Source organism: Mycobacterium sp. PO1, from assembly GCF_017312405.1.
Classification (GTDB): domain Bacteria; phylum Actinomycetota; class Actinomycetes; order Mycobacteriales; family Mycobacteriaceae; genus Mycobacterium.
This window is the reverse complement of the sequence record NZ_BLTG01000019.1, coordinates 113,219-169,538: the sequence shown is the minus strand read 5'-3', so window position 1 is coordinate 169,538 and position 56,320 is coordinate 113,219. Positions and strand designations below refer to the sequence as shown.

Genomic DNA, 56,320 nt, shown 5'->3' with positions numbered 1-56,320 from the left:
GTTGCGCACGGCGTTGACCGCCGTCGGCGACAGCCGCGCCGTGGTGGCCGACCCCGAGGCCAAGTACTGGGGTATCGAACTCGGAGAACGCACCCTGTTGCCCGGCCCGGCGGCCCGCCTCTTCGCCACGCGGTTCGAGGACTGGATCGTCAGGGCAGCAGCCCGGGGCTGAGGCGGCGGCGTCCGTGGCCGCACGAGCGCGCAGTGGGGCGGGTTAGACTGCACACCGCCACATCAAGACCGGACCAGCCCGCGGCAAGGGTGACGGCGAGGTCCACGCACAGCGGGCGCGGTGATGCGAATGTCGACCCGGGGTCGGGAAGTGCCTCTTCGCGGTCGCGAGGCCGAGCGCAAGACCCTCGATGACCTCATCGCAGGTGTCGGACCGGGTAGCTCGCAGGTGCTGGTTCTGCGCGGCGAGGCCGGCGNNCGGCCGCCGCGGCCCGGCCGCTGGTGTGCGTCATCGACGATGCCCAATGGCTGGATCAGGTGACGGTGCAAACCCTGGCATTCGTGGCCCGGCGCCTGCTTGCTGAACCGGTCGCACTGGTATTCGCTGTGCGGGACAGCCCCGAGTTGTTGCAGGGACTGCCAGAGTTGACCGTCAGCGGCCTGTCGGACGCCGACGCGAGGGAGTTGCTCGAATCGGTGATGGTGGGTGGCATGGATCCGCGCGTGCGTGACCGGATCGTCGCCGAGACCCGCGGCCTGCCGCTGGCAATTCTCGAGGTGCCCAGAAGCATCTCTGCCGCGGAACTGTCGGGTGGCTTCTGGATTTCGGGGAAGCGCTCCTCGCCGGCGGCTGTCGAGAAGGGTTTTGTGCGCCGGATTCACGCACTTCCCGAGAAGACGCAACTGCTGTTGCTCGTCGCCGCGGCCGAGCCCATCGGCGATGCCGGGTTGTTCCTCGGCGCGGCAGCACAATTGGGAGTGTCCATCGATGCTCTGGCCCCTGCTGAGGCGGACGGTCTGATCGTCTTCGGTCCCCAGATGCGGTTTCGTCATCCGCTGATTCGATCCGCCGCCTACCGGGCGGCAGATCTGGCTGACCGCAGGGCGGCCCACCGCGCCTTGGCTGATGCGACGGACGCCATGACAGATCCGGACCGTCGGGCGTGGCATGCGGCGCAGGCCGCCGCTGGTCCCGACGAGACGATCGCCGCCGACCTCGAACGTTCGGCGCAGCGCGCTCAGCAGCGGGGCGGAGTTGCTGCGGCGGCGACATTTCTGGAACGCGCGACGGCGTTGACGGCAGACCCTGGGATGCGAGGCACCCGGGCTCTGGCCGCGGCACAGGCCAAGCGCGATGCGGCCGACGCCTCAGCTGCCCACGCGTTGTTGTCCATCGCCGAGACCAGCGATGTCTCGCCGCTGCAGCAGGCACAGGTGGCGAGGCTCCGAGCCCAGATGGACTTCGTAGGCAGCCGATCCGGTGAGACGGGCGCCCCGCGGGTCGCCGAGACCGCGGCGGCACTGCTCGATGCTGCCCGAAGGCTCGAACGCGTCGACGACTACAGCTCGCGGGAATGCTACCTCGAGTCGATAGCAGCCCTGATCTACGCCGGCCGCCTCGCCGACCCGGTCGCCCTCCAGCAGGTCGCCGAGGCCGCGCTCGCCGCCCTCGCCCATACTGCCGGAGACCTGCGACCCGTCGACCTCTTGTTGAAAGGCATGGCGCAGCGAATCACCGGCGGTCTCCGAGCCGGCGCCGATACGTTGCGCGCGGCCCTTGCCGGGATGCGCCACCAGGCTGACACAGACCCGCCCGCCGTCGGGCGGTGGTTGCGTGTGCCCGGCTTTCCGATCCTGCAGGAATCGGCCGCCCACGAACTGTGGGACGAACAGACCGTGCGGCACCTGTCGACCACCGCGGTGAACCATGCGCGCGACACGGGTGCGCTCGCCGGCCTGCCGCGCGCGCTGACCTACCGCGCCGGAGTGCACCTGCTCTCAGGAGAGTTCGCCCAGGCCGGGCAGCTACTCGGCGAGGCCGCCTCGATCACCGAGGCAACCGCTGGTAGGTCGCCGGTGCGCTACCACTCGGTGTTGCTGGCCGCATGGCGTGGCGACTCCGTGACCGCCGGCCACCTCGTCGACACCGCCGCCGACGACGGCACTCTCCGCGGCGAGGGACGACTACACGGCCTCACCCGTTACGCGTCCGCCGTGCTGAACAACGGCCTGGCCCGCTACGACGAGGCGTTCGCCGCCGCCCGCGTCGCGTGCAACCATCTGGACCTGGGTTTCCATGGCTGGTGCCTGTACGAACTGGTGGAGGCCGCCACCCACAGCGGAGAAGACAACGCGGCGAAGGAAGCGGTCGCTCGCCTCGAGGACAGTGCAGGACTCAGCGGAACCGACTGGGGCTTAGGAGTTTTGGCCAGTGCACAGGCAATGCGGGCAGCCGACGACACCGCCGACGGGCTGTTCACCGAAGCCGTCGAGCGGCTGAGCCGCACCCCCATCACAGTGCACCTGGCCCGGACGCGGCTGCTGTACGGCGAATGGTTGCGGCGGGCGAATCGGCGCACCGACGCTCGACGCGAGCTGGCCGCGGCGCACGAAGCTTTCGAGCGGATGGGCGCTCAGGGATTCGCAGAACGGGCCCGCCGCGAGTTGGCGGCCACCGGCGAGAAGGTCCGCCGGCAGCAGACGCGCACGGGCGGGGAGCTGACTGCCCAGGAGGCGCAGATCGCCCGTCTGGCCGCCGAGGGACTGACCAACCAAGAAATCGGCGCCCAACTGTTCATCAGCTCCCACACCGTGGAATGGCATCTTCGGAAGGTCTTTCCCAAGCTGGGAGTGACCTCGCGCCGGCAACTGCGCGCATTGTCCTTCTGAGCCCATCCGGACACCGTCGCCGGGTTCTCCGTGCGTCACGCACCCCTGGGCAGTGGACTCTCCGCCAACACCTACGGACCCTTGATACGCCACTACGGACAACCAAGGGTCCGCATCGGCCGCGCTGCCGCGATCGTGAAATACGACAGCAGCCGGAAATGAGGAGACCCGATCATGACCGTCACCTATCTGCCCACCGCAACGACGCCCGACCCTGCCCTCGCCATTGGATTCGCGAGGGAGGTCGAGCCACTCATCGACGTCCTCACCCGCCGGGCCCGGCGGCTCACTCGGTGTGAAGCCGATGCCGAGGACCTCCTGCAGGACACCCTGTTGCGGGCGTACACCGGCTTCCACACCTTCGAAGCAGGCACCAACCTCAAGGCGTGGTTGTTCCGTTGCCTCTACAACCGGTGGGTCAGTGGCTACCGCGCGAAGCAGGCACGGGTCGCCGAGGTGCTGACGGACAGTGTCGACGAGCGCGACCTGGCCGCTACGGCGTCCTACCTGCCCGGTAGCGGCCGATCGGCCGAAACCGAGATACTCGAATCACTGCCCGACGCCGACATCAAGGCGGCAATGCGCGCCCTACCCGACGGCTTCGCCGAAGTCCTGTACTACGCCGATGTCGAGGGTTACACCTACGCCGAAACCGCCGAAATACTCGGAATTCCGGCCGGAACCGTGATGTCGCGGGTCTTCCGCGCCCGCAAGCGGCTGCGCCTCGCGCTGGCCCACCGGGCTCACTTCCGTATCGAATCCGTGACCGCGCCCGTCGTAGCCTGAGTGGAGGATCCCAGTGGAACTTTCGAACAAGACTGCCCTGATCACCGGCGGGACAGCGGGCATCGGACTGGCTTGTGCGCGCCTGTTCGCCCGTGAGGGCGCCACCGTCGCCATCACCGGGCGTGACGCGGCCCGCGGTGCCGCCGCGGCCGCGGAGATCGGCGCTGCCGTCCGATTCCTGCGAGCCGACCTGGCCGACGTGGAGTCGGTGCGGGCACTGGTGCGGCACGCCGGTGCGGTCGACATCCTCGTCAACAACGCCGCGAGCTTCCCGGCAGCGCTGACCCTGGACCAGCAACTCGACTCGTTCGAGACGACATTCGACACCAACGTCCGCGGCGCCTACTTTCTGGCTGCCGGCCTCGTGCCCGGCATGCTCGACCGAGGGCACGGCAGCATCATCAACGTCACCACAATGGTCGCGTCCAAAGGCGTACCCGGGGCCGGTGCCTACAGCGCATCCAAGGCGGCTCTGGAATCCCTCACCCGAACCTGGGCGGCCGAGTTCGGTCCGTCAGGAATCCGGGTGAACAGCGTCGCCCCGGGGCCGACCAGAACCGAAGGCGTCGAGGCAGAGTGGGGCGAAACCAACGAACAACTGGGGCGCTCACTGCCCCTGGGACGCACGGCCAGCCCCGACGAGATCGCCCAGGCCGTGCTGTTCCTCGCCTCGCCGCGCGCCACATTCATCACCGGCTCGGTGCTGCACGCCGACGGTGGCGGCAGCGCCATCTGAGATACCCGAAGGAAGACATGGTCACTCGATACGATCCCTCCTGGGAAGACGCGCTGACGGTTCTGCAGGAGGTGACGCCCCCGTTCATCCCGTCCGGTGCGCACGCCATGACCGTTGTCGTGGACTACCCGGCGGGCAGCCCCGGCGCCCCGCCACACCGCCATCCCGGCGGGCCGGCATTCGGCCTGGTGCTGGAGGGCGAAATGCTCTTCGAAGTCGAAGGCCAGCCACCCCGGGTGGTACGGGCAGGGCAAGCCTTCTGGGAACCCGGCGGCGACGTGATCCACTACTCGGACGCCAACAACCGCGACGACCTGAGATGCCGCTTCACCGTCACGATGCTGTGCGCTCCGGGCGAACCCATGCTCGTACTGGTCGACGACGACGAGCTCGACGCCCGCAAGCACCTGCGAGTCTCGCCCGAGGAGTAGTGCCGGCCGTGGGCTGCCCTCAGGGAGAACTCACGTGGCTTAGCTCAGGGGTTCCGACAGGCTCTCGAAACCCCTGAACTGGGCACCGCGGTCCTCAGAAGTCCCACATGGCAGGGACCAAGCGGAACCCGTTGCGGCCGAGGGCGGCATGGCAGGCCGACGGGACCAGCAGATGCGCGCGTGCCCCCATTTGCCGGTGCCGCTATGGGTGAGCGCCGCTTCAGCGTCCCGACATCGCCGGAAGGACGTGATCAACGAGCAGCGGCGCCAAGTCGCCGGGGTAGGGGCATTGCCGCACCGGTTGCCAGCGCAATTCCTCGATCTCAGCGGCAGCCCCACGCACAGCCACCCACGGATGCGTGTACACGGTCGCCTCAACCATGCGGCCAGGCTCATTGGCAGCCTCGGCGGTGAACACACCGAGCAACGTCAACCGTGCTACATCCAGCTCCACGGCAAGCTCTTCGGCCACCTCACGAATCGCCGCAGCTGTCGAGGACTCACCGGCCTCGGGTTTACCACCAGGGAGCATGAAACGATTCGTGTTCCGTTTGCGAACCGTGAGTACACCGCCACGGTCGTCGCGAAGAACGACAGCACTGACCCGAATCGTCGACTCCGGATTTCCCGCATTCGCCCCGCGCATGGTGCCGTACGTTACGGCAGGACCAGCAGTTTGACCCCACGCTTGGTCGAGCCAGGAGAACCAGAACCTGTAAGCGGATGAGCGTCAGTCAATTCGGCTTGGTGGGAGGTATCTCGGGAAGGTGGAATTCCTGCATCGACGCCGTCAGTGCCTCACGCAGGGTGCCGACTGCGGGGGTGTCGAGCCAGTAGCGGACTGCGGTGTGGATGGCAGCGACGACCAGGGCAGCCGTCAGGCGGGGTTTGAGTTCTGCTGAGTCTGAGTTGGTGCGGGTGGCGATTTCGGCGGCGATGGCCTGTTCGACGTGGGCATCGGCTTTTCGCTCTTCGGCGAACAGGGATGGTTCGTTGCGGATCAGCTGTGACCGAGCGATCCAGTCGCGGTCGGGTTCGCCGGGGAACAGCTCGAGCACGGCAGCAGTGAGCGCATCGTGGAGGGATTCGTGGGCTGGCCTCGCGCGCAGGGCTGAACAGAAGGTGTCGGCGCGAAAGGTCGCGACGCTGACGATGGCGGCCTCTTTACTGGGAAAATAGTTGTTGAATGTGCGTGGCGAGATTCCTGCCTCCGCGGCGATGTCCTCGACGCGGACGTGCGCGATTCCCCGTTCGACTGCCAGCCGCAGTGCGATGGAACTGAGCTGGGCGCGGGTGTGGCGTTTCTTGCGTTCGCGCAGTCCGAGGCCGTCGTCATGCTCAGGGGCGGTCATGGGTTGAATTCTCGTTGCTGTGGGCAAAGGCGTACTCGCGCAGGGTACGTGGCGTGTCCGATTGGTGACCCAACAGGTAGGACGTCAGGCGGGTGGACAGCAGCATGTTCCGGGCGAGGATACCGAGTCGAGTCCTCGGTACCGAGATGTTGGTGAAGAGTCCGGACTGCTTCTGTGCGACCAGAGGGCGTTGGGCCGCTTCGTAGCGGTCCAATGCTGCGGTGATCGGGCCGCCCGCAGCTATCTCGCCGGCGAGTCGGTACGCGCCGGCCAGCGCCAGTAGTGCGCCGGCGCCCGAGGCCGGTGATGCACAGTAGGCGGCATCGCCGACCAGGACGACGCGTCCCTTCGACCAGGACGGCATCTGCACTTGGTCCAGGGCGTCGAAGTAGAAATCCCCGGCGGCATCGGCGGCAGCGAGCATCTGGGGGACATACCATCCCATCCCGGCGAACGCCTCCCGAAGCAGCCGCCGCTGCGCGGCGATATCGCGGTAGTCATAGCTCAGCGGGTACTTGCTGTGGAACATGAAGTTCATCAGCCCCTGCCCGGTCTCAGCGCGGAACACGGCTGCCGACCGGCCGGGCTCGTTGTAGAACGTGGTCCAAAGGCTCTCGCCCACAGCAAGATCGGCGCTGGCGACTGCGTAATAGTGGTGTTTGAAGACACGGAAACCCTTTTCCGGCCCGAACGCCAGACGTCTTACGCCGGAATGGATTCCGTCAGCGCCGACGACCAGATCGAAGCGTCGCTGAGACCCGCCGCGGAAGGTCACGTCAACTCCGTCACGGTCTTGATCAAGGGCAGTGACTGCATCGTCGAAGAGGTACTCGACGTCGTCGCGGGTCGCCTCGTTGAGCAGGGACGCCAGATCTCCGCGGGTGATCTCGATGTCTTCGGAACCCACCATGGCATGCAGGCCGGCTGTCGTGACGCGTGCGCGTTGACGATCGCGGCTGTCTACGAATCGCATGCCTTGGGTGTTGAGCGCGTGGGCCCGGACGGCCGCACTGAGGCCCATTCGGTTGATGATGTCCAGCGCTTCACCCCGGATGTCGACACCATTGCCGCCTGCGCGCAGGGCGGGGGCCTGCTCAACGATGGCCACCTCGAAACCGCCTCGGACGAGCCAGTACGCAGTAGCAGGGCCGGAGAGACTGGCACCGGAAATCAAGACTGAAGGCTTCGGCATGGTTAGTAACGCTACCTAATTATTGCGGGGCATGCAATATTGCGCAATACGCAACTTTAGGTCCGTCGGCGTAGTGGTCCTCTTAGACGAGCGGGCCCGATGGCTACGACCCGGCAGACCATGGTGATCCGGATCGCCTGTCGCCGCCGCTGACTGATGCGGCCTGCCGCTTGACCTGAACCGAAGTTGCGGTCTTACGCTTGGCTGCGCAAGCTGGACAACACATCTGGGCGCATCGTGCTCGCACCAAGACCGGTTGTGCTGTAGTGCATGCACGCTGGCTTGTGTGATGCCCCACCCCGAATGGGATACCGGACACCTCGAAGGCCAGCCCGAGGCGGGAACGATAACTCGCCAGGCGACGTCGCGAGGATCGCTGACGTCACCATCACATCAATCGGTCGGGTGTGAAGGTGACGTCAACTCCGCCCACCGTCATGGTGACCTGACCTTCGAGCACCATCACCTGCGCCGCGATCCGCCGATCGACAGTCTCAGCCAGTCGCCGCACCGGATCGTGCGGTATCTGCACCACGGACAGATTCGACAGTCCCGCCACTTTGGGGCCGACGGTGCGCCACCAGGTGGGCACTCCGGCGGCGAAGGGGAACAGCAGCACCTGTTCGCCTTGGCCGGCCGCCTTGCTCAAGGCGCGTTCATCGGGCTGGCCGACGATGATCCACTCCAGAATCCAGCCCGTGTAATCGGCGAGTCGCAAGTCCGGTACGCCAGGGGTCGACAGGCCCGCCCCGAACGCCAACTCGCCGTCGACGTCGCTCAACCGGTGCGCACGCAGCCCAAATGCCAGCAGGCGCAATACCATCCGCTCATCGGTCTCACTGGGGTGACGGGCGACGGTCAGCGAGTGATCGGCGTAGTAACCGTGATCGACATCGGAGACGCCGAGTTCCACCTTGAACACCGTTGCGGAAAGGGCCACGCCTCAGTGTCCACCCTGGAGGTTCCCCTCGACCAGTCGGTGGTCGCCGTGATGGCTGCAGCGGGCCGTCGGGTGTCCGACCGGGTTCAATTCGATTCTTCGTCTCCACAGCCCCTAATCGATGCGAGGGGGTAGATCAACGGTCCCGCCCGCCACATCGATGGCGACCTTGCCGCGCAGCGCATACGACCGTCGGTCCTCCAGGATCTCGTGCGCCTCGCCCGTTCGAGCGAGCGGAAGCGTCGCACCGATGACCGGTTTGACAAGACCCCGCTCGACCAGAGTGGTCAGCGCGTCCAGCTTTCCGCGGTTCTGTCGGGTGAACACGAAGTGGTAGGCGGCGTTCTTTCCCCATGCCTCGATGAGGTTCTGCGGTCGCGCGATGTCGACGATGCTGACGACGCGCCCGGCGTCGGCGAGCGTCAGCGGGCTCCGGGTGAGCGCGTCACCGCCGATCGTGTCGAACACGACATCGACCCCCGCACCGCGCGTCGTCTCGGCCACGGCCTCGACATAGTCCGACGTGGCGTAGTCGATGGCCGCGTCCGCTCCGAGCGAGCGCACGAACTCATGGTCACCGGATTTCGCTGTGGTGATCACGCGGGCACCCATCGCCTTGGCGACCTGGATTGCGATCGTGCCGACACCACCGGTGCCACCATGGATGAGGATCGTCTCCCCGACGGTGAGTTGAGCCCTTGTCACCAAGGACTCCCAGACTGTGCCGCCGACGAGAGTCAGGCTCGCTGCTTCCAGGTGGCTGAGGTTGTCCGGTTTGCGGCCGACGAGATCGACCTCGGCGACGTGCTGTTCGGCGTAGGAGCCGGGGCCGCCGAAGATCTGGGGCGTGTAGTACACCGCATCGCCGGCACGGAACTCGCTGACATGCGAGCCGACGTCCTCAATCACCCCGGAGACGTCGTGGCCGATGATCGCCGGCAGCGGCACGAGGTCGGCGTAGTCTCCGCGGCGGATCTGATAGTCGAGGGGGTTGACCGCGGTCGCGTGCACACCCACCCGCACCTGGCGGGGTCCGACTGGCGGGACGGCGACCTCCCGCAACTCGAACGCATCGGGCCCGCCGAAACGGGCGAGGACAACGGCTTCCATCGACTCAGTCATCTCGATGTTCCTCACAGTTCGGTGACGGGGTTGTCTCCGGGCGGGTCATGGCACCACGACGATCTTGCCGCGAAGGTGCCCGGCGTTGCTGGCCTGAAGGGCTGCAGCGGTCTCCTCCAGCGGGAAGGTTTGCCAGATGGGGACGGTCAGAGATCCCTGCTGGATGAGCGAGACTATCTCGCGCAGCGCTGGACCTCGCTCATCACCGGTTCCGCCGGCGAATACTTGGATTCCTTTGTCGGCAGCATCAAATGCGACCAGGGTCAGCACGCGCTCGGGGCCACCGGCAAGTTCGATTGACAGCGGAATCTCGCCGCGGCCGGAGGCGTCCAGGACGGCATCCACGCCGAGAGGTGCAAGGGCGCGGACGCGTTCGACGAGTCCGTCGCCATAGCGGACCGGTTCTGCACCGATCGATTGCAGGTAGTCGAAGTTGCGCTCGCTGGCGGTCCCGATCACCCGCGCTCCACGCGCCACAGCGAGCTGCACCGCGAACGTGCCCACCCCGCCGGCTGCAGCGTGGACGAGGAGGGTCTCCCCGCCGCGAATCTGGAGTCGGTCGAGTACGGACCATGCAGTGCCGCCCGCACCGGCTACGCTGCCGGCCACCTCCCAGCTGAGCTCAGCGGGTTTGACGATCAGGTTGGCCGCATCTGCCAGGGCGTACTCCGACATTGCCGGTGACAGTGAACTGCCCATGACGTGGTCGCCCACGTGGAACGTGGTGACATCGGCGCCGACTTGCTCGACGACCCCGGCCAGATCCGACCCGAGCCCGGCGGGCAAGGTAAGTGGCATCACCTCACGCATGAAGCCCTGCATGATCTTCGAATCGACGGGGTTGACCCCGGCTGCCCGCACAGCGACTTGCACCTGTCCGGCCTTGGCGCTCGGCACTGGGGCGTCGACCACACGGAGCACTTCCGGGCCGCCGTATTCGGTGAACTGGATTGTTCGGGCCATGATGTCATCTCCAATGTGGTCGGCTTCGAATCCTGTTGCAGGGTCATGGCAATCCGGATGGTGGTCACCGGGGGGAGAATCACGCCACCACACGATGGTGTGTCCGGAGGTACCCACGGTCAGCGGCGACAACAGCCAACATGACGCGCAGTTGGGATCGACCGCGGTGGATGCGCGACATGACGGTTCCGATCGGCGTGTTCATGATCGCGCCGATCTCCTTGTAGGCAAGACCCTCGACGTCGGCGTAGTACACCGTCATCCGATACTGTTCGGGCAGGGCATCCAGCGCGTTCTTGATGTCGTCGTCGGGTAGCGACTCCAATGCCTCCACCTCTGCCGAGCGCAGCGCTCTCGGTGCACGCGCAGCGTCGGCGACCAGCCGCCATTCGTCCATCGTGTCGGTGGGCACCTCGTTGGGCCGTCGTAGCTGCCTGCGGTACCGACTGACGTGGGTATTGGCCTGGATGCGCAGCAGCCACGCTTTGAGGTTCGTTCCTTGCTGAAAGGTCCTGAAGCCCTTGTAGGCCTGCACAATGGTGTCCTGCACGAGGTCTTCGGCGTCAGCTCGCTGCAGTGTCATCCGCATGGCCCCACCGAACAGCGTGTCCAGCAGTGGTATGACGTCGCGCTCGAAGCGCGCTGCCAGCTCGGTGTCGGTCTCGTGCGGAATCGTTGCGGGGTGGTCGTCGATGGTCAGAGGTACAGCGGGTTCGAGGTCGATCACCGCGATCTCCTAGAGTTGTTCGGTCAGTGTGAGCACCGGCATCGCGAGGGCGGGTGCGAGGCAGTTCTGGAGTGCGACCACGGCTCGCAGCGGACGCGAGTGGATCGACAGCGAGGCGACCTTGCCTTCTGCGTTGATACCGACCAAATCCACGCCGTCGATCTCGGTGGCGCCGATTCTGGTGTTGGTCACGACAGCGAAATGTCCATCACCAACTATGATTTCGGTGACTGTGAACTCATCGATGACATCGACGAGCCGAGCGACGACTTTCCGGACCTGTTCACGGCCTACGTATGGCGCATCGGCTATCGGGCTCTCGAGAATCACGTACTCGGCGAGCTGAGCCGCTGCACCTTCGGCATCACGCGATTGCACAGCAGCCAGGAATGCCGACAGGCCGGCTGGAATCTCATCCATGCGACAAGGTTCGCAGCGCACACGGCGCCTTCGCGTCGGTGAGAATCCCTTACGTAGGTCTCAGCGGCTACCGTATCCGGGCGCAGCGGAGACTGTCAGTGTGCGGACCAACTGGATGCCGGAGTGGCTCCGGGGAGCATGACGTCCGCTCCACAGAGGCACCGGCCGTCGTCAACGTACCCCGTGGAACACGATCTCCAGAACGGCGTCGAGGTATTCGGGTTCGAGCGGCATCGAGTGAAACAATCGGTACTCGACGACGCCGTACAGCAGGTCGCGCAGCGTCTGCCAGTCGGCGTCGGCGCGCATCTCGCCGCGCTGTCGCGCCGCCGCCGTCCTCGCGCCGAAGTCCTCGATGTTGGGTGCGACGATCCGGTCGAAGAGCGCGCGCAGGAGTTCAGGGTCGGACTGGCCGGCGGCGATCAGAGACCGGTATGCCGGTCCGAACCCGGTATTCGTGATCAAGTCCAGGATCGCTGTCAGCTGGGTCCGGATGTCGGCGACGATGTCACCGGTGTCCGGGATTGCGACGACCGTGCCGAGGCTCTCTGTCGCGGCTTCGAGGATCACCGCACCTTTGGATGGCCACCAGCGGTAGATCGTCTGCTTGCTCACGCCTGCCTGCCGGGCGATCGCCTCGATGGAGATCTTGTCGTACCCGAGCTCACAGATCATCGACATGGCGGCGTCGAGAATTGCTCGACGCGATCGCTCGTTGCGGCTGGCAGGCATATCGCAAACCGTAGGCGAGACGGCGCTGATTTTATGCAATACGGTCCGTACCGTATTGACGGGAAGCGAGCCGTCTCGTACCGTTGACGTCGGCTGGCGAGGCGCTCCGCGGCTCCGGCGGGAAACCCTCCGATCAGCACGGATAGCCGCCCTGCGGCGAAGGAAGCGAGCCCGTGCCCACGGAACTGAACGACCCACAAGACGCTCTGCACACCCGGCCGATCTCTCTCGGGGGCGACTCGACCCCGGGCGTGTCCCGGGCAAGGGTCGCGCACCGACCCTTCACGAAGGGCATGCTGCGGTGACGATTGTCGAGCAGCCGCCGGTACGGGTGGAGGACTCAGGCCGAGGCCGGCCTGAGTCGACGGCAGCGAAGCTGCTGGGTCGACGCGCAGAGCGCGACAAGATCAGCCAGTTGCTGGCCGAGGCGCCAAAGGGACGCAGCGGGGTGCTGGTGGTACGGGGGGAAGCGGGCATCGGAAAGTCAGCTCTGCTGCAGCACGCCCGCGAGACCGCAGCCTCATCGGGGATCCGGGTGGAATCTTCGGTCGGCGTGGAGTCGGAGACGCAGTTCGCATTCGCCGGCCTGCATCAGCTCTGCGCACCACTACTCGACCGCATCGGAACGCTGCCAGACCCGCAGCAGAACGCCCTCAGCGTGGCATTGGGCTACCGAAGTGGCGCCGCGCCGGACCGGTTCCTGGTCGGGCTGGCCGTCCTGAACCTCCTCGCAGAGGAGGGCCCGATGCTCTGCATCGTCGACGACGCGCAGTGGCTCGACCAGGCGTCCGCGCAGGTTCTTGCGTTCGTGGCGCGGCGGGTGGCGGCAGAGCGGCTGGTGTTGATCTTCGCGGTACGAGACCCCTGCGAGAGTCCCGGAAACCCGCTGGTCGGCTTGCCCGAGGTGCGACTGGCCGGGCTCGGCGAGGCCGACGCTCGAGCGTTGCTGAGGACGGCTGTCCGTGCGCCGCTCGACCGCGGGGTCCGCGACCGGATCGTCGCCGAGGCGCGGGGTAATCCTCTGGCGCTGTTGGAGTTCCCCAGCGGCGTGCAGTTCGCAGGCGGGTTCGAACTCCCCGACGTCATGAGCGTCCCGCGCCGGATCGAGGACAGCTTTCAACGGCGTTCGGGCAGCCTGCCGGTGGCGACGCAGCAGCTGATGTTGGTGGCTGCCTCCGAGCCGACCGGCGATGTAGCGCTGCTGTGGCGCGCGGCCGAACATCTGGGGATCGACCGCGACGCAGCTGCGCCCGCGGAAACCTCAGGGCTGCTGGAGATCGACTCGCGAGTTCGGTTTCGTCACCCACTGGTGCGCTCGGCGGTCTACCGTGCCGCCACGGCGCCGCAGCATCGTCAGGCCCACCACGCTCTGGCCGTCGCCACGGACCCGCGGGTCGACCCGGATCGCCGCGCGTGGCACCGCGCGCAGGCTGTGCTCGGGACTGACGAAGAAGCCGCGGCGGAGCTGGAGCGTTCGGCTGATCGCGCGCTGGCGCGCAGCGGATTCGCCGCCGCTGCTGCATTCCTGAAGCATGCGACCGATCTGACGCCTGAACCTGCCCGACGGGCGAGACGTGCACTGGATGCGGCCAACGCCAAGCACTGCGCCGGCGCGCCCGAGGCCGCCATGGAACTGCTGGAAAGCGTGGACGCCACGCAACTGGATGCGCGGCAGCGCGCCCGTCTGGAGCTGCTCCGCGCACAGATGACGTTCCACCTGACCCAAGGCGGTGAGGTGCCCGGGATGCTGTTGGGCGCCGCTCGGATGTTGACGCCGCTCGATCCCTCGCTTGCTCGAGAGACCTACCTGCAGGCCTTCGACGCGGCGACCATCACCGGGAGTCCGGGTGTCGACGCCGGCCTGCCGGAGATCGCCCAGGCTGTCACGGAAGCACCGGTGCCACCGGGATTGCCCGGACCGGCGGATCTGCTGCTCGATGGATTGGTAGCCGCGCACACCCATGGATTCGAAACCGGAGTGCCGGTTCTCAGGCGGGCTCTGGAAGCGTTCCGCGACCACGTGTTCCCGGTCGAGACCGTCCAAGCCGGCGACGCCGGAAACTGGCTGTGGCTGGCGACACGGACCGCTATCGGGCTGTTCGAGGACGAGTCGGTCATCGTACTGGCCGACCGCTACGTGCGGTTCGCGCGCGAAGCAGGTGCTCTCGCCACGCTACCGGCCGCGCTGCTTGTCTCGGCGTGTGCACGGGTCTACACCGGCGAGCTTGCGCTCGCCGCTGAGTTGGCGGACGAGGCAGCGGTGATCACACAGGTTTCCGGAGCGAAGCCCATGAGCTTCGCGCACACGTATCTGGACGCGTGGCGCGGGGTTGATCCGGCGGCTACCGATCAGTACGACGCCCGCGACTGCGAGGCGACAGAACGCACGCGCGGTATCGAAGACACGGTGTCGATGTGTGCGATGGCGGTGCTCCACAACGGCCGCGGCAACTATGCGGCAGCACGGAAAGCCGCGTCGCAGGCATGCGAGACGTACGAACCAGCGATCAGGTGGCAGGCGCTCCACGAACTCGTCGAATCAGCCACCCGCACCGGCGAATTGGAATCCGCCGTCCTCGCAGCGGAAGAGCTCACCATGAGAGCACGGGCCAGCGGCACCGAATGGGCGCTCGGCGTCGCTGCCCGCTCACAGGCGCTGACCTGCAACGGATCCGAAGCCGAAGAGCACTATCGCGAAGCGGTCGAGCGGCTGGGGAACTGCAGAATGGGTGCCTTCCTGGCCCGCAGCCACCTCGTCTTCGGCGAGTGGCTACGCCGCGAAGGCCGCCGCCACGAAGCACGCGAGCAACTCCGCACCGCCCACGCGCTCCTGTCCGGCATGGGCGCAGAACCCTTCGCCGACCGTGCCGCCCGCGAACTGCGCGCCACCGGCGAGCATCCACGCAAACGAACCGCCCAACCCGCCGACGGGCTCACCGCCCAGGAAGTGACCATCGCACGCCTCGTCGCGACCGGAGCGACCTCCCGTGAGGTCGGTGCGCAACTGTTCCTGAGCCCACGCACCATCGAAGCCCACCTGCGAAACATCTTCCGCAAGCTCGGCATAACCTCACGCCGACAACTCAGGGAGTTGCCGCTGCCCTGACTGAGGCCGGGGTGAAGCGGTCTCGAGCACTGAGCATCGCAGTGCGGCTCATTGAACGATCACCCACATCCCAGCGCAGATAAGTCACGCGTAGCACACCCACCCGCGAACGTGAACGTGGCGAGGAATTCCGTGATGTCCGTGAACCCGGGCCTCGTGCAGTGTGTCGCAATCCGGCTCAGGGGTCATGAGGACTGCTGCCATGCGTTGCAGGCCTTGGTAGCCGGGAACCATCCTGCTCGCGGTCTCCGCGTACCGCGCTACACGGTGCGGGTCGTCGAATGGGTTGGATGATCCGGTCACCTCGTGAGGATGACGTCACCGCTGACCACCCGGCATGACACGTTGCTTTCAGGTAAGAAGTGGCCGCGTGAAAATGGCCGGACGGTGCGGGTCGCGGTGATGTGGCAGGTCCTCCGACCTACCCGCAGCCCGGTAGGGCAGGTTCGCGTAGATTCGTTCGCGCAATCCCAGCACCAGAAGCAGCATCCGACGAAGGCCATCATGTCTGACGATCAGAACCCCAACGTCCCGCCCAATCATCTGTCCATCGATCCGCGCAGCGAGTTCTACAACGAAGAGGTCCTGCTGCGTGATGTGGGCATCCGTTTCAACGGCGTCGAGAAAACGAATGTGCACGAATACGACGTGACCGAGGGCTGGGTGCGTGTCGAGGTTCCTACCGCCAAGGATCGCCGCGGGAATCCCATGGTCGTCAAGCTGAAGGGCACGGTGGAACCCTATTTCCGCGGAGAGGCGTAACTCAGTTCGCGGATTTCCGGCGGGGCGGTCAATGCGCCCCGAGGTTCGATAGCACAGCGAATTCACGCTTTCTGCAGGCCGGATCGTGAATGACCTCCATGCGACACTCGGTCCATGATCGAGCGCAGGATCGACGTCACCACGCCCGAGGGCGAAATGCCCACCTTCATCGTCCATCCGACACACGGTGGCCCCCATCCCGTGGTGATGTACCTGATGGATGCGCCGGGCATCCGGCCGGCGCTCGTCGACATGGCCACCCGTCTGGCGTCGGCGGGGTACTACGTGATGCTTCCCTACCTCTATTACCGCGGCGGTCCGTTTCGCGAGTTCGGCACGAGCGATGAGGACATGCACGCCAGAAAGGATCTGATGGGTTCGGTCACGCCGGGCAACATCGTCGGTGACGCCGCGGCGCTGTTCGCCGCAGCAGCCGGCGACCCGGCGGCGGGTGACGGCCCGGCCGGAGCCGTCGGGTTCTGCATGAGCGGTGGGCTGGCGTTGTCGGTGGCCCGTGCGTTCCCGGACCGGGTGCGCGCCGCGGCGTCGATCCACGGAGCCTGGATCGTCCGCGACAGTGACGACTCACCGCACCTGCACCACGACACGACCCAGGCCGAGTTCTACTTCGCGTGGGTGGACCCCGACGACACGGCTCCGCCGGAAACCCTCGGCGTGACACGCGACGCGCTCGACGATGCCGGGGTGGTGTACACCGTCGATGTCATCACCGATGCGGTGCACGGGTTCGCCCCAGCCGGGCCGCGCTATGACCGGGCCGCCTCCGAACTGCACTGGGAGCGCGTGCACGACCTGCTTCGCCGAAATCTCTGGTGACGACGCGATCATCTTCCCAGTGGGCGGATCACCTATGACGAGAGGCGAGGAGTGGGCAACGCGGTGTCACCGAGAGGTGCAGGGATCTCGGCCGGCAGATAAGGCTCGATGTTGTGCCACGCTCGCTCGATGTAGTCCTGCTTCTCACCGACCGGGGCCACGTAGTGCAACGCCGCTTCGGCCTCGTCCCTCCCGAGCAGTCGCGTGATCACCCACGCGGCGAGGTACTGCGACGCCAAGCAGCCGCCGGCGGTGGCGATGTTGCCCTTGGCGAAGAACGGCTGATTCAACACGCGCACGCCTGCGGCGATCACCCAGGGCTTGGTGACCAGATCGGTGCAGGCGGGCACATCGCGCAGCAGGCCGAGCTTGGCCAGCACCAGGGCCCCGGAGCACTGCGCGGCGATCAGTTGACGGGCCGGGTCCAACCCGCCCAGCAGTTGCATGATCGCCGGGGTTCGGACCACCTCGCGAGTGGCGATACCGCTGCCGACGATGACCGCGTCGGCTTCCACCGCCTCCTCGAGGCCGGACATCTGTTCCACGGTGACGCCGTTCATCGACGTCACCCGGGCGGTCGGAGTCGCAATCGTCACTCGCCAACCGTCGCGGCTGATGCGATTCAGCACCCCGAGCGCGATCAGGGAGTCCAGTTCGTTGTATCCCTCGAAAGTCAGAATGGCGATGTGCAAGGTCGATGTCCTCTCCGGGTGGTGTCACCACCGTAGGACGCACCGTGCAGGACTATCAAAGAATTGTCATGGATACACTTCACGGGTGCCCGCCGCGCGATACAAACGTCTCGTCGACGCCTTCGCTGCCGAGATTCGTTCCGGCCAGCTGACTTCCGGCACGCAGCTGCCCACCCACCGCCGCCTCGCCGAGCGGGAGGGCATCGCCGTGGTCACCGCCTCTCGCGTCTACACCGAACTCGAAGCGATGGGTCTGGTGAGCAGTGAGCACGGCCGCGGAACCTTCGTTCGAGATCAGGCGCTGCCTCCCGGCCACGGTATCGACCAGCAGGCGCTCGCGGCCGACACCGTCGACCTCAACTTCAACTATCCAGCAGTGCCCGGCCAGGTCGACCTACTGCGCCTGGCGCTGCGCGAGCTGGCCGGCTCCGGCGACCTGGAATCACTCCTGCGTTACCAACCGCACGGCGGCCGGGAGCGCGACCGGGCGGCCGTGGCCAACCATCTGCTCCACCGCGGACTGGACACCACGCCCGACGGCGTCGTCGTGGTCAACGGCGCCCAACACGGTCTGACCGTCGTCGCCCTGGCCGCTTTGCGGCCGGGTGACCTGGTCGCCGCCGACGCCATCACCTACCCTGGGTTCAAGGTGATCGCTGAAGCTCTGCGCCTCGAATTGGTGCCCATAACAACGACTCCCACCGGACCTGATCTGGACGCGCTGGCACACCTGTGCGTGGATCGGCCGGTCCGCGCCGTCTACACCATGCCGACCCTGCACAACCCGCTGGGCTGGGTGATGGACGATGCCGCACGCCGACAACTGGTCGCCATCGCCCGACGGCATCGGTTACTGCTCATCGAGGACGCCTCCTACGCCTACCTCGCCGACCGGCCGCCGGCGCCGCTGGCCGCCACCGCTCCCGATATCACCGTGTATGTCTCCGGATTGTCCAAGAACGTGGCCACCGGACTTCGCGTCGGATTCGTCGCCGCGCCGCGCTCGCACATGCCCGCCATCGAGCGGGCGATCCGGGCAACCGCGTGGAACACCCCCGCTCTCACCGCCGCGATTGCCACCCGCTGGCTCGAGGACGGCACCGTGCACCGCCTCGAAGCAGAGAAGCGTGTCGACGCCAGGCAGAGGCAGACCCTCGCCGACGAAGTATTGAAACCCTTTCGCCCGATGGCACATCCGAACTCATACTTCACCTGGGTGCCGTTACCCGAGAACGCGCGCGCCGACCGCATCGCTGCGACGCTCGCGACACACGGGGTCTCGATATCCACCGCCGAGCCGTTCGCCATCACCGAGAACCCACCACAGGCCATCCGCCTGGCCCTCGGCTCCACAGAACTCAGCACACTCGCCGACGCACTCACCACCGTCCGCCGCACCATCGAGGACGACCAGTACCGGTAGGCACGACCTGGACCGGTGAGAACCACTTGGCCGACCGAACCGGAGACAGCCCACCGGAACGGCGAAGACGCCCGCCGGACCGCGTCGCCGATCAGCCGATGAGCGGCGTGCGCCGGGCGGTCAACGTGTCGAGTCGATCCTGCATGGCCTCCCGCACCCGCTCCGCGAGGTCCTCCGCCGATTCGTCGTCCCCTGAGAGCATCTCGGGCAGCACCGCGGTGACGAGCTTGCTGGGCAGCGGCAGATAAGGCAGCAAGCCGACCACGCCGAAGTTCAGACCCCAGGGGACCGAGACACTGAGCGGAAGAGATTTGACCCGCAACAACTTCGGCAACCGCAGCGCCTTGGCCGCAGCCTGACCGTCGCTGAGGACCAGGAGTGATTCACCTGCGCCGGCGGTGACGACCGGCACGATGGGCACGCGGTGTTCCTGCGCCAGTCGCGCAAAACCCGTGCCATGGAACTTGATGGTGTTGCGGTCGCGCCACGACTTGCCGGCGTCGACGTCACCGCCCGGGAAGACGAGCACGTTGTGTTCCGCCTCGAACGCGGCGTTGGCGGCCTCGCGGCTGCCGGGTGTGCCGCCCAATCGCTCGACGAGCGGGCCGGCACCGAGCGTCCAGGCGATCTGGTGCACCATCGCGGTGGTGGGGCGTGTGACCCCGGCAGCCTGCCGTGCCGCGACGAATGCCGCGACGTTGAGGTCGATCACGCCGCCGAAGCCGTGGTTGCAGACGAACAGCACGGGACGGTCGGGGACCGGGGCGTCGACGCGAACCTCATGGCGGTGGTACACCCGCAGGTAGGTCTGGATCGTCGCCGACAGCCAGCCAGGCGGCGCGATCTCTGGTTCGTCGGTCATGCCGGATGCCGAACGACACCGCGAGACGGCGCGTATTGCGGGCACATCGGCGCGGCGACGCGCATGCGGACTCCTCGGACTCTGGCGAATGGTCTGCGCACGCTACCAAAATCGTGGCGGGCGTCGGTGCGATTGCCCGCCGAAGCGGACCGGCTACCCGACGGCGTCGAGCGCTGCCCGGACAATGCTGTCGGAATCGATGCCGTGGTAGCGGTAAACCGAGTCGAGGTCACCGACCTGCCCGAAAGTGCTGACACCCAACGACTTGCCGCGAACCTGGTTGATCGTTGCCAGGAAGGTCAGCGTGTGGGGGTGCCCGTCGAGAACGGTGACCATCGGCGCGGCACGTTCGGCGGGGAAGACCTGGTCGAGGATCCAGGTCGGCGCGTCGGAGAGACCGTTGCGGGCCTGAACGGCGCGGTACAGCAGGTCCGGGCTCGTCACGCACACGACCTCGGTATCGACACCCATGTCGGCGAGCCGGTCGGCAGCCGCAGCGGCCTCGGTGACCAGGGCGCCGACCGCCACGATGCACACCTGCGGTGCAGCGCAGTGACGCACCGTGTACGCACCCGCGATCACCTGGAGGCGGCGTCGCTCCCGGGCCGCGGGATCCGACGGGATGCCGGCCAGTTCCTGCCGGACCGGCCGGGTCGACAGCCGCAGATAGGACGACGTGCCGTCCGGGCGGCCCAGTTGGCTCAGGCAATGCAGCAGGATCCATTCCACCTCGACCGCGAAGGCGGGCTCGTAGCTGACGCAACCGGGCTGCTCGAGCCCGATGGACGGTGTCGTGATCGACTGGTGCGCGCCACCTTCTGCGGCCAACGTGACCCCAGAGGGCGTTCCGACCAGAATGGACTGCCCACCGGCGTAGATCCCGAACGACCACGGTTCGAGAGCCCGCTCGACGAACGGGTCGTAGAGCACGCCGATCGGGAACAACGCCTGACCCCACCGGCTCCAGGTCGCGCCCAGCTCGCCGAGCAGCCCGACCAGGTTGACCTCGGCGATGCCGAGTTCCATGTGCTGCCCGGTCGGGCGTTCACGCCAGTGCAGGAGGGTGTCGGCGTCGTCGGCGAACCAGTCGGGCCGTTCCGATGTCGACCACACGCCCACCTTGTTCACCCAACCGGCCAGGTTGGTGGTGGAGCTGACGTCCGGGCTCACGGTGACCACGCGCTGCGCGACCTCGGGTGCGTCGCGGGTCAGGTCGAGCAGAGTGCGTCCCAGCGCGCTCTGGGTGTTCGACACCGCGGGTGGGGTGCGTCCGATCTCGGTCGGGACCCGTGGCGGGTCGACGCGGGGGACGTCGTCTCGACGTAGTCGCTCGGCGACCTCCCGGCACAGCTTCCCGGGCGCCGACTCGGGGTCGAAACGCCGGAATGGCTGCTGGGGGTCCTCGCCGAGTTCCCCGGCCAGCTGCGCGAATTGTTCGTCGGTCAACAGCGACGAATGGTTCTGCGGGTGACCCTGCGTCGGCAGGCCAAAGCCTTTGACCGTGTAAGCCAAGATGACCGTGGGACGCGTGTCATCGATCTGTCCGTAGGCTTCCTGCATCGTCGCGATGTCGTGCCCACCCAGGTTGCCGATCGCCTTCAGCAGCGTGGCGTCGTCGAGGTCGGCTGTCAGCGCGGCCACCCCGCCGGCCTCCGCGCCGTCGCCGGGTAGCCTGCTGCGCAGTTCGTCGGCCGAACAGCGCAGCAGCCGTTGATATTCGGCGTTTGGCATGGTCAGGATCCGGGTCCGGAGATCCTGACCGCCGGGACGGCTGAACAATTCGTCGAGCAGCGTGCCGAATTTCACGGTGAGGACTTGCCACCCCGCGGCGGCGAACATGTTCTGCAGCCGCCCCGACGCGATGTGGGGTACGACGCGGTCCAGCGACTGGCGGTTCATGTCGACGATCCAGACGATCTCGCCCAGGTCCTGTACCGCGGGATCCATCACCGCCTCCCAGATCGCCCCCTCATCCAGTTCGGCATCGCCGACCAGTGAGTATTGACGGCCGGTCCCGGCGCCACCGAACACGGTGTCGACGTAACGGCGCGCGAAGCCGGCCCAGATCGGGGCCGTGGCACCGATGCCCACCGAACCGGTGGAGTAGTCGACGGGATCGGGGTCCTTGCTCCGGCTCGGGTAACTCTGGATGCCGCCGAACTCGCGCAGGGTTGTCATGTAGCGCTCGTCGAGCGCGCCGAGAAGGTAGTTGATGCTGTGCAACACCGGCGAGGCATGGGGTTTCACCGACACGCGGTCATCGGCCTGAAGCTGACCGAAGTACAGCGAGGTCATGATGTGCACCATCGACGCAGACGAGGCCTGGTGGCCGCCGACCTTCAAGCCCGTCGGGTTGGGCCGGATCCGGTTGGCGTGGTGGACCATCGCGGTCGACAGCCACAGTACCCGCGACGCGATCAGATCCAGATCGGCGGGAGCCGAGCGGGCTTCGGCGCCGGGCACGGGTCCAGAGGGCGTAGCGATCGTCATGACGTTACCGTCCTTCGGCCTTCACGGAGTACAGATTCACGTCGGCGGGGATGTCCGGATACACCGACTCCCAGCGACGCACGAGAAACGTCCGAAGTCGGTCCACCTCCGACGGGCCGATGCGGCTACGCCATACGACGTGACCGTCGGGTCGTACCACCACCGCGCCCCGGTCGCCGACCTCGAACAGTTCGACCGGGGAACGACCTTCGCCGCCGGCGGACGTCAGAGCCACCACGGTGAGCGGCACCGATACCGATGTGCTGTTGAGGGCATCGGTCCAGCTGCTCGCATCGGCGGTGAACACCGTCAGTCCTCTGCGCGCGATGACGTCATGGGTCGACACCTCCCTGCCTTCCTGATCACGGACGATCGCGTGCGGGAGGCGCGCACCGGGTTGGGTGGTGGGGTGGTACAGGGCGACGTCCCCGTCGGGACAACGCCCCTCGGCGGTGTCGATGAGCGGACCGGCGTAGGCGTAGCCGAACTCCAGGCCGCTGGCCACGAAGTGTTCCTCTTGCCCCGGGATGGCGGCCGACATCCGTTCGCGCAGCCGACTGCTGCGCGCATTCTGACGGAGCAGTCGTCGTGTCCGCGACATCTGCGCGCCGGTCAGTGCATCGGTAACACGTGCGATCACCGAATCGGGCAGCCAGTTCACCGGGAGCTTGCCGATGATCTCGGTGGCTGTGTGCAGCGAGCGGTTCGTGATGCCCAGCGGCGCGGTGACGTCGTCGAGTTTGAAGTGGTTGCCGGTGCTCTGCTCGGCGAACCGCGCGACGACGGGACGTCGCTCGGTCTCGTAGGTGTCCAGCAGGGACTCCGACGCGCCGTCGCGCAGGATGGCGGCGAGCTTCCAGGCGAGATTGTGCGCATCCTGCACACCGCTGTTGAGTCCGAAGCCACCGGTGTGGGGGAAGCGGTGAGCCGCGTCTCCGATGAGCAGGAGCGTGTCGCGCCGGAACCGATCGGCGATCTGCTTGGTCATCGTCCATGTTCCGGTCGACCGGATCCGGTAGTCGGTGGACCCGATCACCTCGGGGAGAACGCGATTCCAGTACCCCCGACTGTCCGACGCGATCGACTGGGCGGCATGCAGATACGGTGTCATCAACACGTAGTCGTCGTCGGCATGGGCGATCATCACGCCACTGAATCGCGGGTGGTAGATCCAGCTGAGCAGTGGACGGCTGGCGCCGCTCGGGTAGAGCTGCGGCGCATGGAAGAACACGCTGCCCATGTTGGCCAGGACCGGCCCGGTCATGGCGATCCCGGCGGCGTCGCGCAAACCGCTGTTCGCGCCGTCTGCGGCGATGACGAACCTCGGCTCGACGACAACCGGATCGGTGTCCGCCGACCGCAGGGTCAACCGCTCACCACCGAGTTCGGCACGCCAGCCGCGCCGCAGTTCCACCAGCGGTTCATCGTCGAGAGCCCGCCACATCTCGGGCATCAGCAGATGCTGACCGATGTGGGAGATCAGGTGAGCGCTGTGCGCGCGAACCTCCGCGAGCCGGTCCGGTTGGGAGAGCAGGTCGATCTCACCGATCGGATCGGAACGCACATCGGTGCACCAGCGGATGATGTTGACGGTGTCGATCGGCGGCGTGATGGCTTCCAGCGCCCGCCCCAGGGCGGGGGAAGCCTGATTCCAGATCTCCAGCGTGCGGGCGTTGATGACGTGCGCAGCCGGATGCAGGCGGGTGTCCCGCCGTTCTTCGATCACGGTGGTGGCGATGCCGTAGCGGGCCAGCAGCAGCGCGATGGTGCATCCCGCGGCGCCGGCGCCGACAATGACCACCGATTCGGTGTCGGTATCTAACATTTGTGTCTCACAGCGTCTTCCACGTGATGGCACGCTTGTTGGAGCGCGGCGTGGTGCCGGGCCGGGTGCCGGCACCACGCTTGAGTAGCTGCTCTTGTTCCACTCCCGCGCGGAGCTGCTCGAGCAGATAGTCCGGGTCGATGTCGGTACCGATGGGGTTCTCGGCGAAGTCGGGACTGGTGAAGTACTCGGCGGTCCCCTGAGCGGTGGGGAAGTTCTCCGTCTGGAACTCCAGCCGGATACCCTCGGGGTCTTCGTAGTAGAGGCTCGTCGTGGGTCCGTGGTTGATGGACCAGACCGGGCTGATCCCGACCTTCTTGAGCCGTTCGTAGGTCAGCAGCAACTTCTCCACCGAGGTGAATGTGAACGCGAGATGGTCGATGCCATAGGTCTTGCGGCGCCAGCGCGACAGCGGGAACGCGAGTCGTACTGGCGGCGGGAGCTTCACCAACGCCAGCCGGTGGCTCTCGTGATCCCACGTCAGGAAGGCGATCTGGTCGTCTTCGTGCACGACACGGGCGCCGAAAACGTGGCCGTACCAGTCGATCATCCCGGCGCTGCGTGCGGTCTTGACGACCCAGTGGGCGATGAAGTCGGGTACCAGCCGGTCGGGGAGTTGACCGAGATCCGGAGCGGAGTCCTCGGTGTCGGGACGGTCCGGGTCGGACGGTTGCAGCGGGCTCGGTGTGGCGCTCACGATTCGCCTTCTCCTCTCAGCGGGTGGGGGCGACGATGGGGTTTCGCTGGGTGCCCAGGTCGAGGGTCCCGGCGGTGTTGCGGATGGAGCCGGTGACGAGGTCACCGGGCTTCAGGTAAGGCTTGCGCTGGTTGATCTTGACGAACGCCGCCCACAATTTGTCCTCGGGAAGCAGCGCGGTGGCGAGCCGGCGGATGAGGGGGGGCGGTGAGCCCGCGACGATGCCGTGCGGGGTGCCGGTCAGCAGTACGTCGCCGGGGCTGGAGTTGCAGAACTCACTCAGTTCGGTGAGCGTCTCGGCCGGCTTGTAGAGCAGGTTGGCGGTGTTGTCGCTCTGGCGCAGTGACCCGTTGACCTCCAGGCGCAGCTCGAGGTCGTCCAGCAGGCCGAAGTCCTCGGGCTCGAGGACGGCGAGCACTGGCCCTAGCGGGCAGAACCCGCGGTAGCTCTTGCCTTTGAGGAACTGTCCCTGGGGCAGCTGGACGTCGCGGGCAGACAGGTCGTTGGCGATGGTGACGCCGAAGACGTACTCGTGCAGGTTCTCCCGGGTGACCGTGGTCGGTGCGTCGACCGTGGCTCGCAGGACCAGCGCCAGCTCGATCTCGTAGTCGAGCAGGGTGACGTGCGCCGGGCGGGTGACCGGGGCGCAGGGCCCGGTGACGGCGGCGTCGGTCTTGTCGAAGAACAGGTTGAAGTCGCGGTTGTCGGGGTCCATCCCGGACTCGATGGCGTGCTGACGGTAGTTGGCGCCCTGGCACATCACCCGGCACGGCGTGGTGACCGGGGAGAGCATCTCGACGTCGCCTGCTCTCACGTCACCGGGTTGGGCAGCCGCGGCCGTCCAGTCGGATCTGCCGTGTTCGATCAGGTCGGCGGTGGCCGGGTACTCGCCGCGCAGAGGCGAGATGCGGTCGCCGGTGAGGACACCCCACGAGGCTCCCGCGTTGTGCTCGTATCGGACGAGATGGACGACCATCGACTTCTCCGCCTCTGCCGGTCGGTCGACCGGCTCACTTTCCGAGTGAACTGCGACACGACCACGTGGTGCCTGGTCCAGGGTCCAGAAATAGCGGCGTCCGAATGGACTTCAGTCCAACGATGGGTCCGGCCTAAGAATGACGTCACCGAATTCCTCGGCGAGGACCAGGGCCGCGTGCAGGTGCAGGCGGCGAACGGTCAACGGCCGACCCCGGAGTTGTTCGGCGCGTTGCACACGGTAGGCCACGGTGTTGCGCGCGACGTGGAGATCGGCCGCGGTGCGGGCCAGACTCCGGTCGAAGTCGAGGTAGCGCTTGAGCGTATGCCGCACTGCGGTCGCCGCTTCGGTGCAGCCTGCCAAGTCGCCCAGTTCGCGGCCCACGAACTCGCGGGCAGCGGGCAGGTCGGAGCTGAGCATCGCCACGATGTCGAGGTCCTGATAGCAGAACGCCGATGTCTCACGCGTCGACAGGACACCCACCCGCGCGGCCTCGGCGGCCTGCCGGTGGCTGCGCCGGAAACCCTCGACACCGGATCCCGCCATCCCGACGGCGATGCGAACGCCCGGTGCAGGCGGTGCCTGCGGTGCAACAGGTGCCGGGGGCACCGCCGAGGGTGCTACCGGTTCCGGCGGAGTGGACGTTCGAGAACCCCAGGCCCACACGCGCTGTGCGCCCACCGGGAGGACGAGCGTCGACGTGCACCCTGCAGCGGAGAGCGTCTGGGTCGCCGCGGTTCTCAGTGAGATCGGCTCGGCGGGGTTGGTCGCGGCGGTCCAGACGACGACCGCCAGGTGCCAGCGACTCAGGTCGTAGCCCAGGATTCGGTTCGCGCGGTCCATCGGCACGGCGGTTCCGCGCAGCAGATCCTCGACGATCTCCGCGCGCAGCGCACGGAACTCGTCAGCCATGCCTCGTGCGCGCGGGCGTACTCGTCGGCCATGTTCTTGGTCAGGAGGTTGACGATGCTGAACAAGGCTTCGTTGATCCGCCGCATCTCGGTGAAGCGCTGCCGCTCGGGCACCACGCGTTCGGCGGCGTCGAGCAGGACGTCGACGGCGGTGGAGTGCGCGAGGTGGATGCTGCGCAGCATGTGCTCGATACCGATGCCGCGGGAGACGACTTCGGTCGGTCCTGCGAGGACCTCCGGCATCGCCGCAAAAGGCACCTGTTCGTCGAACGCCAGCGCCGACAGGGCTCCCAGGGCGACAGCCTCGCACCCCTTGGCGACCTCGTCGGCGACCGCGTCCACCGCGAGCTCGGGGATGGCGGCGGTGATGGTGGCCGTCATCGTGGCGCCCAGCTCGACGGCCCAGCCGGCCGGCCCCGGCCCGAGCAGCTCGGCGAGCATCCGAGCGCGATCGGGGAGCACGGAGTCGCCGGGAATCTCACGGGGCGTGGCTGGTGCCAGTTCGGCGAACCAGGGCCGTATCACCTGAGCCACCACCTCGTCCCGGTCAGCGTGCCGTCGTTCGGGATCGTCAGGAGCCGCTGGGCTGTGCGAGGTTCCGCGGGTGCACGACGGCCACGGCTCCCGCAGCCGGGGCATTGGCGATGCCTCGGGAGCGGGGGCGCTCATCCGGCTCCGACGCGGGTTCGAGTGTGTAGGTGCGCAGAATCTCGCGCAGGGTGATGAGCATTTCGGTGTTGGCGAACGCCGCGCCCACACATCGACGTACCCCGCCCCCGTACGGAATCCATGAGCTGGTGTCGGGTTTGGTCTCCACGAAGCGGGCCGGATCGAAGCGGGACGGGTCGGTGTAGTTCGCCGCGGAACTGTGCGACAGCGCGATGCTGGCGATGACGGTGTGCCCCGCGGGCAGGACCCATTCGCCCAACCGGGTGCGGCCCTTCGTCACCCGCAGGACGCCGGGAATCACCGGTCGACTGCGTTGCACCTCCCACACCGTGGCCTGCAGCAACTCCGAGCCCCCTGCGTCGACGTCCTCGACCAGCCGGGACAGGACGTCGGGGTGGCGGCGGAGCCGCTCGACAGCCCACGCCAGCGTGGTGGCCGTGGTTTCGTGGCCGGCGGCCAGCAGTGTCTGCAGCTCGTCGATGATGTAGTCGTCGGGGATCGGTTGGCCGCTGTCGTCTCGGGCGGCGACCAACATGGCCAGCACGTCGGTGCGTGCGTCGAGATCCGGAGCCGATCTGGCGCGGTGGATGAGGGTGCCGATGAGCTCGTCGCATTCTCGGCGCATCCGTTCCAGTCGGCCCCACGGGCTCCACCGCCCGAGGTCGCGACGCAAGGCAGGGGGCAGCACCGTGAGCCGGGAGGCGAGCAGGACCGCCGGCGGGAGGAGCTCCCGCATGGCCGCCAGCTCCGGCCCTTCGGCGCCGAACACCGCGCGCAGGATCGCGTTGAGGGTGATGCGCATCATCGACGGCAACGTGGCGAAGGGCGTCCCCACCGGCCACGTCGACAGCTCGCGGGCCACTTCCTCCTCGATGATCTGCTCGTAGACCTGCATCCGCTTGCCGTGCAGGGGTGGCATGAGCAGCTTGCGCCGGGCCAGATGCGGCTCACCGTTGAGGCTGAACGTGGAACCCGGGCCGATGACGTCGCCGAGGTTGGTGATCGTCTCGACCAGGTCTCCTGCGGTGAACAGTTCCTTGATCAGGTCGGGATCGCTGAGGACCACGCTGTCTCCGAAGAGCGGCAGCGAGGCGGTGAATGCCGAGCCGTGGCGCCGGCGGGCGAACTCGAGCGCACGTGGTCGGTTGAGCAGCATGGCCGCGCCCTGGACGATGCGCGGAGCCGTCGGACCGGGTGGCAGCCGGACGGGGTCGAGTGTCGCGTGAGCCATGAAGCCTCCTTCGGTACACGAGTGTACTAGCCTTAGTACACCGGTGTACCACACAGCGCCGTGATGGATCGGCGAACCGGGTATCGCGGGCTCGCCCCACCATCGCCCGCGCTGCCGGGCCTACCATCGACCTGGCAGAAGGGACGCGGGTTGAACGCAGTGGACGAGCGCGCACGCGCGCGACCGGACGGAGATGTTGCTGGCGTATACCGACGCCGCCTCCTCGACGCGATGGCGGAATCCATCGCCGAGGTGGGGTACGGCAGCACGATGGTGGCTGACGTGGTGCGGCGTGCGCGGACATCGAAGTCGAAGTTCTACGCGGAGTTCGAAGACCGCGAGGCCTGCCTCCTCGCGCTGTTGTCCGAGACCAATGACGCCAACCTCGCGGCCGTTGCCGCCGCGGTCGACCCCTCCGCGCCATGGCAGACCCAGGTCCGGCAAGCGGTCGAGACGTGGTTCGACTGGTCCGAGCGTCGCCGCCATGTGACCCTCAGCTGGATCCGCGATGTCCCCGCGCTCGGTCCCGCGGCACGTTCTCTGCAGCGTGAGGCCATGGACCGTTTCGTTCAACTGGTCCAAACACTCAGCGACACCGATGAATTGAAAGCCGCGGGCATCAGCCGGATCCCCCAGGCACGCGCGGTGCTCCTGATCGGTGGCCTCCGGGAACTGACGGCACACACCGTCGAACGCGACCGACCCTTGGCCGAGGTCACCGAGGAGGCCGTCCGCAGCAGCATCGCGCTGATCAATCCATCGATCTGAGGCACCGACCGGCACCCGGGTTTCGGCGGTGCTGCCCCGTCCCTGGGTTGGTACACCGTGCGGATTTCGGCGCTCGACCCCAACGACTTTCGCGACTTCCGCGCTGTCGAATCGGACAGCGATGCGCCGGCCCAGCCGAAACCCCTCAGTGACCTGGCGAGCGGACGAGAGGCCGATCACGCGTGCGTCGATCGCGCGGCGTCGTCAGGTGGTGGCGTCGATCGCGGTGACGGTGATGTCGAACTGTCCCTGCTGTTTGTCGAGAATGTAGACAGCCAACTGGTCGATGGTTGACGGATCCATCGTCGGGGGCGCGTCGGGGGCCGGCTTGAGCCGCTTGCCCACCGGCTCGAATTCGTCGAGGGGAAGGTCGTAGATCCGTGGGACGCCCGCCTCGGTGGGGAAGCGTTGGATGTAGGACCATGGCTGCCCCGCGATGCCCACCTTCACCATGTACATGTGGCCGTCGCCCTCAGCATGAACGCGAAGTGCCTTCGCGCCTGCGGCTCGCCGCCCGATGTCCGGGTTCTGCGGGCTGCGGGCCGAAGCGAATCCGCCGTTGTTCTCCAGCGAGATGACCCCGGAGAACATCAGGCCACCGTTGCCGAACGCAATGCTCGACGTCGACATGCCGCCCATGACCGGGTCGTTCACCGTGGTCCAGGCCGCCACCTCGCGGGCATTCTCGAGGTCGACGAGCGCCACGGCTCGCCCGGACGCGCCGGCTGTCGCCGTCGTCTCCGTCGTGTCATCGGCGGGCGAAGGCCCCGCCTTGCCGCACGATGCGACCACGAGTGCAACCCAGATGAGCATGCCGACCAGCCGACCGGGCCTCCGGGTAGACGCAATGTCGCTCTGAGCGTTCCGGCATGGATATATGTGCGCCGCGCTGCTCTCAGGGTGACAGTGTGGTGAGCGCCGGCCCCGGTCGACGGTGTCGCCACGTCGCCGACCTGTTGCCGGAGTCAGCATCGGCCGGGATCCGCGGCCATCTCACGGTTGCGCATGGGCATCCCGTCGATCACGGCGAAAACTGTTCGGAGACTGGGCACGTCGTTGACGCGCCACTTCTCGCCGCCGTCCTTGCCTATCAACACCACGGTGAAGTCGGTATCGCCGACGCCGTATCGGCCCATCAGCTGTTGCGTCTGCTGGGTGTCGATCACCTGACCGTCGAGCGTGCTGGTGCCCTCGCCGACCACGACGCCGACCACCATGTCGCGATCCAGCACGTCGCAGCGATTGGCGTCGATTCGGCTCAGCGTTTCCACCAGGCGTGGATCGCTGTTCGCCGGCGCGAACAGCAACAGCGGGCGATGTTCCCAGCGATAGTCACCGAGTTCAGCAGCGACGGCTGTGCCTGATCCGAGGCCGGCGCTCACCACCAGAGCAGCGAAGAGGAGCGTCCATCGCCTCGCACCGCGTCTGACAGTCATAGTGCTCGACCACTCTACCGACGATCAGATCTTCTCCGCCTCGACGAGGTCGTGCGGCACCACCGAGAAACTCCGGCCGGTGGGGCGCAAACCGACGTCGGTGAACAGCGCCGACAGCTCAGCCTCCGAGCGCAGACGTCCGCCATCCCGCTGCGTCAGCGTGTGCAGGTCGATCAGCGGCGAGAACGGATTCGGGCGATGAAGATCTTGGAGGTATTCGGCCACCACGAGCTTCGCGCCGCTGGGCATGCTCGCTGCCACCGCGGCGAGGATCTTGCGGCAGCGTTCGTCGTCCCAGTCGTGCAGGACATCTTTGAGCAGGTATACGTCGGCGGTGGCGTTCACGGCGCGAAAGATGTCACCCTCGACGCAGTCGATCCGGTCGGCGACACCCCGGTCGGCGAGGAACTGCTCGGCTTGCGCGATCATTCCGGCACTGTCGACCAGGACACCACGCAGAGTCCCGCCGGACTCGGCCACGACCGTCGACAGCAGCGTCCCGATCCCGCCCGCCACGTCGCACACCACAGCGTCGTGCGGCCAGGGGTAGACCCGTGCGATGGCGCGGGCACTGATTTCGGTGGCCTGACGCATCGTCGACGCGAACACACGTTCTTCGTCGGGATGCTGGGCGTACCACTCCCAGACCGACATGCCGTGCACCATCTCGAACGAGCTCCGGCCGGTGCGCACGCTCTCGGCCAGTCCGCCCCAGGCGTCGACGGTCGACCGCATTCCCTTGTAGCGCATCCAGGCCCGTAGTGACGCGGGATGGTCGCTGCGCAACACGGCCCCGGTCCGGGTCAGCGTCACCACCCCCGTGCGGCGGTTCATGGTGCACAGTCCGCACGCGACCGCGCCGCGCAGCAGGCGATGCGTGGTCTCCGCGTCGCAGTCGAGTCGGGCGGCGATCTGCTGTGCGGTCATCGGTCCGTCGGCGAGGACATCGGCAATGCCGAGTTCGGCGATGGTGGCCGCAACCTGGACCCCGCCGACGCCCTCACCGAGATCGAGCATCGCGATCTGGGGCGGCACGAGTCGGTCCGCGAGCTGCTTGAGGCGGCGCCGGAGGGCGAGGGTGGCCAGCACCACAGGGAGAGGCGTCGATGGCATCCGTGCAGGCTAGCCCCTGAGGGATGCCCTGATCGCATGTTTCGGGCCGCGCCGGAGGCCGGCCTGCCGGCCGAGCTGGATCCGAGTGGCCGCCGCAGATGGCGACGTCCGCATGTCACCGCTCCGTCACGTCGCTCACTGCTTCCAGACACCCCGCCGTGCGTGCCTGAACTTCTGCACGCGAATATCGTGCACCCCGGCCGATCTGATCAGCCCACACCATGGTTTCGCACGCCGTTTGCGGTGACGTGCCGTCCTCGACCAAGTGCACGACTCGCCGCCCGAGCTCGTAGCCCTGCTGGAACGAGTCTCCCTCGTCGCGACCCCGGAGGACGTGCACCCCTGCCAGGCCGATGCCCACGGTCACCAACATCAGAACGACGAAGACGGCGATCCGCTCCCTGCCACCCAGCGGGACCCTGGCTGTCGCAGAAGCGTCAGGTCGCGGGGCGGTGGAACGAAAGTGCAGGGTCCACTGCTGTCCATCCCACCACCGAGGCGACCCCGACCCGGACGGATCGGGGTACCAGCCGGGTGGTCCATCGCCTGGCATCACGACCTCCCCCCAGGCCCGACCGATTCGCGAACTCAGCCTAACGGCCGGGCGGTACGTCTCCGATCACCATCGTGTGGGGGACCCGTCGGCCCGGGGCCGATCACGGTTGAGGCGTTAGCTTGGGAACCATGACATCGACACAGCGGCGTGCCGGGTCGTGGATGCTGCTGCTTCTGGCATTGCTGCAGGTGGCGATGACCGCCGTGCAGTTCTCGGGCGGCGACTCACCCGGCGGCCGCGGCGTGGATCTGCTGATCAGCCCGGCGCCTTACGCCTTCGCCGTCTGGGGCGTCATCTACCTGCTGTGCGTGGTCCACGCCGTGGTCGTGGTGCGAAACGGCACCGCGGTCGCCGATCAGGCGGCATTGGTCACGCCCCTGGCGGCGCTGTACCTGGCCTCGGCGTCGTGGTCGGTGGCGTTCACGGTCGGCAACTCCTGGCTGACCTTCGCGGTCCTCGTGGTGATGGTGGCTGCCGCGCTGCGCGCACTGCGGGTGGCGATGAGCCATCCGCTGCGCTCGGGAGTGGCCCGCCGGGAGGCGCGGCTCGAGAGCTTCACGGTCGGGTTGTACAGCGGCTGGGTGACCGTCGCGGTGTTCGTCAACCTCGCCTCCGCTCTCGGCGACCACGAGTCGGCGGATCCGGCATCGGACGGTTGGCAGGCTGTTGTCCTGATCTGCGCGCTCGCGGCGGTCCTGGCGGCACTGTGGCTCGGGCGGGGTTCCGGCGGCGTCGCGGTCGCCGCGGTGTGGGCGTTGGTGGCGGTGGTCGTCAATGTGGGTAGCCAGTCGGCGCTCTTGGCCGTGACCAGCGGTATCGGTATCGCCGCGGTACTGGCCGTGTGGCTGAGAACAGCGCCAGCAGGGGGCAACTCCCGTCGGGTGGACATCGCCGGGGCCACTTCGTAACCTGTCCCAGACCTGTGACCGGGATGACACCGGCCTCTGCCGCGAAGGATGGTGACGCTGCGCATGACGTCAGGACGCTGCGCACTCCGGCGCCTGACGTACGGTTTCGCGGCCGCGATCCTGACCGTGGCGGTCACGACGGTCGGCGTCCACGCGGACCCGGCTTCGGACGCGGTGTCCCGGCTCGAGGAGCTGTCCCGCCAGGCCGTGCAGACGCGTCAGGCGGTGACGGAGGCGCAGCGTGACGTGGACGCCACTCGGGCGGCGCAGGCCGCGGCCGAAGACCGCCACCGCGCCGAACTGCGGGCCCTCGAGGAAGCGAACTCAGCGCTGCAGCCCTACCAGGAGGCCGTCAACCGGGTGGCCGCGATGACGTACATGGGTGGGCGCACCGATCAGTTGGCCGCCGTGCTCAGCGCGGCGTCCCCGCAACAACTGATCGACGAGCTGTCGCTGCAACGCGCGATGGCTACGGAGATGGCTGATCAGATGAGAGCTTTCCGGGCAGCGCGCGAACGCGCCGCCGCGGCCGCCCGGACTTCCGAGAAGTCGGCCGTCGACGCCCGCGGGGCCGCCGAGCAGGCGGCCAAGGTGCAAACCGAGTTGCAGGTCAAGTGGACCGGTCTGCAGCAGCAGATCCTCGCGGCCGAGGCGCAGTATGCGGTGTTGACGCCACCCCAGCGGGCGGCTGTCGACAACGCCGCCGCCGTCCTCCCGCCCGCGCCCGCCGCGCCCACCCCGGTCGACCCACCGATTGCGGCGGTACCGGCACCGCCCCCCGGCCTCCCGGAGGCGTTGCCGGTGGGTGTGGCGAATGAGGCGGGGCTGCAGCCCAACACCGTCTTGGCGGCCCGAGCCGTCAGCGCCAGGTTCCCCCAGATCGCCGCGATCGACGGCGTCCGCCCGGACTCCAAGCCCTGGCATCCGAGCGGTCTGGCGATCGACATCATGATTCCCAACTCGGCAAGCCCGCAGGGCATCGCGCTCGGAGACGAAATACTCGCCTTCGCGATGAGCAACGCGGCCCGGTTCGGGCTGCAGGACGTGATCTGGCGCGGCACGTACTACACGCCGGCCGGTCCGCAAGCCTCGGGCTACGGGCACTACGACCACGTTCACATCACCACGACACCCGGGTGAGCTGCAGCGCTCAGGGGTGAAGACTCCACTGGCCGCAGTCCTGGGCCAGCACGTCGTTCACATCCACGCGGATGCCGCCGACGATCGGGCCGGGATTCGAGGCGGTGTCGATGATGCGTTGGTAGAGCACTGCTGCCGGGTAGATCTGACCGCGAGACCAGGATCGGGTCTGCCATGCCCACACGTGCCCCGGTGACAGCGATCGCCCGATGACCCCGTCGGCCGCGGCCCACTGGCAGGTGTTGACGCCGCCGTAGACGCCCGTGCGCTGCGCGCCCAGTACGGAGTTGATGCCGCGAAACCACGGCAGTGCCAGGTCGTTCCATGCGGTGCGGTCGATGTCGTCGTCGACGCTGAAGAAGATCGGTGCGCTGCGGCCGCCGCCTGCTGCGGTGTGCAGCGCCCATGCGGTGCGCGCATCGGCGACCCCGCCGGCATAACCCCGGGTGAAGTCCGACGGCGCCGTCCCGCCGGGCTTCCCGTACTGGTAGTTGCTGACGATGGCCAGCCCCGCGGCGTTGAGCGAGCGGGCATAGGGCAGGGTGATCGGCTTGGCGCCGAAGTTCGATCCTGGTCGTGACGTGGAGACGTAGTTGATCACACCGGCATGGCCGGCGGCGCGGATGTCCTGTGCCGGTATCTGGCGCATGGCGTAGTCGATGAGCGTCGGCAGCGCTGCGGACGCCTCGGGCGCTCGGTGGGTGGACGCGGCGCCGAACCCGGCGAGCGCGGACATGGCGGCCGCGATGCGCAGTGCTTGTCGCCGGTTTACCGGGCGCGAGCGTTGCTCAGCTCTGGCCCATGGTGTCTCCGGCACGGCGGGATGTTAACAAAGTGACAGCTGTTGATAGTGGCGCCACGCCGCGGCGGCGGACGTCGATCACAGCACCTGGGTACGACACCGACCGCCGCCGGCTGTACTGCACGGACCGGCGGCCGTCCGGAGAGAATGAGCGGCGGGCCTCCTCGCCGCGCCCGCCCAGCAGACCCGATTCACCGCCGCGGCGTCGGCCAGTCGACCGGCGATTCGTGCAACGACGACAGATCGGGTAACGGTTTTCGGCACAGAGCCTGCGCCTGCTTCGGCGTCATACCGAACATGCGCAGCACCTTCTCGGTCATCTCGTCGACCGTGGCGTCCACGTCCCGGTCGGGACGGTCACGCAGCAGTGCGCCCAGACCGAACAACGTACCGCCGGCGACTGCGAGGCCCAACTCGGGATCACCGATCGTGAAGCGGCCCTGCTCGATCGCCGTGGTGATGTCTCGCTGCGCGCGGGGAGACAGGCCGCGTTCGGACAGGATCAGCGAGCTGCCATTGGCCAGCAGCAGTGCGGCCTCCTGCGGGCGGTGTCGAAACAGCCGGCCGCTGAGGCGGAATCTGGCCGCGAAGGCCTCCGCGGGATCGGTTGTCGATGACGTGAGACCGTCCAGCAGAGCCCCGAACCTGTCGAGGGCGTCGGTCACGGCAGCTTCGAACAACTCCTCCTTGCTGCCGAAGTGGTTGTAGAACGAACCCATTCCGACGTCGGCAGCTTGAGTGATCTCCAGGACCGGTACGTCCATCCTGTTTCGGGCGATGAATCCCTGGGCGGCACGGATGAGGGCGGCCCGGGTCCGCATCTTGCGCCGTTCCAGCCGGTTGACCGGTTCTTCTGACCGCTCGCGGCTCTCGCGCTCGGGCGCATCCATGGCAGGCAGAGTACCAGGAGAAGTCAATTCTGATGATTTCGTCAGAGACTCTTGACTGACGCTTCGATCGCATGTGACGATTTCGTCAACCAATGAGAGGTTGTGGTTGTCCATGTCGACTACGGAGACGCCGATGTCCGGCGCGCACACCGACCTGCACGCTGAGCGGGGTGCGCTGCGCGGGGAACACGCGGGCCGCTCCCGCGACCCGGTCATCCGCATCGCCGACATCGCGTGGCTCGAGTTCGACAAACCCGACCTGGTCCGCGCCGAGGCGTTCGCGCGGGCCTTCGGGTTCGGTGTCGCGCTGCGCTCCCCGCAGGAGTTGCATCTTCGCGGTACCGAGGCCGGGGCTGCGTGCGTCATCCTGCGACGAGGACCGCGCACCCGCTTCGCCGGTGCCGCTTTCCGCGCGGCCGACGAAGTGGACGTGGTACGGCTCTCGGACAAGCTCGGAGTGCCCGTGCAACGGCTGCCGGAACCGATCGGCGGACTGTCGGTGCAGCTGACCGACCCGAGTGGCAACGCCGTCAAGGTCGTAGCCGGAATGCATGAGCTCCCGGCGTATCCGTCGCAGGCGCCGCAGGTGGCCAACACCGGGTGCGGTGATGCGCGCATCAACGCCACGGTGCGGCCGCCGCGCGTTCCGGCGCGTGTGCAACGGCTCGGACATCTGGTGCTGCAGTCGACCACCTACCGGCAGACCCTCGACTGGTACCTGGACACCCTCGGCATGATCGTCAGCGATTTCCTGTTCTTCCCGGGCCAACGTGACCGGGGCCCGGCCATGAGCTTCATCCGTTGCGACCTCGGGTCTGTTCCCGCCGACCATCACACCCTCGCGCTGGCGCTCGGCCCGGCCGATCGATACGTCCATTCCGCCTACGAAGTCTGTGATCTCGACGCCCTGGCCGCCGGTGGTGAGTACCTCCACGACCGCGGTTACGCCCGGTCCTGGGGCATCGGCCGGCACATCCAGGGCAGCCAACTGTTCGACTACTGGCGGGATCCCGACGGCTTCCTCGTCGAGCACTTCGCCGACGGCGACAAGTTCGACAACTCGCTCGAACCCGGGTGGGCCCCATTCACGGCGTCCGGGCTGGCGCAATGGGGACCGCCGGCGACCAGCGACTTTCTCGATACCAGCCCGCGCGCAGCGCGTCATCAGCTCACCTCCATGCTGACCGCCCTACGCCACGACAACGAATTCGACCTGAACCGCCTCATCGGCCTACTGAAAGTTGCTGTCTCGTGACCGTTTCCGTTCTCCGCACCGCTGACGCCTGGTGGGTGCAGACCCCGACCGGCGCAGCCAAGATCTCGACCACGGCGACCAGTACCGGTGAACTTCTCGCGGACCGGGCCGCGGTCGACGCGGCCGCCGCCTCCGAGGGGACGGTCGCGGTGGACGATCTGGACCTGCTGTCGCCGGTGACTGCGCCGTGCCGGGTCGTCGCGCAGATGACGAACTTCGAATCCCACGTAGTCGACTCCGGGATGGACCCGAAGACGGTGCCGTTGACCTTCTTTCGAAAGTCATCAGCGTCGATCAGCGGCCCGCACAGCGAGATCGTGCGCCCGTCCCACGTCACACTGCTCGATTACGAAGTGGAGATCGGGTTGGTCGTCGGACGAGATGTCCCGGTCGGCACCAGCCTCACCGACGCCAATCTCGCTGACTACATCGCGGGCCTGACGGTCACCAACGATGTGTCGGCCCGCGACATCCAGCTGCCGCAAACCCAGTTCTACGAGGCGAAGTCCTATCCGACATTCACGCCCGTGGGTCCGGCCCTGGTGCTGCTCGACCCAGCGGAGTTGGCCCGCTTCGGCGATCTGCGGCTGCGCTTGAGTGTCAACGGTGACGAGCGGCAGAACTCCGTCGTCGACGGAGACATGCTGTATCGGCCATTGCAGGCCTTGCAGGCGCTGACGCGGTTCCAACACCTCAGTGCCGGCGACCTGATCCTGACCGGCACGCCCTCGGGCACAGCGCTCAAAGCGCCGCCGAAGCCGATCGAGCTGATCGGCAACCTGTTGCCGCCGGCGGTGAAATGGAAGGCGTTCTTCACCCGGCAGGCGAAGAACCCCAACTACCTTCAGCACGGTGACCGGATCGAGGCGACGATCGCCACTGACGACGGTGCCATCGACCTCGGTGCGCAGCGGCTGACGGTACGACACGCATGAGTTGCGTCGTCCCGGAGCCGCTCCGCGCCGGCGTGCCGTGAGTGCAGGAACCGGGTCCACGGCCGACAGCGAGCATGTCTCGGTGGTGATCGTCGGCGGCGGACCCACCGGAATCACCGCGGCGACGCTGCTCGCCCAGTACGGCGTCGACACCATGGTGCTGGAGCGCTGGTCGCAGGTCTATCCCCAGCCCCGCGCCGTGCACCTGGACGACGAGGTCTACCGCATCCTGGCGCGGCTCGGCGTCGCCGACGAGTTCGGCGTCATCTCCAGGCCGGCCCGGGGGCTGCGCCTGGTCACCCGTGACCTGACCGTGCTGGCGGAATTCAACCGGGACAGCACGCTGACCCCGAACGGGTTTCCGGCGGCGAACATGTTCGACCAGCCCGCGCTCGAAGAACTGCTGCGACGAAACCTGAAGCGGTACGCGTGCGCCCGGCTGCGGCCGGACACCGAGGTGCTCGGGATCACCACCGGGCTGTCAGGAGGACCCCGCCTGCAGGTGAGGGACCGGACGAGCGGACGTGAGTCGGTCGTGACGGCGGACTACGTGCTGGGCTGCGACGGCGCCAACAGCGTCGTGCGTGACGCGATCGGTTCGACGATGCGGGGCCGGAAGTTCGACCAGCGGTGGCTCGTGGTCGACGTGGAGACGACGGTGGACCTGCGCCAGTGGGATGGCGTCCACCAGGTTTGTGACGAGCAGCGCGCCGCCACCTATATGCGCATCGGCGACGCTCGCTACCGCTGGGAGTTCGCCCTCCTCGACAACGAGTCCGCAGACGACTTCGCCTCGTTGGCGGCACTGCGGCCCCTGATCGCTCCGTGGACTCGTCACGTCGGCGATGCCGAGCTGACGATCATGCGGGTGGCCGAATACACCTTCCGCGCTCAGATCGCCGACCGTTGGCGCTCAGGGCCGATTTTCCTGCTCGGCGACGCCGCGCACCTCACGCCGCCGTTCATCGGCCAGGGCATGGGTGCCGGGCTGCGCGATGCGATGAACCTGGCATGGAAGATCGCGGGTGTGTGCCGCGGGGAGCTGTCGGTGGACGTCCTCGACAGCTATCAGCAGGAGCGGAAACCACACGCACGGCAGATGATCGCGCTGGCCCTGAGAATCGGTCGCGCCATGACCGCGGGTGGTCGATTCGGCTCGGCCGCCCGGCGTCTCGTCCTGCCCAAGCTGCGGCTGGTACCGGGCGTCCGCACCAGGATCGCGAACTCCGAAACGCCTGCACTGCGGCGATCGAGGATGGTGAAACCCACCGTCACCACCCGTGGAGTCGTCGGACGGCTGTGCCCGAATGTCCTCTTGCACAACGGCTGTCGGATCGATCAGGAGCTCGGCAGCGGCTTCGGCGTGGTGACAGCAGCGCCACTGACACCGCAGCAGCAGCGCATGGTCGATGAGAGGGGAGCGCACACCGTCGCCGTCTCCCCGGGTTCGGAGCTTTTCGACTGGCTGCGTGACCGGCACGTGACGGCCGTCGTCGTTCGACCCGACCGCACGGTCATGTGCGCCGGGCGCGATCTGACCGCGCTGTGCCGGGCGTTGCCGACATTGCGGGTCGATCATGCGCCGGCCGTCAGGGCCGGCAGCGGACCAGGGGACGTCCCGACCGAGTGAGAGGTAACCTGTGATGATCCGCCCGAAAGATGCTGCGCTGTACCGGCCGAGCATCTACAGCAGATCGACGATACTCGATCCTCACCCGCACTACCGGGCCCTGAGGGCGCTCGGGCCCGTGGTGTGGCTGGCCCGGCACCGGCTCTACGCCCTGCCCCGCTATACCGAATGCAAAGCCACCCTGCGTGATGACGGTCTCTACCGGTCGGGGCACGGGGTCGGCGCCAACTCGGTCGCGAACCGCCTCTCCCGTGGCACCACGCTCAACAGCGACGACGCCGAGCACAACCGCCGCCGAAAGCTCGTGGCCCACCGGTTGATGCCGCGGGCGCTCCGCGCCTTGGCTGACAGCGTCGAGCGGCAAGCAGGAATGGTCGTCGAAGCAGCTGTCCGCAAAGGAGACGTCGACGTCGTCGCCGAGATCGCGACAGCCCTTCCGGCGGCTGTCGTCCCCGATCTGGTCGGCTGGCCGACCGATCAACGCGACAAGCTGCTGGATTGGGGAGCAGCCACATTCGACATCCTCGGTCCGCTGAACTGGCAGGCGGCCAAGGCGGCGCCGCGGGCCCTGCAGATGCTGCGGTTCGCTCGCCGCGTCGTCCGCGAGCGCACGGTGATGCCGGGAAGCATGGCCGATGAGCTGCTCGGCGCGGTCGACGACGGAACCCTACCGGCACACGAGGTGCCGCCACTGTTGGTCGATTACATCGGCCCCTCCATGGACACCACGATCAGCGCCATCTCCAGTGCGATCCACCTGTTCGCCACGCACCCCGAGCAGTGGGAGCTGGTGAAGAGTGACCCGACGCTCATTCCCAACGCGGTCAACGAAGTGGTCCGCTACGCGTCGCCGCTGCGCGCGTTCACGCGCAAAGTGCTGAGCGCACACGTCGTCGCCGGTACACACATCCCGGCCGGCGCCCGGGTACTGGTGCTATACGCCTCGGCGAACCGCGATGAACGCGAGTGGGCAGCGCCGGATGTCTTCGACATCCGCAACGACGCCGGCCGGCACGTCGGATTCGGCAATGGCTCACACGCGTGCGCCGGGCAGGGGCTGGCTCGACTGGAAACCACTGCGATCCTGCGTGCTCTCGTCGACCGGGTAGCGCGAATCGAGATGACCGGTGCGCCGACGTGGGCGGTCAACAACATCATCCACCGTCACGATCACCTTCCGGTGCGTCTCATCCCGGCTTGACGGGTGACGAGCTGAGTCGATCGATTCAGCTCGCCACCACATAGACCACTGACGCCAGTCCGAAGGCCATGAATCCGATGGCCGTGGCGATCACCGTCCACGTCTTCAGCGTGGTCACCGTGTCGAATCCACAGAACCGTCCGATCAACCAGAAGCCGGAGTCGTTCACGTGCGAGAACGTGATCGAACCGGCGCTGATACCGACGACCACGGCCGCCAACGCGATCGTGCCGACATCCATCGCGGTCACGGCCGGGGCCATGATGGAGCCTGCGGTCGTCGCGGCGACGGTGGCCGAGCCCTGGGCGACGCGGAAGATGACGGCGATGAGGAATCCGGCCAGCATGATCGGCAGTCCCAGCGCGTCCAATCCGTCGGCCAGGGTCTGCCCGATTCCGGTCTCGGTGAGTATCCTGCCGAAAGCTCCACCGGCACCGGTGATCAGGATTATCGAGCAGACAGGTGCCAGGGCGTCGTCGACGAGATTTTCCAGTACTCCCCCGATGGGTTCCCGGCGCCGCCTCGGAATGACATACAGCAACAGCATCGCCAGCAGGACGGTGATCAGCAGAGCCATCGCGGTGGTGCCGATGAGTCGGGACAGCTGATAGGCGAGGTTGTCCTCGGTCACGACACCGTCGGCCTCGAGTGTCGAGAACACGGTGTTGAAGAAGATCAACAGCAACGGCAGCAGCAGGACGAAGATGATCGTCCAGAATCCCGGACGCTCCTCCTCGGGATAGTCCTTCGGTTCGCCGAGCAGAGTCGGCACCGGCATGTCCGGGTAGCGCTTGGCGATCAACAGGCCCAGGCGGTAACCGGCCAGATACCACGTCGGCAGGCCGACCAGAAGGGCGACGATGACCACCATTCCCACGTCGGCGCCCATCACCGTGGCCGCGGCGGTGGGTCCCGGGTGTGGAGGAGTCAGGGCGTGCATCATCAAGAACGCGCCGATTGAGGGCAGCACGTACAGCATGAACGAGCCACCGAGACGCCGCGCCACGGTGTAGATGATGGGCAGCATGACGATGAAGCCGGCATCAAGGAAGATGGGGAACGCGTAGAAGAGCGAGGCCACGGCCAACGCCAGCGGCGCCCGCTCTTCACCGAATCTGGCCAGCATCCTGTCCGCCAGAACCTGTGCACCGCCGGTCATCTCGACGAGTCGTCCGAGCACGGCGCCGAAACCGACGAGTAACGCAACCGCGCCGACGGTGGTACTGAAGCCGTCGATGACCACGCTGACGACATCACCGATGCCGATACCGGCGGCGATACCCGTCAGCACGCTGACCACGATGAGCGAGAAGAACGCGTGCAACCTCACCTTGATGATCAGAATGAGGAGTACGGCGATGGCCACGACGGCGATGGCGACGAGCAGGCCGGCGGGCCGCTCCGCGAGGACTACCTCGTCCATGGAATTCCCTTCGTGGTCATCAGGTCTGCGTGGCGGTCGTGGGGAGCAGCAGGGACATCAGTCGCCTTTCGGCGCCGGCCCGAGTTCGCGAAGGAGTTCACCCATACGGGAGTAGGCCTTGTTGCGGTAGGCGATGAGTTGCGCCTTGGTCTCGTCGTCGAAGTCACCGGTCAGACCCTTGCCGTTCTTGGTTCCCTTGCGGCCCGCGGCGACGGCGTCGGTGAGCAGCTTCGGGGTCGCCATCCGCTCACCGAATTCGTTCTCCAGCGTGGTGTAACCCTTGGCATAGACGTCGAGTCCGGCCTGATCGGCGATAGCGAACGGGCCGAAGAACCCCAGCCGGAAGCCGAAGGTCGTGCGCACGATCGTGTCCACGTCCTCCACCGACGCCACGCCCTGTTCGACGATCAGGGTCGCTTCTTTGAGAAGCGCATACTGCAGGCGGTTCAATGCCATTCCCGGAGTGTCGGCAACTTGTGCACCCTCGCGCCCGGCTCGCGTGAGGAGGTCCTTGACCGAGTCGATGACCTCCTGGGTGGTGGCTTCGCCGGCGACCAGTTCGACACCGGGGATGAACGGCGCGGGATTGGAGAAATGCACGGTGAGGAACCGCTCCGGGTGGGTGACCGCCTCGACCAGGACCTTGACCGGGATGGTCGAGGTGTTGGTGCCGATGATCGCCTCCGGGCGGGCGGCCGCACACACCCGGCTCAACACATCTTTCTTGACGTCGGGATCCTCGAACACGGCCTCCATGACGAAGTCGACGTCCGACACTGCGTCCTCGAAGCTGTCTCCCGCGGTGAGGTTGCCCATGATGGTCTTGGCGCTGCCCGGTTCGAAGAGACCCTGTTCCTCGAACTCCTCGGCCTCCTTCTCCAGACGTGCGAGGGCTTCGCGGGTGGCGTCGGCGTCGACGTCGGCGATCCGGACGGTGAACCCGTTCAGGGCGAGCACCTGGGCGATTCCACCGCCCATGTAGCCCGCGCCGACGACGGTGACGGTGTTGATCGTGCGCATGCGGATGTCCTTCGGGTCGTGGGTCAGGCGAGGGCGGAGGTGAGAACCTGCAGGATGTACTCGCGGTTCTCGGCGCACACCCCCAGGGAGTCAGAGCCGTAGTGCTCGCAACAGAACGGGCCGGAATAGCCGAGGTCGAGTGCCAGCCGAATCATCTGGCGGTAGTTGATGTACCCGTACTTCAGTGGCAGTGGAGCCGAGCTGTACGCGCCGGTCGCCGGATCGTGATCACGCGAATAGTTCTTGATGTGCCAGAAGTTCGAGTACGGAAGCACTTTGGCGAACATCTCGGTGAAATGCGGCATCGGGCGGTGCAACCGGATGAGATTCCCCAGGTCGGGATTCAGTCCGACAGCATCGTGGTCGACGTCGCTGATGAACTGCACTGCCTCGTCGGGAGTGCCGATGAAAGTGTCCTCGTACATCTCGAGGCTCAGCTGGATTCCGTTGGAGCGGGCATGATCGCCGAGTTCGCGAACCCGCTCGATCGCCAGCTCACGCAGAGCAGGGTCGTCGACGTGGCCTTCCACGAGCCAGAACCAGATCTGCTCGCTCTGCGCGGGCGTGATCGCCTGCATGAAACCGGTGTTGACGATGGTGGCGCCGAAAGTGGGGGCGAGGTCGATGAGGCGGTGGGCATCGGCCAGGTTCTGCTCGCCATGTTCGACATCCACCACCGAGTTCCGGGTCATCGAGACGGAGGAGATGGCCAGTCCTTCGTCGCTCAGCACGGTGCCGAACTCATCGACGCGTGCGTCCGACAATGCGGCGAGCGGAACCCAGGCATCGGTGGGGTCGATGTAGTCGAACCCGAGTTCGCGCACTTGACGCAGCTGTGAAGCCCACACTGCGGCCGGGGCGTCCTTGATGTGGCCGCCGTCGGGTGCCCGGTTACCGAAGCTGAGCATGTTGGCTGAGATCGGCCAGGTGTGAGCCGAGTGCATCGACGTCCTCCAAAGTGGTCTGAGTCACAAACCTCTAGATCGCATAGGATATAGGATTTCTGGGGCTCAATGTCAACAGGGGTTAGAATTTCGTCCTTTGATCCGGAGCGGCGGAAAGGCCCGAAGTGGGAGCCGACGAGTACCCGGCACCGGTGCGCAACACGCTGGTCGACCAGGTCTACGAGCGACTCATGGAGTTGCTCCTCGACGGCACGTTGCAGTCGGGGGATCCCATCAGCATCGACGGCACGGCTCGCTACCTCGGCGTCTCGCCGACTCCGGTGCGCGAGGCGCTGGCCCGTCTGGAGTCCACGGGCAACGTCGTCCGGGTCGCCATGCGGGGCTACCGCGTGCCCGACATGCCCGGCGCCAAGGAGATCTCCGACATCATGGACGCGCGCCTGCTCATCGAGCCCCGGCTGGCCGAACTGGCCTGCGAGCGTTCCGATACCCGGTTGTTGAATGCGCTGGAACAGGCGATCGATGAGCAGGATCGCGCACCTCATACACCTGACGCCGCGGCGATCAGGAAGTATCACCGCGCCGATGAGCACTTCCACCGCCTGATCGCCGAACACGCAGACAACAGCGCATTGCTCAGGGCATATGACGCCTTGGGCGGTCACGGTCAGCGTTTCCGACTCTTCATCGGAGTCGGCGTGCAGGACTCCGCCTGCGCGATCGCCGAACACCGGGAGATCCTGGCCGCGCTCCGGCGCGGCTACGGGCCCGAGGTCTACCGCATCATGCACAGCCACATCAGCGGTGTGAAGGAGCGGGCGCTGGCCGAGCATGCGGAAGCGCAGCGACGCGTCACCGGCCGGCAGAGGTCGCGACGCCGCCCGTCGGATTCTGTGAACACGGCTGACTAAGCGCCGAGAATCCTATAGGATCGGGGTCACACACTCTGGTTCGTAGCGCTGGACGTCTCGTCGCCGGCGCGTCGTGAAGGACGGAACAATGACGTACCTCCTCAATTCGCCGGACGACTTCGCCGAGGAGGCGGTCCGCGGCCTCGTCGCCTCTCATCCAGACCTTCTGGTCGAGGTCCCCGGCGGAGTAGCTCGCTCGACGCAGACACCGGCGGGCCAGCCGGCGTTGGTGATCGGCGGCGGCTCCGGGCATTACCCCGCATTCGCGGGCTGGGTCGGCCCCGGCATGGGACACGGGGCCCCATGCGGCAAGATCTTCTCCTCGCCCTCAGCCTCAGAGGTCTACTCCGTGGTGCGCAACGCCGAGAACGGTGGCGGCGTGATCCTCGGGTTCGGAAATTACGCCGGGGACGTTCTCCACTTCGGCCTGGCGGCCGAGAAGCTCCGTCACGAAGGCATCGACGTCCGTATCGTCACGGTGAGCGATGACATCGCCTCCAACACCTCCGAGAATCACCGCGACAGGCGGGGTGTCGCAGGCGATCTACCCGTGTTCAAGATCGCCGGGGCGGCCATCGAGGCGGGGGCGGATCTCGACGAGGCCGAACGCCTGGCGTGGAAGGCCAACGACGCGACACGTTCTTTCGGACTCGCCTTCGAGGGCTGCACCCTACCCGGCTCTGACGACCCGCTGTTCCACGTCGAAAAGGGCAGCATGGGGGTGGGTTTGGGAATCCACGGCGAACCCGGGGTCCGAGACGCCGATATCGGTAGTGCCGCAGACATTGCCGATCTCTTGGTCGACGAACTGCTGGCCGAAGAGCCGCCACGGGGCGAGGACGGCTACGACGGCAGAGTCGCCGTGATCCTCAACGGACTCGGCACGGTGAAATACGAAGAGCTCTTTGTCGTCTACGGGCGTATCGCCGAACGACTGGAGCAACGAGGACTGACAGTCGTGAGACCCGAGGTGGGCGAATTCGTCACCAGCCTCGACATGGCGGGTCTGTCGCTGACGTTGGTGTTCCTCGACGACGAACTCGAAAAGCTCTGGCTCGCGCCGGCCGAGACACCGGCCTATCGGCGAGGCTCGATGCCGGTCGTCGATCGGGCCCCCCGCACAGGCACCTGGGATCCAGGCAAGACCGAGATACCCGATGCCAGCGAGGATTCGCGAACCTGCGCCCAGAAGATCGTCGCAGTGCTCGAAAGGTTCCGGCAGGTCTGTGCCGACAACGAAGGCGAACTCGGTCGACTCGACGCGGTCGCCGGTGACGGTGACCACGGCCAGGGCATGGTGTTCGGCTCCCGGGGCGCGGCCGGCGCCGCGCGCACCGCGGTCGATCAGGGCGCAGGTGCTCGCACCACGCTGCTGATGGCCGGTGAAGCCTGGGCGGACGCTGCGGGCGGAACTTCCGGAGCCCTGTGGGGCGCCGCATTGACCAGTGCCGGTGGCGAATTCAGCGACACCGAAGGGGCCGAAGAGCGAAGCGTCGTCGATGCCGTCACCGCCGGGATCGATGCCGTCCTCCGGCTCGGTGGAGCGGAGCCCGGAGACAAGACCATGGTCGACGCCGCCGTGCCGTTTCGTGACGCACTGACCGACGCGTTCGACACGGACGCAGGCCCCGCGATCACCGCTGCGGCGCGCGTCGCGCACGACGCCGCCGCCAAGACTGCCGACATCACAGCGCGGCTGGGCCGCGCGCGAGTGCTGGGCGAGAAGAGCGTGGGCACCCCCGACCCGGGCGCGTTGTCCTTCGCGCTGCTCATGACGGCGCTCGGCGAGCACCTGACCCGCTGAACGACAACCGCTGTGGAGGAACAGATATGGCAATGAGGATCGTAGTGGGCGGCGACAACGCCGGATTCAACTACAAGGAGGCGCTGCGCAAGGACCTCGAGTCCGACGAGCGCGTAGACACCGTCGAGGACGTCGGGGTCATGGAACACGAGGACGACACGTCCTACCCGAACGTCGCCGTCGCAGCCGCGGAGAAGATCGCACGGGGGGAAGCGGACCGGGCACTGTTGATCTGCGGCACCGGATTGGGCGTCGCGATCGCGGCGAACAAGGTCAAGGGTGTCCGCGCGGTCACCGCGCACGACCTCTACTCCGTCCAGCGTTCCGTCCTGTCGAACAATGCGCAGGTGCTGTGCATGGGGGAACGTGTGGTGGGACTCGAACTGGCGCGTGCGCTGGTCAAGGAGTGGCTCGGGCTGGAGTTCGACCCACAGTCCTCCTCCGCGGCGAAGGTCGACGACATCCGCGCGTACGAGGGTGACTGAGACCCGCGACGGCGTGGCGACCCTGTGGGTCGGCACCAGCTGGAAGATGAACAAGAGTCTCGACGAGGCCCGTCGATACGCTCGCGAGCTGGACCACTACCTGAGGCGCACGAAACTCGCTGGAGTGCAGCCATTCATCATTCCGTCGTTCACCGCGGTCAGCGCAACCCGGGAGGCACTGGGGCAGGACACGCCGGTACTGCTCGGAGTGCAGAACGCTCATTGGGACGACCATGGCGCGTGGACGGGCGAGGTGTCCGTCGCTCAGGCCAAGGACGCGGGTGCTCAGCTCGTGGAGATCGGTCACTCCGAGCGGCGCGAGCACTTCGGTGAGACAGTCGCGACAACCCGGCTGAAGGTGGCGGCCGCGCTCGCCCACGGGCTGGTTCCCTTGCTCTGTATCGGCGAGAGCGACGAAGTCAGACGTGCCGGGGACTCGTCACGATTCATTCTCGATCAAGCAGCCGGCGCACTCGATGGCCTCACCCCCGAGCAGATGAAGCGGGTCCTCATCGCCTATGAACCGGTGTGGGCAATCGGCGACAAGGGCCGCCCCGCCACCGCCGAGGAGATGCGGGCGCCGTTCGCCGAACTCGGTCGCGAATACCTCGGACGCATAGGTGGACTGCTCTACGGAGGTTCGGTCAACGTCGACAACGCGGCAGATCTTCTCGGCATCGCCGAGGTCACCGGGTTGTTCATCGGCCGGGCCGCTTGGGAGTTGCGCGGATATCTGCAACTTCTCGAGCTCGCCGCGAGTCATCCGAAGCTGGCGGGCTGACGGGCGGTTGTTCTATCGGGGGTTCTCCGCTCAGACCGTTCCACCCGGGAACACCGTCTTGACGGCCTCGGTGATGTGCTCCCGCGCGGTGGCGGCGTCGGTGGGGTCCAGCGAGCTGATCGCCATCACATAGCGGCGGTCGGGCCCGATCAAGCCGGTGGACACATGCAGCTGGTTGCCGCCGTTCCAACAACAGAACCAACCCTGCTTGACCGCAACGGGTTCGGCGTAGAGGCCGTCGGGGATGCCGAACCGCTGGGGATAGCCGTCATTGCCCGTCGGAGTGAACCGGGCGATGTTGCCGATGATGATGTCGGCCTGCTCGCGCGGTAACCCGCCGGTGCCCGCCAACAGCATGTCGTAGTAACGGACGAGATCGCCTGCGGTGCTCTGCGTGACGTCCCAATGTCCGTTGTACGGCGCGGTGGTGCCGGTCAGACCGTACCGGGCGACGATGCGGTCGATCACCGCGTTCTGACCACTGCGGTCCCAGAACATCTGCGCGGCACTGTCGTCGGAGGACCGCAGCATCGTATCGAGGGACTGCCGATCGGCGGCCGAGAGTTCGATGTCCCCCTGCGACTCCCGCAGCAGCAGATCGTCGGCGATGAACAGCTTCACCACCGACGCGATCGGAAACGGCGTGTTCGCGCCGTGGGCCGCCAGCTGACCGGTCTGCCGGTCCAACACGGCGGCCTCGATCTGGGCGCCCACGTCGGCGGCCTGCGCGGCCGCCTGTTGAACGCGGTCGTCGAGCCCGGCGAGAGGGACCGGCGGCGCAGCGGGCGGGGCCTGGGGCATCAGGGTCGGGCGCGGCGCCTGCGGAGTGTGATCGGCGGCGGGCGGCGCGCCCGACACCTGCGGCGTGCATCCTCCCAGCAGCAACGCGACGCCGAGGATCGCCGCCGTGGCTCCCGCCCTGTTCAGTAGCAGTCGGCGCATCAGTGTCCTCCACATCGCTCCCGGAAGGGCGGGCCGTCGCAGGCCCGCCTGTCATCCACCCTAAACGGCTGATCGGGCCCGGGTACCCCGTCGCGGGCCCACCGCATCAGATCGACGGTTTCCGAACCGGCCGATACGGGTAGGTCCATCGCACTGGTTGAGCTGGGGAAAGGCCGGAGACCATGGACCGAGACGTGGCAACCAAGCCCGACGATGCCTCCCTCCTGAAAGTCCTCGGCAACTGGGACGTCCTCGCGCTCGGGTTCGGGGCCATGATCGGGTTCGGCTGGGTCGTGCTGACCGGCGACTGGATCGGCTCCGCGGGCACCCTCGGGGCGGTGCTGGCGATGGCGGCGGGCGGGGTGATCATGGCGGTGGTCGGCCTGACCTACGCGGAGTTGACCGCGTCGATGCCCAAGGCGGGCGGAGAACACAACTTCCTGCTGCGCGGCATGGGTCCGCGCTGGTCGTTCATCGGCTCGTGGGGGATCGTCGGTGGGTACGTCACCATCGTCGCGTTCGAGGCCGTGGCACTGCCGAGAACCGCGCTGTACCTATTCCCCGACCTCAACCAGATTCACCTGTGGGATGTCGCGGGCAGCGAGGTCTATCTCACCTGGGCACTGGTGGGCTCGATCGCGGCGATCGTCATCACCACCATCAACATCCTCGGGGTGAAGTTCGCCAGCGTGGTCCAGACGTTCGTCGTGGTGCTGCTGCTCATCATCGGTTTGATGCTGGTGTTCGGATCGTTCACCGGCGGCTCGCCGGACAACATGCAGCCGCTGTTCACCGGCGGAGTCGCGGGCTTCTTCGCCGTCCTCGTCGTGGTGCCGTTCCTGTTCGTCGGGTTCGACGTCATCCCGCAGTCGGCGGAGGAAGTGAACGTGCCCGCTCGCCAGATCGGCCGGTTGGTCGTCATCGCCGTGATCCTGGCGACCATCTTCTATCTGCTCGTCATCGCGACCACGTCGTCAGCGATGCCGCCGGGTGACCTGGGTGAGGCGGACATCGCCACCGCGGACGCCTTCGGCGCGCTGTTCAACAGTGATGTGATGGCGAAGCTGCTGATCGCCGGCGGCATCGCCGGGATCCTGACGTCGTGGAATTCGCTGCTGCTGGGCGCCTCCCGGCTGATGTACTCGATGGCACGCTCGGGCATGCTGCCCGCCTGGTTCGGCAAGGTGCACCCGCGATTCCACACACCGGTCAACGCGTTGCTGTTCATCGGTGGCCTGTCGTTCCTCGCACCGTTCCTCGGCGAGGCGATGCTGGGATGGCTCGTCGACTCGGGATCGCCGAGCATCGTCATCGCCTATCTGCTGGTGTCCATCGTGTTCCTCGTGCTGCGGCGACGGGAACCGGACATGGACCGGCCGCTGCGGATCGGTGGAAAAGGCCAGGGCGGCTTGCTGATCGGCGGAGCGGCCGTGGTTCTCTGCGCAGGCCTGTTGAGCCTGTATCTCCCGGGGATGCCTGCGTTCCTCGACCCGCAGCCGTGGTTGTTGTTCGGCGGCTGGTGGGTCCTGGGTCTGTTCTTTCTGTTCCGGGTCCCCACCGGGGTTGCACCGGGTGAAGACGCCGAGCACCGGCTGCTGGAGGAACTGCGGCAACGCCGGGCATCGACCGGATCCGGCAGCCGATGACGCAGTGCCCCGCTCACCGTCGACCGGCGTGCGAATCCTCGTCGGCGGCTGTTGCGTTGGTCGTGACCGGTCGCCGTACCGCAGCGGTGACGAGGTTTCGACGCAACCGTCCGCTGGTGTTCCGGTAGAGGCAGCCCATGGCGGCCGCGGTTCCGCGGACGTCGTCGCGGGCCGTCAGGTAGGTCCAGCGGTGGTGTTCGGGCAGGGCGAAGAACTTCTCGAAGAACAGGGGGACATCCTCGGCCGGCATACGCAACAGGGCTTCCAGCCCGATGCGGCGCAGCCGGTGGATCGCCACCGCAGACGGCGGCCAGACGGCGCGCTTCCCGGCAGACAGCGCTTCATCCGGTCCATCGGCCAGGTGCACGGCCAGCGCCGAGGCGACCGCAGGGGCGAGCCTGAGCGAAGCCGCCACGCTGAACCCCGTCGCGGGATGGATCAGCGGCGCGGCCGCGCCGAACCCGAGTACGCCGCGCCCGTCGTGTCGCGGCTGGTCGACGGGGAACCAGACCTTCTCACTGCGGGCATCGGCGGCCGGGGTGACACCGTGCCGCGCCAGCCGCGCATGAAGCCGCCGGCGCAGGGTCGCCAGAGGCAGACCCGGCCGTCGCGCCAGCGAGGTCTCCTCCAGCAGCACCTGACCGTCACCCAGTGGAACGCCGTACAGGAACGTCGGCCAGCCGTGCTCGCCGTGGTCAGGGCGCCAGTCCATGAACAATGCTTGACCGGGAGTGACGACCGGCGCGGCGGTGTCGTCGTCGACGATCACCCCGTAGGCGGTCTGGTCGGCCGTACAGCTGCGTGGCGACACCGGATCTGTTGGGCGCCATCGTCCCCCGGCATCGACGATGATCTGCGCGCGCAACCAGGAGCCGTCGGCCAGGGCGACGACCCCGCGTTGCGGCGAACCGACGACGCGTCCGGCATGGATGCGCACATCGGTGAGTTGATCGGCCAGGTGCGCGTGGAGAGCGGGAACGTCGAGAACGGCGTAGTCCCAACCCACGTGGTGCTCGGTGACCGCGTGGACCCGGCCGGCGGCGCGGGCGGCGACCACCGACGCCGGCAAGCCGGCGGGCAGCTCGTCGGCCCACATGCCGTAGGTAGCGGTCCACGGGCGTTGCGGCGCCGGGTCGACGAGCCCGGTGCGCAGTCCACGACGGGCGCACTGTGCCGCCAGCGCCATGCCCGCCGGCCCGGCTCCGACCACCAACACGTCCATCCGACCCATGGTGCCCTTCAGGCGCGCTCCGATGCTTCTCGTTCTGCCGAACCGTATCAATCCGCAGCGGTAGCCTCGGTGGGGTGAGAACCATCTCGGGGATCTTTCTTCTCGGAGTCGGAGTCCTTGTGGCCCTCTCAGGTGTGCTGTTCGCATTGCAGGGGTTCGGATTCGTCGGCGGCAGTCCGATGACCGATACCACCACGTGGTCTGTTGCCGGCCCGATCATCGCGGTCGCCGGTGTCGGAATGATGTACATGGGCTGGCGGATCAGCCGCAGGAATCAATCGAGCCCATAGCCCGTTGACCCCACTGTCGCAGGGCCACCGCTCGCGACGAAGCGGCAAGGAAAGAGGCGAGATCGATGAAGAAGATCGGACGGGTCGGAATCATCGCAGGTGCACTGTCGGCGGCCGTGATCGGTTTGGCCGGACCGGCCCAGGCCGATGACGGCGGTGCCGAAGACAGCGGACGTGACAGGGATTCCAACTACTACGGCCGCGGGGGCTACTACGACGTCGGTGGCTTCAACAACCCGTGGATCAACCAGTTGGTCCCGACGGTCAAGGTGCCGAAGGTCGACACCAGGGTGCGCAACTGATCGGTGGACTACCTGATCGGTAGCACTATTCGGGTATGTCGCCGCCGGTGCGCCGGTCCTGATCGCGAGGCGTTCGGGGTCGCCGCACCGGCGGCTGTGTTCGCCAGGCGCCACCGGCGCGGAACAACTCCGGGGGTCGTCCGCCGCGCGGACTCGCCTTGGCCCGCTTGCCGGTCGGCTCCACGTACGCGCCGGGCGCGGCCGTCGACGGCGGCGGTGAGGTGAGGCTGCGGCGGAAGTTGGCCGGGTCGATCTCGGCCTGCCACAACTCCTCGTACACGCTCTGCAGTTCCGACAACGCGAACGTGTCGCCGACGAACGCGGTCGCCAGATCGGTCTGCTCGAGTTGTTCGGCGGCCCGGTCCACCGCGTCCGAGAGGATCCGGTGGTGGTCGAACGCCAGCGACAGCTCGCGCACCGCGTCGACGACCGGCCAGAACCGGGCCGCAGCGGCGTCCGTTCCGGCGTGCAGGCTGCCGGGATCGGGAGTCACCGCCAGATAGGCCACCGTGACCACGTTGGTGCGCGGATCGCGGCCGGGATCGCCGTAGGCACCGAACTGCGCCAGATGCTTGGGCGCCACCAGCCCGGTCTCCTCCCGCAGTTCGCGCCGCGCGGCCTGGTCGAGCGTCTCGTCCGGCCGCTTGAATCCGCCGGGTAGCGCCCACATCCCGGCGTAGGGTTCGCCGCCGCGCTGTACCAGCAGGACGTGAAGATGCCCCCCGCGCATGGTCAGGATCACGATGTCGACGGTGACGGCGAAGGAGGGATAGGCCGACGTGTCGTAGCCGTCGGGAACGCGATGCCCTGGCCGTGTCATAGGCGGATGGTAGACCGATACTTGTCAGATCGACAAATACCGGTTATGGTCACTATGCCAATATCTGACCCAGGGGGTACGCCATGGCGAATCAGACCGACTCCGACGTCAACGAGCTGCTTACCCGCATCGCGAAACTGGAGGCGCTGCTGGCGCAGCGACCACACGCCGACACCTCGCGGGCGGACATCTGGTTCCTGCTGGATCGCTCCGGATCCATGGGCGCCATCGCCGAGTACGTGGTGCAGAGCTTCGACGAGTTCGTCGCCGAACAGCGCAACGAGGCGGGGGAGGCCGCCATGACGCTGATCCAGTTCGACGGCGAGGATCCCCAGGACGTGTTGATCGATGCCCAACCCCTGGCGGGGATCGGTTCGATCGCCGGCAGATTCGCCCCCCCGCGGCATGACGCCGCTGTACGACGCCATCGGCATGCTGCTGGATCGGGCCGAAGCGCACGTCGACAACGCGGGCGCCGACCCCGCCGATCAGCTCGTGGTGATCATGACCGACGGCCATGAGAACGCCAGCCGCCGGTGGACGGCCGCCGCGATCTTCGAGCGCATCGCCGCTCTGCGGGCCGCCGGGTGGACCTTCGTCTTCCTGGGCGCCAACCAGGACAGCTATGTCACGGGGGCATCGATGGGCGTGGTCGAGGGGAACACGTCCAACTTCACCGCGTCGCCCGAGAGCGTGCTGGCTGCCGGACGCGGGCTGACCCGGGCCGTCAGCGGGTGGCGGGCCAAACCGCGCGCCAGCCGGATCGCCGACGCCGACGATTTCTGGGACGGGGTCAAAGAGGCCGAAGCAGCGACGGACCCCACCGCGAACGAGGACCGCGCTGCGGACCCCCGGTTACCGTGAGTGAGTGGCCGACAACGAGGTGATGGACTTCGACGGCGACGCGCAGCGCGGATCGCGCGCGCCGCGCAGCGTGTACGAGGTGGGGCGAGAACCCGATCCCCTCTACAGCCTGGCCAACGAGCGGACCTACCTGTCGTGGCTGCGTCTTGCCGTCACGCTGCTGGCCGGCGCGGTCGCCATCGACCGGTTGTTCCTCGACCGCCCGTGGTGGGGCAGTGAAGCCCTCGCGCTGGGCCTCGTCGCCGTCGCCTTCGGCACGTGCGGGGTCGGGGTCCGGCGCTGGTGGGTCACCGAGCGGGCACTCCGGCAACGCAGGCCGTTGCCCGGTTTCGGCGCCCCACTACTCGGCATCGTGGCCGTGCTGCTGGCCGGAGCGGGCGTCCTCGTCATCGTGTTGATGCCCAGGGGGTGAGCGCCGGTGAAAACCACGCCCGGCAATCTGTGGGGGGACCAGTACCCGTTCGAACGCAACGCCGCCCAGCGCACGATGACGATGCTGGGGCTGGCCGGACTGTTCGTCGTCACGACGATTCTGCTCGTCCGCACCGAACCGGCCCACGTCCTGGGCATCGCACTGATCTGCGCGGGAGTGCTGTCCGGGCTCGCTGCGCTGTCCCGGCACCGCTACGTGCAGGAGACCCGCCTGGGCTTCGTGATCCTTCGGAGCCGCGGTGGTGGATTCGTGTTCGGTTCTGCGCTGGTCTTCGCGGTGATCGGCGTCCTGGTCGCGCTGCTGCTGGTGTTCGACTGACAGACCGGCGGGTGAAGTGGTGCGCGGCCGGGTGCCTGCATATCCTGGCTCGGCCATGACCGAGATCCTCATCACCCTGTTCGGGCCGCTGACGGTCCGCGTGGCGGGTGAGGTCGTCGACCTGCGCGGTCCGCAACCCCGGGCAGTGCTGGCGCGGCTGGCCGTGGCGGCCGGCGAAGTCGTCTCCGCGGACCGCATCATCGACGACATCTGGGCCATGGACCCGCCGCCGAAGGCGCTCGGGGGTCTGCAGGTCCACATCTCCAATCTGCGGCGACTGCTGGAGCCCGGCCGCGCCAAACGCACGCCCGCCCGGGTGCTGATCAGCTCACCGCCGGGTTACGCGTTGCGGCTCCCTGTCGATGCCGTGGACGCGTGGCGATTCCAGGCGCTGGTGCGGGATGCCGCCACCAGCGATGCCCCACAGTCGCGGGCGGAATCGTTGCGAGCGGCATTGGACTGCTGGAGTGGCGCGGTGCTCCCGGAGTTCTGCGATACCGATTGGGCTGCAACGGAAGCCGCTCGGCTCGTCCGGATTCGCGCCGCCGCGGTCGAACAGTACGCCGCCATCGGCCTCGACCTGGGGTGGGAAGCGCGGGTCATCCCGGAGCTGGAACGCCACCTCACCGAGGACCCCCTCAGCGAGGAAGGTGTGCGGTTGCTGGCACTCGCGCTGTACCGGGTCGGCCGCCAGCGTGACGCACTCGCGCAACTGCGTGCGATCCGTGACCGGTTGGCCGACGAACTCGGCATCGACCCGGGCCCGGCGTTGCGCACGCTGGAAGCGA

Annotated in this window: 57 protein-coding genes (1 of these 57 only partly in view); 27 read left to right on the top strand and 30 right to left on the bottom strand. The window is 67.3% G+C overall.

Annotated elements, in window-relative coordinates:
- The first annotated feature begins 489 nt into the window (after positions 1–489).
- The 4 genes from J3476_RS09505 (at position 490) to J3476_RS09490 (ending at position 4,794) form a co-directional block, all read left to right on the top strand.
- Positions 490–2,841 carry a LuxR family transcriptional regulator gene (locus J3476_RS09505; protein ID WP_286182813.1) on the top strand — a complete coding sequence of 784 codons (2,352 nt, stop codon included), beginning with the start codon at positions 490–492 and terminating at the stop codon, positions 2,839–2,841.
- A gap of 174 nt (positions 2,842–3,015) precedes the next feature.
- Complete coding sequence (locus J3476_RS09500; protein WP_207066232.1) at positions 3,016–3,627, top strand: sigma-70 family RNA polymerase sigma factor; 612 nt, start codon at positions 3,016–3,018, stop codon at positions 3,625–3,627.
- A 13-nt stretch (positions 3,628–3,640) separates the two neighbouring features.
- On the top strand, positions 3,641–4,363 hold the full coding sequence (locus J3476_RS09495) for an SDR family NAD(P)-dependent oxidoreductase (protein WP_207066231.1): 723 nt from the start codon (positions 3,641–3,643) through the stop codon (positions 4,361–4,363).
- Positions 4,364–4,380: 17 nt separating this feature from the next.
- Positions 4,381–4,794, top strand: coding sequence for a cupin domain-containing protein (locus J3476_RS09490; protein WP_207066230.1), 414 nt, complete (start codon positions 4,381–4,383; stop codon positions 4,792–4,794).
- A gap of 220 nt (positions 4,795–5,014) precedes the next feature.
- Here the strand turns inward: J3476_RS09490 and J3476_RS09485 are convergent, their stop codons facing one another.
- The 9 genes from J3476_RS09485 to J3476_RS09445 all read right to left on the bottom strand — a co-directional run bounded on the left by J3476_RS09485 (position 5,015) and on the right by J3476_RS09445 (position 12,242).
- Positions 5,015–5,440, bottom strand: coding sequence for an NUDIX domain-containing protein (locus J3476_RS09485; RefSeq protein ID WP_207066229.1), 426 nt, complete (start codon positions 5,438–5,440; stop codon positions 5,015–5,017).
- Between the two features lie 88 nt (positions 5,441–5,528).
- Positions 5,529–6,146, bottom strand: coding sequence for a TetR family transcriptional regulator (locus J3476_RS09480; RefSeq protein ID WP_207066228.1), 618 nt, complete (start codon positions 6,144–6,146; stop codon positions 5,529–5,531).
- Positions 6,133–7,338 carry an FAD-dependent monooxygenase gene (locus J3476_RS09475; protein WP_207066227.1) on the bottom strand — a complete coding sequence of 402 codons (1,206 nt, stop codon included), beginning with the start codon at positions 7,336–7,338 and terminating at the stop codon, positions 6,133–6,135. Before J3476_RS09475 ends, J3476_RS09480 begins: the two co-directional genes overlap by 14 nt.
- Positions 7,339–7,726: 388 nt before the next feature.
- The gene (locus tag J3476_RS09470) at positions 7,727–8,278 is read right to left on the bottom strand and encodes a YaeQ family protein (RefSeq protein WP_207066226.1); all 552 of its coding nucleotides are present in this window, start codon (positions 8,276–8,278) and stop codon (positions 7,727–7,729) included.
- Positions 8,279–8,392: 114 nt separating this feature from the next.
- Positions 8,393–9,400, bottom strand: coding sequence for a zinc-dependent alcohol dehydrogenase family protein (locus tag J3476_RS09465; RefSeq protein WP_207066225.1), 1,008 nt, complete (start codon positions 9,398–9,400; stop codon positions 8,393–8,395).
- Between the two features lie 45 nt (positions 9,401–9,445).
- On the bottom strand, positions 9,446–10,495 hold the full coding sequence (locus tag J3476_RS09460; protein ID WP_286182812.1) for an NADP-dependent oxidoreductase: 1,050 nt from the start codon (positions 10,493–10,495) through the stop codon (positions 9,446–9,448).
- Positions 10,443–11,087 (bottom strand): sigma-70 family RNA polymerase sigma factor, encoded by a 645-nt coding sequence (locus J3476_RS09455; RefSeq protein WP_286182818.1) that lies wholly within the window; start codon positions 11,085–11,087, stop codon positions 10,443–10,445. The genes J3476_RS09460 and J3476_RS09455 overlap by 53 nt, the downstream gene beginning before the upstream one ends.
- A gap of 12 nt (positions 11,088–11,099) precedes the next feature.
- On the bottom strand, positions 11,100–11,510 hold the full coding sequence (locus J3476_RS09450; RefSeq protein WP_207066224.1) for a nuclear transport factor 2 family protein: 411 nt from the start codon (positions 11,508–11,510) through the stop codon (positions 11,100–11,102).
- 171 nt (positions 11,511–11,681) lie between these two features.
- Complete coding sequence (locus tag J3476_RS09445) at positions 11,682–12,242, bottom strand: TetR/AcrR family transcriptional regulator (protein ID WP_286182810.1); 561 nt, start codon at positions 12,240–12,242, stop codon at positions 11,682–11,684.
- A 301-nt stretch (positions 12,243–12,543) separates the two neighbouring features.
- Here J3476_RS09445 and J3476_RS09440 point away from each other — a divergent pair, with 301 nt between their 5' ends.
- The 3 genes from J3476_RS09440 (at position 12,544) to J3476_RS09430 (ending at position 16,947) form a co-directional block, all read left to right on the top strand.
- Positions 12,544–15,348 (top strand): AAA family ATPase, encoded by a 2,805-nt coding sequence (locus tag J3476_RS09440; protein ID WP_286182809.1) that lies wholly within the window; start codon positions 12,544–12,546, stop codon positions 15,346–15,348.
- A 504-nt stretch (positions 15,349–15,852) separates the two neighbouring features.
- Positions 15,853–16,110, top strand: coding sequence for a DUF3297 family protein (locus J3476_RS09435; RefSeq protein ID WP_207066245.1), 258 nt, complete (start codon positions 15,853–15,855; stop codon positions 16,108–16,110).
- Positions 16,111–16,224: 114 nt separating this feature from the next.
- On the top strand, positions 16,225–16,947 hold the full coding sequence (locus tag J3476_RS09430) for a dienelactone hydrolase family protein (RefSeq protein WP_207066221.1): 723 nt from the start codon (positions 16,225–16,227) through the stop codon (positions 16,945–16,947).
- Between the two features lie 32 nt (positions 16,948–16,979).
- Here the strand turns inward: J3476_RS09430 and J3476_RS09425 are convergent, their stop codons facing one another.
- Positions 16,980–17,639 carry a DJ-1/PfpI family protein gene (locus J3476_RS09425; RefSeq protein WP_207066220.1) on the bottom strand — a complete coding sequence of 220 codons (660 nt, stop codon included), beginning with the start codon at positions 17,637–17,639 and terminating at the stop codon, positions 16,980–16,982.
- An 85-nt stretch (positions 17,640–17,724) separates the two neighbouring features.
- On the opposite strand from J3476_RS09425, the gene J3476_RS09420 reads away from it, so the two are divergent.
- Positions 17,725–19,062 (top strand): PLP-dependent aminotransferase family protein, encoded by a 1,338-nt coding sequence (locus J3476_RS09420; protein WP_286182807.1) that lies wholly within the window; start codon positions 17,725–17,727, stop codon positions 19,060–19,062.
- Positions 19,063–19,153: 91 nt separating this feature from the next.
- Here the strand turns inward: J3476_RS09420 and J3476_RS09415 are convergent, their stop codons facing one another.
- The 8 genes from J3476_RS09415 to J3476_RS09385 form a co-directional block, all read right to left on the bottom strand.
- Positions 19,154–19,924, bottom strand: coding sequence for a 1-acyl-sn-glycerol-3-phosphate acyltransferase (locus J3476_RS09415; protein WP_207066219.1), 771 nt, complete (start codon positions 19,922–19,924; stop codon positions 19,154–19,156).
- A 153-nt stretch (positions 19,925–20,077) separates the two neighbouring features.
- Entirely contained in the window at positions 20,078–22,414 is a 2,337-nt protein-coding gene (locus tag J3476_RS09410; RefSeq protein WP_207066218.1) for a pyruvate dehydrogenase, read from the bottom strand.
- Between the two features lie 4 nt (positions 22,415–22,418).
- Positions 22,419–24,239 (bottom strand): FAD-dependent monooxygenase, encoded by a 1,821-nt coding sequence (locus tag J3476_RS09405; RefSeq protein ID WP_207066217.1) that lies wholly within the window; start codon positions 24,237–24,239, stop codon positions 22,419–22,421.
- A gap of 7 nt (positions 24,240–24,246) precedes the next feature.
- Positions 24,247–24,936 carry a VOC family protein gene (locus J3476_RS09400; RefSeq protein WP_207066216.1) on the bottom strand — a complete coding sequence of 230 codons (690 nt, stop codon included), beginning with the start codon at positions 24,934–24,936 and terminating at the stop codon, positions 24,247–24,249.
- A 16-nt stretch (positions 24,937–24,952) separates the two neighbouring features.
- On the bottom strand, positions 24,953–25,912 hold the full coding sequence (locus J3476_RS09395; protein WP_207066215.1) for a fumarylacetoacetate hydrolase family protein: 960 nt from the start codon (positions 25,910–25,912) through the stop codon (positions 24,953–24,955).
- Positions 25,913–26,023: 111 nt separating this feature from the next.
- Complete coding sequence (locus J3476_RS27895; protein ID WP_286182806.1) at positions 26,024–26,824, bottom strand: CdaR family transcriptional regulator; 801 nt, start codon at positions 26,822–26,824, stop codon at positions 26,024–26,026.
- Entirely contained in the window at positions 26,719–27,357 is a 639-nt protein-coding gene (locus J3476_RS27890) for a hypothetical protein (protein ID WP_286182804.1), read from the bottom strand. The genes J3476_RS27895 and J3476_RS27890 overlap by 106 nt, the downstream gene beginning before the upstream one ends.
- A 37-nt stretch (positions 27,358–27,394) precedes the next feature.
- Positions 27,395–28,723, bottom strand: coding sequence for a cytochrome P450 (locus tag J3476_RS09385; RefSeq protein ID WP_207066214.1), 1,329 nt, complete (start codon positions 28,721–28,723; stop codon positions 27,395–27,397).
- A gap of 159 nt (positions 28,724–28,882) precedes the next feature.
- Between J3476_RS09385 and J3476_RS09380 the strand changes: the two genes are divergently transcribed.
- Positions 28,883–29,491 carry a TetR/AcrR family transcriptional regulator gene (locus tag J3476_RS09380; RefSeq protein ID WP_286182803.1) on the top strand — a complete coding sequence of 203 codons (609 nt, stop codon included), beginning with the start codon at positions 28,883–28,885 and terminating at the stop codon, positions 29,489–29,491.
- A gap of 204 nt (positions 29,492–29,695) precedes the next feature.
- Here J3476_RS09380 and J3476_RS09375 read toward each other — a convergent pair whose 3' ends face one another.
- From J3476_RS09375 to J3476_RS28180, 4 genes are all read right to left on the bottom strand, one after another.
- The gene (locus J3476_RS09375; RefSeq protein ID WP_207066212.1) at positions 29,696–30,304 is read right to left on the bottom strand and encodes a CIA30 family protein; all 609 of its coding nucleotides are present in this window, start codon (positions 30,302–30,304) and stop codon (positions 29,696–29,698) included.
- Between the two features lie 152 nt (positions 30,305–30,456).
- Positions 30,457–30,873: a DUF4174 domain-containing protein gene (locus J3476_RS09370; protein ID WP_286182801.1), complete on the bottom strand. Its 417-nt coding sequence runs from the start codon at positions 30,871–30,873 to the stop codon at positions 30,457–30,459.
- A 78-nt stretch (positions 30,874–30,951) separates the two neighbouring features.
- Positions 30,952–32,040: a methyltransferase gene (locus tag J3476_RS09365; RefSeq protein ID WP_207066210.1), complete on the bottom strand. Its 1,089-nt coding sequence runs from the start codon at positions 32,038–32,040 to the stop codon at positions 30,952–30,954.
- Positions 32,041–32,155: 115 nt separating this feature from the next.
- Entirely contained in the window at positions 32,156–32,593 is a 438-nt protein-coding gene (locus J3476_RS28180) for a DUF2510 domain-containing protein (protein WP_207066209.1), read from the bottom strand.
- A gap of 131 nt (positions 32,594–32,724) precedes the next feature.
- On the opposite strand from J3476_RS28180, the gene J3476_RS09355 reads away from it, so the two are divergent.
- A complete protein-coding gene (locus tag J3476_RS09355; protein ID WP_207066208.1) occupies positions 32,725–33,504 on the top strand; it encodes a hypothetical protein in 780 nt (259 codons plus the stop codon).
- Positions 33,505–33,567: 63 nt separating this feature from the next.
- On the top strand, positions 33,568–34,644 hold the full coding sequence (locus J3476_RS09350; protein WP_207066207.1) for a glycoside hydrolase: 1,077 nt from the start codon (positions 33,568–33,570) through the stop codon (positions 34,642–34,644).
- A 10-nt stretch (positions 34,645–34,654) separates the two neighbouring features.
- Here the strand turns inward: J3476_RS09350 and J3476_RS09345 are convergent, their stop codons facing one another.
- Both J3476_RS09345 and J3476_RS09340 read right to left on the bottom strand, forming a co-directional pair.
- Positions 34,655–35,380, bottom strand: a complete 726-nt coding sequence (locus J3476_RS09345; RefSeq protein WP_163679737.1) for a DUF1906 domain-containing protein — start codon at positions 35,378–35,380, stop codon at positions 34,655–34,657.
- A 257-nt stretch (positions 35,381–35,637) separates the two neighbouring features.
- The gene (locus J3476_RS09340; protein WP_207066206.1) at positions 35,638–36,336 is read right to left on the bottom strand and encodes a TetR/AcrR family transcriptional regulator; all 699 of its coding nucleotides are present in this window, start codon (positions 36,334–36,336) and stop codon (positions 35,638–35,640) included.
- Between the two features lie 112 nt (positions 36,337–36,448).
- Between J3476_RS09340 and J3476_RS09335 the strand changes: the two genes are divergently transcribed.
- From J3476_RS09335 to J3476_RS09320, 4 genes are read left to right on the top strand one after another with little or no spacing between them, the layout of a single operon-like run.
- Entirely contained in the window at positions 36,449–37,591 is a 1,143-nt protein-coding gene (locus tag J3476_RS09335; protein WP_207066205.1) for a VOC family protein, read from the top strand.
- Complete coding sequence (locus tag J3476_RS09330; protein ID WP_207066204.1) at positions 37,588–38,526, top strand: fumarylacetoacetate hydrolase family protein; 939 nt, start codon at positions 37,588–37,590, stop codon at positions 38,524–38,526. The genes J3476_RS09335 and J3476_RS09330 overlap by 4 nt, the downstream gene beginning before the upstream one ends.
- 37 nt (positions 38,527–38,563) lie before the next feature.
- On the top strand, positions 38,564–40,156 hold the full coding sequence (locus J3476_RS09325) for a bifunctional 3-(3-hydroxy-phenyl)propionate/3-hydroxycinnamic acid hydroxylase (RefSeq protein ID WP_207066203.1): 1,593 nt from the start codon (positions 38,564–38,566) through the stop codon (positions 40,154–40,156).
- 13 nt (positions 40,157–40,169) lie between these two features.
- Positions 40,170–41,357: a cytochrome P450 gene (locus tag J3476_RS09320; RefSeq protein WP_207066202.1), complete on the top strand. Its 1,188-nt coding sequence runs from the start codon at positions 40,170–40,172 to the stop codon at positions 41,355–41,357.
- 25 nt (positions 41,358–41,382) lie between these two features.
- Here the strand turns inward: J3476_RS09320 and J3476_RS09315 are convergent, their stop codons facing one another.
- From J3476_RS09315 to J3476_RS09305, 3 genes are read right to left on the bottom strand one after another with little or no spacing between them, the layout of a single operon-like run.
- On the bottom strand, positions 41,383–42,780 hold the full coding sequence (locus tag J3476_RS09315) for a GntP family permease (RefSeq protein ID WP_207066201.1): 1,398 nt from the start codon (positions 42,778–42,780) through the stop codon (positions 41,383–41,385).
- 57 nt (positions 42,781–42,837) lie between these two features.
- A complete protein-coding gene (locus J3476_RS09310) occupies positions 42,838–43,800 on the bottom strand; it encodes a 3-hydroxyacyl-CoA dehydrogenase family protein (RefSeq protein ID WP_207066200.1) in 963 nt (320 codons plus the stop codon).
- Between the two features lie 23 nt (positions 43,801–43,823).
- On the bottom strand, positions 43,824–44,744 hold the full coding sequence (locus J3476_RS09305; protein WP_207066199.1) for a sugar phosphate isomerase/epimerase: 921 nt from the start codon (positions 44,742–44,744) through the stop codon (positions 43,824–43,826).
- A gap of 125 nt (positions 44,745–44,869) precedes the next feature.
- On the opposite strand from J3476_RS09305, the gene J3476_RS09300 reads away from it, so the two are divergent.
- The 4 genes from J3476_RS09300 to J3476_RS09285 all read left to right on the top strand — a co-directional run bounded on the left by J3476_RS09300 (position 44,870) and on the right by J3476_RS09285 (position 48,686).
- On the top strand, positions 44,870–45,616 hold the full coding sequence (locus tag J3476_RS09300; RefSeq protein WP_286182800.1) for a GntR family transcriptional regulator: 747 nt from the start codon (positions 44,870–44,872) through the stop codon (positions 45,614–45,616).
- Positions 45,617–45,704: 88 nt separating this feature from the next.
- Positions 45,705–47,420, top strand: coding sequence for a dihydroxyacetone kinase family protein (gene lerK / locus J3476_RS09295; protein WP_207066198.1), 1,716 nt, complete (start codon positions 45,705–45,707; stop codon positions 47,418–47,420).
- Between the two features lie 26 nt (positions 47,421–47,446).
- On the top strand, positions 47,447–47,905 hold the full coding sequence (locus J3476_RS09290) for a ribose-5-phosphate isomerase (RefSeq protein ID WP_207066197.1): 459 nt from the start codon (positions 47,447–47,449) through the stop codon (positions 47,903–47,905).
- Complete coding sequence (locus tag J3476_RS09285; protein WP_286182798.1) at positions 47,898–48,686, top strand: triose-phosphate isomerase; 789 nt, start codon at positions 47,898–47,900, stop codon at positions 48,684–48,686. The genes J3476_RS09290 and J3476_RS09285 overlap by 8 nt, the downstream gene beginning before the upstream one ends.
- Positions 48,687–48,716: 30 nt before the next feature.
- On the opposite strand, the gene J3476_RS09280 is transcribed toward J3476_RS09285, so the two are convergent.
- Entirely contained in the window at positions 48,717–49,631 is a 915-nt protein-coding gene (locus tag J3476_RS09280; RefSeq protein ID WP_373889044.1) for a hypothetical protein, read from the bottom strand.
- A 191-nt stretch (positions 49,632–49,822) separates the two neighbouring features.
- On the opposite strand from J3476_RS09280, the gene J3476_RS09275 reads away from it, so the two are divergent.
- Positions 49,823–51,274 carry an APC family permease gene (locus J3476_RS09275; RefSeq protein ID WP_286182797.1) on the top strand — a complete coding sequence of 484 codons (1,452 nt, stop codon included), beginning with the start codon at positions 49,823–49,825 and terminating at the stop codon, positions 51,272–51,274.
- Positions 51,275–51,287: 13 nt separating this feature from the next.
- On the opposite strand, the gene J3476_RS09270 is transcribed toward J3476_RS09275, so the two are convergent.
- The gene (locus J3476_RS09270; RefSeq protein WP_286182796.1) at positions 51,288–52,496 is read right to left on the bottom strand and encodes a lycopene cyclase family protein; all 1,209 of its coding nucleotides are present in this window, start codon (positions 52,494–52,496) and stop codon (positions 51,288–51,290) included.
- A 92-nt stretch (positions 52,497–52,588) separates the two neighbouring features.
- On the opposite strand from J3476_RS09270, the gene J3476_RS27885 reads away from it, so the two are divergent.
- On the top strand, positions 52,589–52,795 hold the full coding sequence (locus J3476_RS27885) for a hypothetical protein (protein ID WP_221361960.1): 207 nt from the start codon (positions 52,589–52,591) through the stop codon (positions 52,793–52,795).
- Between the two features lie 65 nt (positions 52,796–52,860).
- Positions 52,861–53,097: a hypothetical protein gene (locus tag J3476_RS09265; RefSeq protein WP_207066193.1), complete on the top strand. Its 237-nt coding sequence runs from the start codon at positions 52,861–52,863 to the stop codon at positions 53,095–53,097.
- 25 nt (positions 53,098–53,122) lie between these two features.
- On the opposite strand, the gene J3476_RS09260 is transcribed toward J3476_RS09265, so the two are convergent.
- Entirely contained in the window at positions 53,123–53,917 is a 795-nt protein-coding gene (locus tag J3476_RS09260; RefSeq protein WP_207066192.1) for an NUDIX domain-containing protein, read from the bottom strand.
- 83 nt (positions 53,918–54,000) lie between these two features.
- On the opposite strand from J3476_RS09260, the gene J3476_RS09255 reads away from it, so the two are divergent.
- The 5 genes in view from J3476_RS09255 to J3476_RS09235 are tightly spaced (at most 55 nt apart) and all read left to right on the top strand, a layout consistent with a single transcriptional unit that may run on beyond the window.
- Positions 54,001–54,438, top strand: a complete 438-nt coding sequence (locus tag J3476_RS09255) for a hypothetical protein (RefSeq protein WP_207066191.1) — start codon at positions 54,001–54,003, stop codon at positions 54,436–54,438.
- Positions 54,323–54,781 carry a hypothetical protein gene (locus J3476_RS09250; protein WP_207066190.1) on the top strand — a complete coding sequence of 153 codons (459 nt, stop codon included), beginning with the start codon at positions 54,323–54,325 and terminating at the stop codon, positions 54,779–54,781. Before J3476_RS09255 ends, J3476_RS09250 begins: the two co-directional genes overlap by 116 nt.
- A gap of 4 nt (positions 54,782–54,785) precedes the next feature.
- Entirely contained in the window at positions 54,786–55,193 is a 408-nt protein-coding gene (locus J3476_RS09245) for a YidH family protein (RefSeq protein ID WP_207066189.1), read from the top strand.
- Positions 55,194–55,199: 6 nt separating this feature from the next.
- On the top strand, positions 55,200–55,532 hold the full coding sequence (locus tag J3476_RS09240) for a hypothetical protein (protein WP_207066188.1): 333 nt from the start codon (positions 55,200–55,202) through the stop codon (positions 55,530–55,532).
- A gap of 55 nt (positions 55,533–55,587) precedes the next feature.
- Positions 55,588–56,320 carry the start of a BTAD domain-containing putative transcriptional regulator gene (locus J3476_RS09235; protein ID WP_207066187.1) on the top strand. It continues 2,579 nt past the right edge of the window, so the window shows 733 of its 3,312 coding nt (coding positions 1–733); it begins with the start codon at positions 55,588–55,590; its stop codon lies off the right edge, out of view.

Bases quoted from the DNA above. Each gene is read 5' to 3' on its own strand.
- J3476_RS09445 (WP_286182810.1), bottom strand. From the start codon at position 12,242: ATGCCTGCCAGCCGCAACGAGCGATCGCGTCGAGCAATTCTCGACGCC.
- J3476_RS09320 (WP_207066202.1), top strand. From the start codon at position 40,170: ATGATCCGCCCGAAAGATGCTGCGCTGTACCGGCCGAGCATCTACAGC.
- J3476_RS09335 (WP_207066205.1), top strand. From the start codon at position 36,449: ATGTCGACTACGGAGACGCCGATGTCCGGCGCGCACACCGACCTGCAC.
- J3476_RS09345 (WP_163679737.1), bottom strand. From the start codon at position 35,380: ATGTCCGCGCTCGCCGGGTTCGGCGCCGCGTCCACCCACCGAGCGCCC.
- J3476_RS09500 (WP_207066232.1), top strand. From the start codon at position 3,016: ATGACCGTCACCTATCTGCCCACCGCAACGACGCCCGACCCTGCCCTC.
- J3476_RS09405 (WP_207066217.1), bottom strand. From the start codon at position 24,239: ATGTTAGATACCGACACCGAATCGGTGGTCATTGTCGGCGCCGGCGCC.
- J3476_RS09305 (WP_207066199.1), bottom strand. From the start codon at position 44,744: ATGCACTCGGCTCACACCTGGCCGATCTCAGCCAACATGCTCAGCTTC.
- J3476_RS09430 (WP_207066221.1), top strand. From the start codon at position 16,225: ATGATCGAGCGCAGGATCGACGTCACCACGCCCGAGGGCGAAATGCCC.
- J3476_RS09265 (WP_207066193.1), top strand. From the start codon at position 52,861: ATGAAGAAGATCGGACGGGTCGGAATCATCGCAGGTGCACTGTCGGCG.
- J3476_RS09340 (WP_207066206.1), bottom strand. From the start codon at position 36,336: ATGGATGCGCCCGAGCGCGAGAGCCGCGAGCGGTCAGAAGAACCGGTC.
- J3476_RS09290 (WP_207066197.1), top strand. From the start codon at position 47,447: ATGGCAATGAGGATCGTAGTGGGCGGCGACAACGCCGGATTCAACTAC.
- J3476_RS09490 (WP_207066230.1), top strand. From the start codon at position 4,381: ATGGTCACTCGATACGATCCCTCCTGGGAAGACGCGCTGACGGTTCTG.
- lerK (WP_207066198.1), top strand. From the start codon at position 45,705: ATGACGTACCTCCTCAATTCGCCGGACGACTTCGCCGAGGAGGCGGTC.
- J3476_RS09355 (WP_207066208.1), top strand. From the start codon at position 32,725: ATGACATCGACACAGCGGCGTGCCGGGTCGTGGATGCTGCTGCTTCTG.
- J3476_RS09310 (WP_207066200.1), bottom strand. From the start codon at position 43,800: ATGCGCACGATCAACACCGTCACCGTCGTCGGCGCGGGCTACATGGGC.
- J3476_RS09385 (WP_207066214.1), bottom strand. From the start codon at position 28,723: ATGGCTCACGCGACACTCGACCCCGTCCGGCTGCCACCCGGTCCGACG.
- J3476_RS09375 (WP_207066212.1), bottom strand. From the start codon at position 30,304: ATGCTCATCTGGGTTGCACTCGTGGTCGCATCGTGCGGCAAGGCGGGG.
- J3476_RS09250 (WP_207066190.1), top strand. From the start codon at position 54,323: ATGACGCCGCTGTACGACGCCATCGGCATGCTGCTGGATCGGGCCGAA.
- J3476_RS09260 (WP_207066192.1), bottom strand. From the start codon at position 53,917: ATGACACGGCCAGGGCATCGCGTTCCCGACGGCTACGACACGTCGGCC.
- J3476_RS09255 (WP_207066191.1), top strand. From the start codon at position 54,001: ATGGCGAATCAGACCGACTCCGACGTCAACGAGCTGCTTACCCGCATC.
- J3476_RS09350 (WP_207066207.1), top strand. From the start codon at position 33,568: ATGACGTCAGGACGCTGCGCACTCCGGCGCCTGACGTACGGTTTCGCG.
- J3476_RS28180 (WP_207066209.1), bottom strand. From the start codon at position 32,593: ATGCCAGGCGATGGACCACCCGGCTGGTACCCCGATCCGTCCGGGTCG.
- J3476_RS09480 (WP_207066228.1), bottom strand. From the start codon at position 6,146: ATGACCGCCCCTGAGCATGACGACGGCCTCGGACTGCGCGAACGCAAG.
- J3476_RS09315 (WP_207066201.1), bottom strand. From the start codon at position 42,780: ATGGACGAGGTAGTCCTCGCGGAGCGGCCCGCCGGCCTGCTCGTCGCC.
- J3476_RS09395 (WP_207066215.1), bottom strand. From the start codon at position 25,912: ATGGTCGTCCATCTCGTCCGATACGAGCACAACGCGGGAGCCTCGTGG.
- J3476_RS09485 (WP_207066229.1), bottom strand. From the start codon at position 5,440: ATGCGCGGGGCGAATGCGGGAAATCCGGAGTCGACGATTCGGGTCAGT.
- J3476_RS09365 (WP_207066210.1), bottom strand. From the start codon at position 32,040: ATGCCATCGACGCCTCTCCCTGTGGTGCTGGCCACCCTCGCCCTCCGG.
- J3476_RS09465 (WP_207066225.1), bottom strand. From the start codon at position 9,400: ATGACTGAGTCGATGGAAGCCGTTGTCCTCGCCCGTTTCGGCGGGCCC.
- J3476_RS09435 (WP_207066245.1), top strand. From the start codon at position 15,853: ATGTCTGACGATCAGAACCCCAACGTCCCGCCCAATCATCTGTCCATC.
- J3476_RS09410 (WP_207066218.1), bottom strand. From the start codon at position 22,414: ATGACGATCGCTACGCCCTCTGGACCCGTGCCCGGCGCCGAAGCCCGC.
- J3476_RS09270 (WP_286182796.1), bottom strand. From the start codon at position 52,496: ATGGACGTGTTGGTGGTCGGAGCCGGGCCGGCGGGCATGGCGCTGGCG.
- J3476_RS27895 (WP_286182806.1), bottom strand. From the start codon at position 26,824: ATGGCTGACGAGTTCCGTGCGCTGCGCGCGGAGATCGTCGAGGATCTG.
- J3476_RS09475 (WP_207066227.1), bottom strand. From the start codon at position 7,338: ATGCCGAAGCCTTCAGTCTTGATTTCCGGTGCCAGTCTCTCCGGCCCT.
- J3476_RS09450 (WP_207066224.1), bottom strand. From the start codon at position 11,510: ATGGATGAGATTCCAGCCGGCCTGTCGGCATTCCTGGCTGCTGTGCAA.
- J3476_RS09415 (WP_207066219.1), bottom strand. From the start codon at position 19,924: ATGACCGACGAACCAGAGATCGCGCCGCCTGGCTGGCTGTCGGCGACG.